This is a genomic window from Candidatus Sysuiplasma jiujiangense (genome assembly GCA_019721075.1).
Classification (GTDB): domain Archaea; phylum Thermoplasmatota; class Thermoplasmata; order Sysuiplasmatales; family Sysuiplasmataceae; genus Sysuiplasma; species Sysuiplasma jiujiangense.
The window spans coordinates 288,357-332,448 of record JAHEAD010000001.1 but is presented as its reverse complement, the minus strand read 5'-3'; the positions used below and the strand labels follow the sequence as shown (position 1 = coordinate 332,448).

The following is a 44,092-nucleotide window of genomic DNA, read 5'->3' as shown; positions in this document are numbered from 1 at the left end:
ATATGAGATACGGCACATTCGAACTGGAGAGCGTGAGCATGAGCTCGTTGTTGTAGAACCCCCTGTCGAACAGGGCAAGCCTTATAGAGCGGAACAGAGGGCGGACAAGCTCCAGCATGAACGACACATCGGCCGGGTTGCTGTACCCTATGTGCACCGGGATGGAGAGGAGGGGCACCTTCTCCGGCACATCCCTGCCGACGAGTGCGCATGTGAGGAATTTGAATCTGCCCGTCACCGCATGCTCCCCTGTCCAGTTGTGTATCCATGCAGTTTCCACGCTGCCGTAGAACTCCTCGTCTGTATGGTCGAAGGCCAGGACGGCATCATGCTCCGTGAAGCCGGTCCTGGGCAGCATGGCATGGAGTGTCCCGAGATAGGCCCAGTATATGTCTGAAGGATTCACAGACTTGACAGCAAGATGAATGCTGTCTGCCCTGCTGCCTACAGTCTCCAGGTAAGTGTTAGCCATTGACGCTTTCAGCAGGTCTCTGTTGTAGTTGAAGCCTGACAGCGTCGTCGACTTCGGTGTGAGGTGCAGTGCCCTGTCCACGAATATGTCGAGTGTTGTGAGCGACCTGTAGAGTCGCTCCCTGTTCAGCACACCCTGCATCAGGGGTGGATTCGCGGCGGAACGTTATAACAGGATCGGCGGGCAGGCGGCAAAAGGACCGGAAAGCAGGAATACAGGCATATTTCACTCGATCTTCGTACGAAGATTACGATCCTGTTCGGAGGTTCTGACACTTAGCGTACATATCGTATGAAGAAACAGTTTAAGACCGGCAGTCCCTGTGTCTGTGATTGGACACGAATTTTATCAGGTCAGAGGCTGAAACACAACGCTTACACAACTCCATGCAATACAGGCTGCAGCTACCTTTCGGTAACACACTTAGCATTCCTGCGTATGATTTGAGGACTACCCGGCTGAAATGTGTCCGCCGCATGCTGGTGCTGCGCGTTCAAATGTTCATTCCATATTCTCAGCGATTCTTCTTGTTAAAGGTGATCTACCCGGTGTCATCCGGTGTCTGGAGAGATGGGATGCCTCCAGAGTCTGGAATTACTTTATCGTCAGAGAGAGTGAATGAGCTGAGCTCATTCATGAAGGAGTGCCATGCGAAATCGAAATGCGAATACAGGAGGGGCTCGGATATCGTCATGAGGGGCGGCAGTTCGAGCGTCAGGGATGTGGCTGCCATACACGGCGTCAGTGAAAAGACTGTTTCGGTCTGAACTGCCGGATATATGAGGAAGGGCATCGCCGAGCTGAAGAACAGGAAGAGGAAACGTGCGCTGAGTTCAAATGGCAGTGCGGCAAGTAAACGCATTCCGCAGCTGCTGTGCCATGAGCCTGTCGAATTCTTCATCTGGAGGGGCAGATGGACCATTGACGACATGGCCATGCAGCTTGAGAAGGAGGGCATGCATGTGAGCGCATCGACTGTCAGGAGGGCACTCATAGAGAAGAAGTGCGCCTGGGGGAGACCGAAGCTGAGGGCATCCGGGTCGATACACAGGGACTACAGGAAAAGGAAGATCGTCGATAACTACAATAGCGTAGTCCCCGCACTCAGGAGCAGAGGCGTCGGCGTCTTCTTCGAGCATGAGAAATGAATGGAGCTGCTTGCCAGACTTGAATCCGTCTGGGTGAGGAAGGGAACGGAGATGTTCGTGCCCACGTCCGGATATGCCACCAGGTGTAACTTCCTTATCACGCTGGATTACGCTACAGGCAGCATTGTCTGAAATTCCTTCCCACGGCGGAGGAACGTGAAGTTCAGGAGACACCTGTCTACCGTCGCTGCATACTGCAAAAGGAAGAAGCTGAAGAAGGCAATACTGTTCATCGACGGGGCATCCTGCCACGGCACGGACGAGGTGTGTAGATTCCTTGGGAGGCATCCGTAGATGGTGGTGAAATCCCATCCGAAGAAGGATCCCAGTGTGCATCCCGTCGAGCTTCCCGTCAGCCGCAGGATGACATCGTTCCTTCAGAGCCACTGATGCCACTATAACAGGGATGAGCTGAGGGAGATGGGAAGCGCATTCCTGAACTCTCACAATGCTGTCTATGCTTCGGGACAGTCAGCCGCGCCACCTCCACTTTCCTTCCCTTTCCTCCATCACCCATCCTTATCCGTCGTCGGATCTTTGTGAAACGATACTGAACATCTGAGCGGCGGTCAGGAAGAAGGCACACATCCTCTCCTCTGTTCGGTGTCAGGTTCGGAGAACTGGGCACCGATCTCATCCCATATCAGTCTCAGTGTTTCGACATCGTGTTTTATGTTCCTGCGTTCCACTTCCCTGCTCTGTACCAAGGAAAGCGAAAGTGTTCACAGATACATAGTGCATGCAGATTCGCAGTTGAACCGATACATTACATTTTGGATGAAGAATCACTCAGAGTATTCTACCCGTTTCCCTCTTCCTTAAATCCCGAAGATGAAAAATTAATTGTTGTATGTCAGGGGCTTCGCTAGGGGTCAGTCCCTGGAAATTATTAGTACCTCCAAATCTATTTAAACCCATTCCCCTGACAGGCACCATGAAACCAGATCCTCCTATGGGTTGAATATACACGGTCGAAAGGCCAAGTATTCTGTCTATTATCCCTCTGGAGATTATAACATCCGCGACGTTTTCCAGCGGCATGGAATCCATTGTGTATCCGATTATTCCGCGCCTGCCTATTGTCCTATGGTTGGTAATCCAGTAGCTGTACTTCTTATAACCCAGAAAACCAGAAACGATGCTCAATATCAGGATGAGTGCCACAAGGACGCCAAAGACGCCGACGATCACGATCAGCGCGGCAGGTGCCTTGCCACCTGAAGCGCTGGTAGTAAGTAACAACGAGGAGAGTGGCAGGATCAGGAAAAGTAACAGAAAAAGGGTAGTTATTATCCCACCAAAAGCGAACTTGACGATAACCTTTCGTTTCGGCCTGAACTCCTTTAGTATTATTTCTCCATCCTGCAGCCGGAAGGGCAGATTCGTGGCTGGGGCGATGGGAGGATAATTTCTTATGACGGCATCGTTAAGAAAATCCAGTTTTGACACGGGTTCCGGAGCCCGCTGCGACTGCGTCTGTATGGTCTGAACCGTGGCACTCTGGAGGGCATAACCACAATTCTCACAGAATTTTGCCCCCACATTTGTCTGATTGCCACAATTGGGACAGTAAGACACAATCATCTCACAGAAGAGAGAAGGTTGCCTCAGCTTATATACATTACCAGAAGCTGTTATATCGAGTTCAGACTATCTCAGTGTAACTGAAGTTGAGCGATACCAAAGTATGCCTGGGACTTGCACACAGTGTAATGCGAGATGTGTATCCTCACTTAGTTTTCTGGCGACTGTATAGAAAGAAGAATTTGAAAGTTGATCTCGTGGCAGTTCCACTCCTCACTGCTCGTTTTGAGCACATGCATCGCGCCGAAGACCGCCGATGGGATAAGGAACGACGACATTATCTGGAAACTCATCACGTGACCAAATACGGTTGGTTTGGCTAGGAAACATTTCGTACTGCTGCGTCTCGACGACATAATAATGGATGCAACATGTGCGAATAGAGCTTCAGGCCTTCCTCAGGAGTCCGTAAAGTGCTTAGTCAGGCAATGCTGCATTAGAACTCTTCGAATGCTAACCATTGGTAAGCACGCCTGCTGGGGCGTTACCTCGGCGTCAGTAACATGACTGCAAGGCGCGCCTGATAATAGCGCGATATCCAGAGCCGAACAGGATGTGCTACTTCAAGTCGTCATGGACAAGCCTAGTGCAGAAAGGAGGAAGTGATCGCGGGACGGCTATGGTGGCCCAGCGGCGTACACTTCCGTTACATACTATCTGACAAGTGGTAAGGAAGGTGGTGTGACTTCCTTATTGCAACCAGAGAACAAAGTGCTGTCGCGAGGATGCTTACCGTGGGCTTTCCTTGAAGGCAAAGTATGATTTTGCTCTGGCGAAAAGAGGCGGGGCAGAACCTAGCATGTTAAAGGACACCAGCAAAAACTTGACAAGGTGGCGAAGATCCGTAGCGGGATAGATCCTATTAGGTAAAGACCTTCACAACATACGTGTCGCTTCCGGCAATTTCACCATGCACTAAATGAATTTCTATTTTGATGGAAGCGCACTGAGAATTATGACAGAGTCTCCCTTTTTCAATTTAGTCGCTGGCTCAAATATCGTGGTAGCCTTGCCGTCGCGCCATATAGCGATCGGTTTTTCATTTGGTTTCAAGGGGAGTGAGGAAAGCACTGTTTCCTCCGTTATGTCAAATTCGTCCAGAGCAATGCCATTCTCCTCAGTAATTATATCCAGGAGAAAGGACATACCATTTGAATCTGTCACGGCATTTGCAAGCATACCGCCGTGCATCCTGGATATCGGTATTACGGTGTCAATCTTCGCATCATTCATTATATCATAATCTTCGAATTTGGCACATGTGGAAACGACCTTTACAGACGGATTTATCTCTCTTGCCTTCAAAGCAACCATGACCGCAAGCTCATCCTGCTTTTCCGAAATGACAAGTGCGTATGCATCCGCTATACCCGCCCTTTCGAGAGTTTCGCTCAACAAAGGATCGCCGGCGATGACATTAATTCCCCTCGATTTTATGGCGGAGGCATCTGAACCCGATTCTATAACAAGGGCATCAATGCTATGACTGGAAAGCTGATTGATCAACTCCTGAGTCGAGTCATTATAGCCGACGACGATAACATGTTTTTTCAAAGCGGTACGATGTAATCCCCTGAACTCTAAAAATTTTGCGTCTATAATGTATGCTGAAGCCTCGGTTGCAAGCATTGCAAATGCACCAATACCAAGAATTATTACAGCAAAGAATACAATTTTGGCAGATACGCTGTCCGGATAAATGTCCCCGTAGCCCACAGTCGTTATGGTTTCCATCACCCAGTAAAATGACAGGAACAACGTATTCTTCTGGCCGGACGGCAGAACAGGTTCAGCAAGATAGAATGCCACAGTGCCGAATATAATCACACACAGGCTAAAAAGAATGATTGCAAGTGCTCTCCTTCTGTTAAAGAGACTTTTGAACCTTTTGCGCAGAATTACGAATATTGAAATCAAATTAATTCACACTGGAATATTATTGTCACACATGTGAAAACTGAACCAGATATTAACAATTGTGTTTTCCATAATTGAATAGCTGGCTTCCATTACTCATAACATATCGGGATGATGAAAATATTAAATTTAATTCGTTCAGAGTGATAGAATAAAAATGAAGACGTTTAGTACCTAAATATGGCTGATACTGTTTTAATCAGCTGACTGAAATCGTTCCATCCATCCATCCAGGCGTAAGCATTGCACCGGCTGCACCATATGGACCGCTTCCACAGAGCGCTTCGCAGTGCCATTCATAAGAACCCGGAGACAGGGTGAATGTCGCATATTCAGTAGAGGAAGGCATCACAGGTATGTTTACGACCACTTTGCCATTCCTGAAGATAGTAAAAGTGTGGGCAATACTGTCGGGAACAAAATGGCTTGCAGAGTAACCACCATTTACCATGAGATGCCCATTTTGGCTGTTGGTTGAATTGACATTTGTATTATTTATTAGGAATACACTATTGCCGGACACGCCAGTGACGTTGCCGAATTCGGAAGGGACAATCGCACTTCCATTATCATAATCCACTATGGTGACTTGGATAGGCACGTTGCCTGGAAGGGATATGTTTGCGGCAGAAACCAGTTTACCATTTTGAACAACAAAGTAAGATGGCTGATAACCAATCGAATTATTATACCAATTGTTGGTGGTTATCACGAGATCGAGCTGATAGGCGCCGGATGCTTGGGGTGATGCTGCCCTGATCCCTGAAAGTGGTCCGTTTGCAATGAGAAAACCTCCGAAAATACCTGAAGCAAACAGGATTGAGGAAATTATAGCAATAGTTATTTGTTTACTTTTTACTTCGGACATGATTTATGGTTTTCACTAATCTCAAATAAATAGATTAGAACTTACAGGTAAGGGTAACCGTTTAAATATCGATAGTAAGTGAATTTAGAACGTACAGAAAACATGCTTCGGTTAATCGAGAATAAATTGCTTTATGTTCTCGCAGTCCGGTTTGAGCACTCTTCTGCGATTCACACTTTTAAGCCGGGAAGCAAAGTGAACAACGGACTCCATGCTTATTACCAAAATATCTCATGCCGATTTAAAACAAGGGGCCAGTGAATGCCGGACTGTTTATTCATTACTGCAATTTCAGTGTCAAAATAAAGTGTTGATCAAGTCTTAGGTGCTTCTGTTTCGGCAATCTATCGACTCTGATGTGGTTTGCCGGTCACGACAGGAATGTGATTTCGCCCAAACAGGAAAGCGCAATACTCAGGAAGCTCTTTTTTCAGAAGAAGCAATGTCCATCGACCGCCAGGGATCTTAACAAAACACTCTTTCCGGGAAAGACAATAAGAAGGTGGTCGGAGCGATTATTGTCGCAGATGAAATCCTGCCTTGAACTGCAGGAAGACCTCTGCGTATCAGACCGCAGGCCTACTACCTTTGGTAGAGTAGCCTGTAAATCGTCTCTGGACAGACGAATCAGAGAAATAGGATATCTCTGTGTGGATCGCCGGAGAGAGCATCGCATACGGTTATAGCCACCTTGGAAACCATGGGAAGATGGGGTGTGCTCAATGGTAAAAACATGGTAAGATGCAATTTCCCGGGCTGAACTACCTTGGACGGGCGATCTCATCTCAGACAGTCCAGATACATGATGATACGTTGACGTTGACGTTGCATACGTGTGGATACAAATGATTTCAGACACTGTTCATACACTTAGATTAAGGGTGCATGTAGCAGATGCATCAGCCTGTGGGATTTCCAGCATCATGTTGATGTAGGTACATCAGAAGTCCATACGGTAGTTGGAATACGTAATGTGCACATTCCATTCAGGCATGTCCAACGGAAAGCGCTAGCTCACATCAACAACATTCATATGAGGGTGTACCCTTGCCTGTAATAACACTTGATACAATAAGAAAAATGGGGCAATGGACTGACAGTGTCTCTGTACTGTCATTTCAATAACAACTATATCTTATCCGCGGCCAATGAACTTCGTAGAGAGCGGGATGATGCCTTCCGGTGCACTCAGGCATTACAGCGGGAAGAGATGACACTCTTCACTTGGATATCTTAAGCCGTTTGAATGCAGAAAATCTGCTTAAAACCTGTTAAGGAAAAGAGGGCGGCAATGCAATGACAAGCAGAAAAGAAGGCAGGTCCATAGAAGTTCTTCATCTCTCCGCTAAACTCCATTTCATTGCAAAAGAGCGATCTGCGCGCTTCATGAATAAGGCAAGAGCCATGATTGCAGGTAACGGAAATTTCACGAGGTTGAGGGGACTCCTAAGTTCACATGCAAAGTACGACAATCGGATAGGATGTGTGACTGTAAACAACGATGAACACGGAATGACTGAATTTGAGCACAATTTAAGGCCAAATCCTCAGCGTGACATTCACCTACACCCTCCCACTCTGACCATGCTACCACAAACAGAAAAGCAGTGCTGTACGAAGATGAAATTACTCAGGCATTTCGTCGAACATCCGAACCTTTCTGAGAAAATTTTGAATTCTGATGTTCCTGTAACGGATGATTGAAAATTCGAAGAAGGGGGCAAGAGTTTGATAAAAAGTGAAAACAAGGGCGAAAAAATTAGAGTTCTTGTTGTTGGAGCCGGATTCGCCGGAATTACTGCTGCTAAGGCGCTTTCGGATAAGTTAAGCGATCTCTCGGTCGACACCGTAGACATTACAATTGTGAGCGACAGAAACTATCACCTCTTCACTCCATTGTTATATCAGATAGCTTCTGGCCTCGCCAATCCTTATCATGTTATTCAGCCCGTCAGGAGCATCGCGGCAAGTCTGGGTGCTCAATTCTACGAAGCGGAAGTCAAGAGAGTCGATATTGAGAATAAGCTGGTGGAAACGGAGAAGACCACGATTCCTTACGATTTTCTTATATTGGCTCCTGGCTCTGAACCCAATGATTTTGGTATTCGGGGTGTAAAGGATAACGCCTTTTTTCTTAAGAAATTGAAGGATGGAGAAGCCATCAGGAACCAACTCCTGAAGTGTCTCGAAATAGCCTCGTCACCAGAAACAGAGGCAGATGAAAGAAGAAGACTGCTTTCGTTTGTAGTTGTAGGCGGGGGATCTTCAGGAGTAGAACTTGCAGGAACGCTTTCTGACTATCTGAAGATACTGCATAAATACTATTCCGATCTGAATTTGAAAAATAACGCAAGAATTTATCTTATAGAGGCAGAAAAGAGATTGATGCCTGAATTGGATGAAAGGGTGTCACGCTTATGCACGACCGTTCTGACTGAAAAAGGCATTACTGTAGTATTGGGGAAAAAAGTGAAATCGGTCGGAAGAAGGGAAATTGAGCTCTCTGATGGCTCCAAAATACAATCCGAGACGACAATATGGACTGCAGGAATTAGACCTAATTCCCTAGTTTCAGATTTGAACGATGCTATAGTGCAAAAAAAGAATGGGAGAATTGTAGTGGACAAACAACTCAGATTGCCAAGGTTTCGTGAAGTTTATGCACTGGGAGACTGTGCCTATGTTTCCACGATGGAAGGTGGAGCAGTTCCTGCCACTGCATCCGCTGCCGTTCAGGAAGGCCAATTTGCCGGAACCCATCTCGCTTACACAATCGAACAGCCGGAGAAGACGGCAGTAATGAACTTCACCTACAGAGACAAAGGTGTAATGCTGTCTCTCGGAAGATTTGAGGGGGTATCCGTGTTCGGCAATGGTGTGCTTATAAAGGGACTGCCAGGATGGCTCAGCTGGCGTTTCGTGCACCTTGCCTACATAAGCACCATAAGAAACAAAATGGGCATTCTCCTCGATTGGACATTGGCAATATTCTACAGGAGAATAGTAAGCAGAACAGACTACAAATGATTCTTCGAATAGCCTTGAAGTGAAGTTACAGCCTGTAATGCATAGAAATTTATTACTACCTAATATAACATATGAGCTGACAACTGTCAGACAATATCCGAGAGTGGGATGGGAAAATGCGTTCAGACCAGATGTACCGGGCGGCCGAGAGATCGGCAAAGGAATTGGAGAGAGCCATTGCGTCGTCGAGAATAGAGGCGACCTCACACCTGAAGAAACGGCGTCTCAGGAAACTGTTTGACCTGTTGTCAGGGGGCAGAATGTCGATTGATGAGGACAGGTTCAGCCAGTATGCGAGGGTTCTGGGCTACTCAAGTTTCGGCTCGGGTTACTCGGATCTCGCAACGAGATTCCTCAAGCTCATCCCAGAACGATCAATGAAGTTAAATGACAAGAGAATTATTGTGGATTCACTTCTTTCCGAACGAAAGGCGAGCGAGGCTGCAAACTTCCTGAAGACGTGGGACTGGTCCGGATCCGGGTCAGTTTTCCTCATACTCATGGGTAAACTAAATGAAGTTAAAGGGAACATTCCGGAAGCGAAGAAATCATACAGAGAGGCACTTTCCATAGAAGAGCACAATATGGAAATCATTGACAGGCTTCTCAGCCTACCTTCATCGGAAAAGGAAAAGAGGGAATTATTCAGGCTCAAGGCAGATGCCCTTGTGAAAAAAGGGAATGCAAGGGAAGCATTCAGGCTCTATAAGCTGCTGCTCAGAAAAGGCGGTAGCTCTGCAGGAATATTGAAATCGGCAGGAATAGCCCTCGCAGATGCGGGAGACAATGCGATGGCAGAAAAATTTCTTGCATCATCGCTGGGTATCGAATATGATTATGATTGCCAGATTGCCCTTGGGGTCGTACAGACCAGACTCGGAAAATACAGAAATGCATATAACGAATTATCGTCGGCGAATGAAAAGAAACGCATCACGCAAAGGGATATCATCGGATATTTCTGCCAGTCCTGCATCTGCACCGGTCGGAGAGACGAAGCTAACAAGCTGCTGCGGTTTTATCCAGATGATTCGAACGAACGGGACAGAACTGCAACGGGTGCCATATTCGCAGATCTGGCAGTTGCCAGTTTCGACAGAGGGATGTATGATTTTTCACTGAAATCAACTGAAATTGCAAACCAGATGGGTTATGAAGGCAAATCGCTGAAAAAAATAAAACTCGAAACCCTGATAGCATTGAACAGATTCGAAGAAGCTTTGAGGTTCATAAAGGAAAATTTCCCTGGCACCGAGGACGTGAAAGAGGAAAGAATGGCTGTGCTTCTTGGTCTGGGAAGACTGGAGGAGGCATCGTCGATAGCTGACAGTGTTCTCCTGAAGCACAGAGATAATACTCAGGCGCTGATTACGAAACTCACAGTGATGGCAAAAGGAGGAAAAGAGAAAGAGGCGACGGAGGCGTTTTCAGAGACCGTTCTGAGGGTTGGCAGTGCAGATGCACTTAAAGTTTTATGCGAAATAGCGAAAGCCGCCAGAGATGATCTTACGGTGCTCAGAAGCGCCAATGCAATGTTATCCGTCGGCGAGAGGACAGCGGCTGTTTACAACAATAAGGCAACCGCGCTTGAAAGATTGGGCCGGACAAGAGAAAGCGAACGCAGCTTTAAAAAACTATATGCCAGCGGGAGCACAATAGACGCTGTCGAACTGCTGAGTTCATTCTATGCAAGACATGGTATGGCTGAGAAAGAGGAGAGGCTTCTCACTGATGCGATTAAGGCAAACGACAAAATACCTTCTGGACTCGTTTACAGGCTAGCTAAAATAAAGCTAGAAAAGGGAGATTCCGCCGGTTCACTTCAAGTTCTGGAAGAACACATCAGAAAGAAGGAAACACCGGAAGGATTCTATCTGCAGTCTGATGCGCTGAACAGAGCAGGAAGGTATGATGAAGCCATTAGCGCGGCACGACTCGCGATGAAACTCGGATACCCTGCGAAGTTTGCCGAGGCAATGGTCGCTGATGCACTCATTTCATTGAACAGAAGCGAAGAAGCGTTGGAACATTACAGCGCAGCAATAAAGTGCGGTTCGGTTGATCCGCTCGTTTACGTGAGGAGGGCAAAACTCCTTAATTCAATGGGCAGGACGGAAGAAGCCATATCTGAATTTGGTGCCATTGAAAAGATGTTCGCAGCTTCAATCAGGGCGCAGGAGGAGTGCCTGACATTTTACTATGAGGCAAAACTGTTCCAGAAGTGTTTGGAGAGTGCCGAAAATCTCATAAGGAGCGACAGGAAAAATGTCAACGCCTGGAGAATTAGAGGTCTCACGATGCTGGCATTGAAGAGATATGATGAGGCAATAGCGTCTCTGAATGCCTGTGAGTCAAAGGACCAACATGTTCTCAGCGCATTGAAGACAGCATATGCCGCTACAAACAACATCGCATCAGCAGTCAAAACTATCGACATGATTATTGAGAAGCATGGCCGGGACAGGGATCTTCTACTGGAAAAGGGAAGCATTCTTGAAAGTGAAGGAAAATATGATGTCGCATTGTCGATATACGATTCGGCGATCGACGAGTTTGGAGCGGATACAACCGCTGTTCTACGAAAAGCGGGTATCTTGCACAAACGGGGAAAATTTGCGGATGAAGTCGCATTGCTTCTAGAGTTATTGAAGACTGACGGAAACAATCCATTGCTGTCGGGCAGAGTTGCAGAGGCCTACCTTTCTATGAAGAGATACTCTGATGCACTTGAATACGCTGACAGGGCAATGCAGTCGGATCCCGGCTCCAGCAGCCACATGACGCTCAGAAGCAGAATACTTATGGCGACTCAGCAGTACATTGAAGCTGAGCGTTCTGTTGATGTGGCACTCACCCTCAACCCGAAAGATTCCATTGCACTTGAGCTGAAGGGCGAACTTCTCATGGTTGAAGGCAATTTTTCGAGCGCGCTTGAAGTGTTCAACGGAGCTCTTGCAGCCGGAATATGCACGGGCAACATATACAGGTTCAGAGGAGACTGTCTGATGCATATTGAAAAGTTCCAGGAAGCACTTGACTCGTATGGAAAGGCAATGAAGATGGAACCGGGGAGAACCGACATACTTCTCGGTAAGGGCATATGCGAGTACAGCACCGGAAAATATTCTTCGGCAGCAATGACGTTAAATGAATTAACAAGAAAGGAACATGAGAACGCAGAGGCCTGGTGTTATCTGGGTCTCTCGCTTAGCAGACAGGGGCTCGTTTCTGAAGGAAGAAAGGCACTTGAGGAAGCTTTACGTATTGAGCCAGAATTCCCATCGGCACTCCTGGAGCTTGCAACGCTGAATATCGACGATTTCCTTTACAGTAAAGCAAAAGAACTCCTTACAAAGGCACTGGAACTCGAACCAGGTAACGAAGACGCAAAGGAGAAACTCGAATTGTGCGTATTGAAGGAAAGGAAGCGGAAGTCGGAGGAAAATGCAAAGTCCCTCCTGAAGCTGGAATATGAAATGAACAGGATACCGACAAGGGAGGAAGCTTTTTCAGTTTGCAAAATACCAATAGATGAAATAGATGACGCATTCGAGGCTGTTCAGGAGCCGACAACACTTACCGTGCCTTCGGCAGGTGATCCTGGCTGGGAGGCGATAGAAAACAGGTCAGCTGAAGTAATGCTCAAATGCTTCAAAAATGAAAAGACGGCTTCACTCGGTCTGAGACTATGCGACATAGTTGCAAACTTCACATCTTATTCTCTCGACGAGTGCAAGCAGTCACTGGAATACATAAGAAAAGTGCAGCAGATGAACATAATCGAAGGTGTTGAAGATAGCAGGTTCGAAAAACTTATGAAGAAGGCAACAAAACTGAGACCCGAGGATAGGAATACAATAGGGATTGTCAGGAATCTGAATGTTGGCATTTACACCGGTAGACTCATAATGGGAAGTCTTGCTGCCATGGGAAAAAGCGGTTACCGTTCTGACTATGTTGTAGTCTCTCCCCCGGTTATGGCACAGGAAAGCAGCATCTATAACGACTACGAGTCAAGACAGGAGCTCATGGAACAGTATTATGGCAAAAAAGAAAGTATGCCTGAAGAACGTGTTGAAATTCAGCAGGAGGATGAAAAATGCCTCTATCATGGAAAGGATGCAATAGGTGAATGTGGAGCGTGCCAGACAAACATATGTGACGAATGCCTTACCGCAACAGGAGGGAGCTGTCCTAACTGCGGCATAATATTGATGAACGAGGAGGAAGGAAGTGCAGGCGGCGGGCTTTGAGAGTGTATTATTTCATAATTTCCCTGAGGAGAGATGTGGCATAGCTGCCGCGCACAAGATCGAACTTTAGCAAAAGACTGTTTCCATCAGCGGATATCTCCACATGAGTCAGCGGAGAAAGTATTTCTCGTCTGCTGCCGGAGGAAGTGCATTCAGATATTTCGGGGACAATAAAATCTTCCTCATTCAGACCATTTATGCGTACGACTTCCCTTTCAATAATACCATGCGGCCCGGTTGCGAAAACAGACTTGTACCCGAAAAGGAGGCCGGACACAAAACCGTTTCCAATGGAAATCTGATTATTGACAGCCGATATATTTGTAGGATTAACGGTTATCAGTCTGTCCCTGTCAGGAAGATGTCTGGCGTCTGCCGGAAGAACAATGTCACCTTCAATAGCTGAGTTCAATGGCAGATGCTGTTCAATTCGCATGCTGATGATATCGTTGAAGAGTTTTGCCTGAAGTGCGTGTATAAACATCATGAGCAGGTTCGACGGTAAAAGCCTTAACGCTCCAATGTAATCGTCTGGATGTGTAGACAGATGCCCGATCAGCATTTTCTCGAAAACCATTACATCAGGCATCGAATGTAGTATGTCTGCCGGATTCCCTCCTTCGTCAAACAAGGTTCTTGCATGTCTTACAGCTTCACTCTCATTTCCTGAAGGATTGCCCGCATACGCATGAACTGCCCCTTTGAAATCCCTCTTCGCTATCCGATAACCAACAATATGCGTGTTTGGCCTTATGCTTCCGAAACGCTGGACACCAAAAAAATTCGCGAAGCCGCCGTTGGCCCGAAGTTCTGAAACCACTGCTTCTGCGCGGTCAATGAGAGAAGCACCCGAATAATCGCAGTCTCTGATTCTGATAGAAAATCTGTTCCCCCAGAGATCGCCGATATTGAGTTTTCTGCCTGATCTCTGGATGAACTGTATGTCGACATCGGAGATATCCAGGGAACGAAGAGCATTCTCATCAACATCCTCGAAGCTCATGAACTGTGAAGTAATTCCTTTCTTGTCTTTGGTTCCGGCAAAACCGATCCTCTTCCTGCTGATATGCAGCCTCCGGGAAATTTCCCTAATAAGTCTGTTTGTTTCCCAGTTCCTGACGGTGACCTTGCATATCGAGTAGCGTCCACCTTCCTTCTGCTGAGGAAGTATAGGTATTTCATCAACGATGAAATCATCAGCTTCGTTCTTTATTGCGCCTCCAATGCCTTCAGAATGGGTGAGATAAACTCTCATTCCTATTGCAATATCAGATTGGGAAGACGTTGGACCTGACATAGGAATTATTTCAGCTTCTTCTCAACCTTCTTCTTTAAAGAGGAAAAATCTTCGTTGAGAGATTCTGCCGCCTTCTTCAATGCTGTTTTAGGATCGCCCGAACTCATCCTTACATACAATGAAGGAACATCAAGATCAGGATGTCCTTTGATGTATTTCGCTTCTGCGACCTTCTCGTTTTTTAACATCTCCATAAGTAGAGGGTACATTAGAGAATCATCTGCCCCAATAGCTCCTATTTCTATCTCCCTGTCCTTTTCCCTGATTACCTTGAGTTCCATAGATTTCGAAAATGCATTGGTAACCTGAATATTAAGCTTTAGTCTGAATCCAGAGCACGAAAATGAAGTGAAATGAAATGAAAGACTCCTTCCGCAAATTCATATTCAATCCAATATGCTGCAATCTTCTGCTAGTCCATCGGAGGAGAGCTAATGCACACAGATAGAAGAGAGACCAAAAAAGATAATATGGCGGCGCTTTTCTGCTCTCACCGGTTGCAGGTGTAATCTAGTCTGGTTAGGATTTTGGCCTTCCATCGTAAGGATGAAAGCCAACAAGTCGGGTTCAAATCCCGACACCTGCACTTGGTACATTCCCACCTTCACATGCATTCACGACTTCTTTCCCAAATTCCGTTTTTCCCACCTCTTTCCGAAAGCAGTTTTCAAAAGCGCTGGCCACGACCTCCGCCACCTTTGTCTCCTTCAGGTGCGTGTATATTTGTGTCGTGCTGATGGAGGCATGGCCCAGGTGCATTTGGACCGCCCTCAGGTTCACGCCGGCGTTCACCAGCGCCGTCCCGCAGAAATGCCGGAGGGCGTGAGGGTGCATTCCCGGCGCGCCGACTCTCGCTCCTTCCTGCTTTATGATTTTCCTGATGTAATCGTATGTCACTCTTCCCTTCTTCGTGGTGAAAAGCGCGTTTGATGTTTCTATCCTGTAGGTGGTAATGTAGCGACTGATGTCGTTCATCACAAAGTCCGGAAGGCCTATCATACGCTCCTTTTCCCTTTTCTCGCTCCGCACATGCAGCAGACCGTCCCGCAGATCGTCCAGGTTGAGCTGGACGAGTTCCCCCACGCGGATGCCTCCGAAGGCAAAAATCTCGATAATCACCTTGTCCCTGGCAGCAGCTGACCTGTCAGGCCTCCTGTCCTGCCTCGATATCATCGCAAGCACAATATTGTCGTCGGGAACCCATGGTTCCGGCGACCTTCTCTGCCTCAATTTTGGCAGGTTCACAGAAATGTGCTTGTACTCGAACCATGCGTTCAGGTCGCAGATGTCATTGGCCACGGATTTCTCCTTCTTCCCGCGGGACAGCTCCTTCTCCACCCATTTCCAGTATTCCTCTGCAACGGGATTGAAAACATCAAGAATCAGAGACAGCCTCGCCACCCTGCCGGCCATCCTCTTTGCGGTTGCCACCGAGTACTTCCCCGTTCCCACTGCCCAAGTCCTGAATCCAGCCTTTTCATCGGGAGAAAGAGTCCTGCCTTGTGACGGATTCATTCCTGAGCCTCCCGAAGTTTCTCATACTCCAGCTTCTGATCCGCAAGCGCATTGCGGCTTACAAGTCTGCCCACCGTTGTTTCTCTTCCTGCGCTGTCCCTTACAATGATGTCGTTGAGGAACTCCTGCTCGACTTCCCTCAGTCCCCAGGAGACTGCCTCGAGCTTGCTCTTGATGTAGTAGTAGAAGAGCCTCATGGACTGAGCCCAATTGGGCGATTCCTCAATAACGTGCCTGCCCCTTGTCTTGTCCCATGTCCTGTGCTTCGACATGAACATCGGGGGTTCCAGCTGAATGCCGATCCTTCTCCCCTCCCTGTTGGTCAACACGAAACGCAACATGACTCTGTTGTTTTCCCAGTCGGTTGTCCACTGCGACCCAGACACGCCGTACTTCTTCAACAGTTGCTCTATCTGGAACTTCGACTTGTCTGCCGGAACTTCCGTGTCAGAGTATGGTGCGTTGCCTGCCAATGTCATTTTCCTGCCTCCTTCCTGTTGATGCTCCGTTCGACGCTGAAACCTTCCGGGTAGCGTTCCCGGAGTTTGTCGATATTCGCCTGCGCTACTTCTTCGAGGCTGAATCCAAACTCTGAGCAGAGCCATGTCAGATACCAGAGAATATCGCCGAGCTCTTCCCTGCAGTTCTCCATTGTCAGTTTCGGCTCCTCGATTTTGTGCCCCTTCGGATGTTTGTGGAAGAGTTCATGCTTGATTCGTTCGGATTCGCGACCGAACTCAACCACTATATCCACAAACTCAGAATATTGCCTCATGAAACTGCCTGTGACCACAGGCCGCCTGAAGGCATTCTCCACAAATTCACCGGTTTCGCCAATCAGGCCGAGCAGCGCGTTGAATCTTCGGTCAGTCTGGTTATCGATGCCGTTGGCCGTACGCGAAGCGAGAAGCTGATACTCATCGAGAGTAAGCGAGTCTTTCATTTCGCCACCGCCCTCCTCAGTCTGATCAGTTCGACAGTCGACAGGACTAAACACACCAATGTGTGTCTGATTAGATGCCCGTCGAATTTCTCGCCGCAAATCTCGCACTTCCATGTCATTGCGCGTCACTCTCCTCTTCAAGTCTGAGTTGCTTCAGGTTGCGTATTCTCAGCGCAATGTCCTCAAGCTCACGGCTCCTGTTCCAGCACTCTCTTCTGAGGTTCGAGACGCTTTCCTCGAGTTCCCTCTTCTCCTTTTGGAGTTCGGACACCTTCGGCATTTCAATCGCCTCTGCGAGCCTGTCTGCGCCCCACTTCTGCAGCTCCTCAAACACCTGTTCGGGTGTCTCGCCCTCCGCGACCGAAGCCTCAACCTCAATTCCCATGTTCTCGTATTCGCCGAAGCTGCGCAACCGCCTGAATCCCACCCTCTCTATTCTCAAGCGAGAAGCGCCTCCCTTAGTTTGTCTGTCGCCCTGGACTGCATCCCAATCCCTTCTGACACTGCCGCCTCCCTTTCTCCCTGAACCTGCCTTTCAACACACTTGAGGTTGTGCTTCGGGACGAACTCCTCCCGCTCGAATGCCTGCACATGGATGATTATCCCATCCTCATCCACTGCTTCGAGCACTCCGCACACATCCTTCTTATCGCTGAGCCGTGTTGCGCAGACTTCGCTGCCTATCCATCCCCTCAATATGTCCATTCAATCCTCTCCCTTGCACCATGCGTGTAACGGGTTTCCCTTTCTATCGCGGACGAGAGCCTCACCCTTGAGTATGTCACCGAGGCAGGAGACACACACTGCCACCTTCTCGGGCTGCTTTTGGACTGTGTTCATGCTGTCGCCCCCTCCCCAACCTTCAGGAATCCCCTTCCGTCGGGGTCATAGGCATAGCCGTGCATCTTGGCATCCTTGAGCACTTCGCGGAACCTGTCTTCGGGAATCTTCGTCTCGATTGACAGATATCTCCTGTCGTTCGACGGTTTCAGTTCATGGTATTTCACATACCATGGGGAAAACTCGGCAGCAGGGGGCTTCTTCCCCTGCCTGCTCTCCGACCAGTAAACGAAGGGTCTGAGAAGGCCCTGAAATGTCGCGAGTTTGACTTCCTCAGGCTCGAACGACATCATTTCAGTGAGTTCCTTCCACTTCTGCTTTGCTTCCATCACATACTCTTTTTCCAACTGTTCCATTCACCTCATCTCCATGTAAACCGGTTGCGGCATTCCGGGAATCGGTTCTGAGGCCGGAACAGCCGCAGCCTTCATCCGGTGCTCGGGGATGGGATGCTCACCGGATGTCTTGTAATCATGAAGAGCCAGGGGGTGCTCGCATCGCATGCAGAATGGGAATCCTATCGCGGAAAGGATGATATCCTCGGGTTCGCAAGGGCACCCGCACTGCCTGCTGCAGGATTTACACATTACTCGAACACCTCCTTCTCAAAATTGAACTTGTTCTCGAGGTCGCTCAGCCTCTTTGCATCGCTCTGCAGGCACTCGGCAATCTCCTCGAGCGACCAGTGCCTCTTCGGAGTAACCAGCAGAGTTGCGAGAGTTTCCATGTCTTTCTTCACCTCGGAAATTGCGATGAAAGTCCTCAGATTACCAGGATTCTGTGGTTGCAGCGTGACAGTGGCAGTTTCCGGATTCATATCATTACGCCCTCCTTGAGATGAAGAAAAATTTCAGCCAGTGTAGCAGCACGCGCGGCAGAACGGTTACCGGACAAACTTATCCTCATGGGTCTGGATACTGCGCAGGAATCGGAAGTGCACTCGATGACGTAGGTGCTCTCTCCTCCGCCGAGGGAGAAGTAGTCCTTTATCTCAGCGGGCGACCTGCAGCGAGGGCACACAAAATCGGTCATGCCTCCACCTCCACAGTTCTCTGGTCAGTCAGGCAGATGCCACGGTCAGTTTTCACCATCTCGAACTCGTGCACGAAAACGAACTGCTCAGGATCCCATCCTTTGCGCGGATGTATCCACTCCCATGTTGCGATGAATTCGGATGGTGACGCGCATCCCTCCTTTGCCCAATATTCCCTTGCGACAATGGAGAGCTTCTCTGTCCTGACCTTGAGAATCCGGAAAAGCTGTCCCGAAACAGAAAAAGTGTCCCCGGGAACACCATAGCGTTTTGTCCTCGATGTTGCGGTCTTCCTCCCTTCAAAGAGCGCCCTTAACATATTCACACGGAAAGGGATGTTTACGCGCCGATTGATACTCGAAGGGTAACGGTTCCCGTTCTCAACCAGCCTCTGGTGGCAGAGCTTGTGGGCCTTCGCGCCAGGCAGCCACAGCACTCCGTCGCTGCCTGCATCCACGTTACCCAGCCGTTCCGAAGTGAAAACAAAGGGAGATTCAAGGGTTTCTATCCTGTCGCCGCAGAGGCAGCACAGATAGTGCCCGGGGTCGGTCATTGGGAGGCCTCCTGCTCTTCTTTTGGGACGATTCTGCCTTCCTTAAGCAGCCTCTCAACATCCATCAATTCGTCTATTCCCTTCTGAAGTATGCCGGAAATGCTATACTCAGCGTGCTCGTCAAGCCATTCTTTTTGGTCTCTTCGTATTGAGGCACCTATCCTGACATACATACTCTCAGAAGGGTTCATATTCCATCGCTATCAGATAATAATAGACGAAGTATATATCAGTATCGAATAGCGATTACAATCTTATAACTTATCCGATAGCTACCCGATGTTGGTCTGATGAAAGCCGGGGCGTCAGGTTTGAAGAAACTCGAACGGCAGTCGGGAATTTTGAGACTACTTTATCATCTTCTTGAAGGGGAGTCATATTTCACAAAGATATTGGGTGATTATGACATTCCAAACAATCAGCTAGTACGTTCAATCTCAGAATTAAAGGAACTTGGTTTGATAACCCAACGCATCGACAATTCCTCCTATCCTGCCCGCAACATGATTTCGCTCACCCCCAAGGGCAAGAGGGTCGCTGAGCTCCTGAAGAAGATTGAGGAGGTGCTGGAGGGGTGACGAAAGATAACTACATCAGTGACATTAAGCAGACAAGACGTGGAGGCATACAATAAATGCCATTTCATTCAGAGCAGGGTGTGGGAAATAATGGAAAGATATTGATACAGGGCGACCCAAAACTGATAGTTAGGAGCCGACTTCCATTTTGTGTTGTCGAGTTGGAATTGAATATTTCGGTCGATTATGGAACTTTCCAACAACAACCAAATATGCAAATAAGAACCACATATAGGATCAAACCTTCCATCCTAGAAATCAGCTTTGGTGGCGTAACTATAAGCAGTTCATCTTTGTGTTTTCAAGAAATTACACCAACAATGTCAGCTCAAGTGCGCTACTATCTTTACTTGAATCAGGAGGCTATTAATTTTATTGAGTCAAAGAGGACAGATGATATAGACATCTACCTACAATTGACGGGCTTCTATGAGGAAGTTCGTGCAGACAACACAAGGCAAGGATCAGGCTCTCCAAATCCATCAGGAACGTTGCAACTCGGTGGTTTGTGGTCATTTTCGCAAACTAAATGGACAAAATTTCTGGCTGATATTGGCTATGGAGAAAAATGGATTGTGGAAATTGAGAGACCTAAGTTAGAAGGATTTAGCACTGTTTTTGAGAAGGTTCAGAGTGCCAATGAAAAACTATTGCTCGGGCCGCAATCAGACGCCTCAGACATACTTACCGACCTCAGAGCCTCCTGGGATAGGTTTGACCCCTATCTAAATAACAAACTGAATGAACTAAAGAAAGCAATCAACGAGAAGTCGGATTCAGAGAAGGGTAGACCCTCAAAGGATGAGCGGATTTTCGAGATCGTAGGCGCACAGAAGAATCTGATCGAGAGCATTGGGAATCTTCAGAAGAAGGTTGATCAATTCCTACAGATAGGTGCCCATAGAGAAATTTATTTGTCGACATATCAGGACGCATTGCTCGGTTTCAGAATGACGGTCTCCCTGATGGAGTATCTATCTAAGATTCTTTCACAGGTTGTAATCAACGATGAAGCCACAAAGGAAGGGAAGACCAGATAGGAGTAAAACTATGAATTGGCAACTCGGCCTTGCATTCAACCGTGCTACAAAGAACACCTGCAGGTTCCAGAAGATTACGTTAACTGACTCTGTAATCGTAACGCTGTATGTGCAGAAGGTTGCGGAACTGCTGAGCAAGATTGAGGAGGTGCTGGAGGGGTGACGAGTAAAGACGAAAACGGTGGACTTCCGAAAATCAAGTACTCCTTTGGCGTAGGGCTTGTAGTCGCGGGAGTCGTCTTCAGTTTCAATTATTTTGCCAACAGCGCAATAGGCTTTGTCAAGAACTCACACTTCAACTCATACTGTGTTGCAGCATTATCGGCGATGACGGTAGTGGTTGCCTCTGCATTTCTTATGCTCTGGGGCTCAGCTTTAATCGCAAGAAGTGTGGATTCAACACTATGTGACATCCTTAAGAAACGGAAAGAGCGTAAAAAACAATGAGGATGGCAACGCCATGAACAAGCAACACAACGTCGAGTTAATCAATGCCAAGAAGAAGGTGGCAGAGCTACTGAAGAAGATTGAGGAGGTGCTGGAGGAGTGATGGATGGAAGCCGATTGTGGAAGAGAGTTATGGGAGTGCTAAGATGAATGTAAAACACATATCCGTACTGGCGGCTACCGATTATTTCAAACCCGCATTACGCTTCACTTTTGGTGTGAGGTACCGCAGAAGCCAAGAAGCGCTTCTGAGTCTGAGCGGGTCGATTACAATTCAAGACAAAACAATCGCGATGCTCATGCCCGAGGTCTCATTCAGCGGCGCATCCCTTCAGGCGATAAGGTACATAGGTGAACAATTCGAAGAGGTTGAGCAAGTTATTTCCGCCGTTGCTATTTTCGACCGACAATCGCTAAGTTTCATCGAGGAAAGTAGGAGACTCGACAGAAAAGGCGACGTAAAGATTGATATTAAAGTCTTGGTTGATTATGTTTTGAATAAAACTCAAATGTCGTACGTTGTTGAATTTCCTTTTGATAGCGTGCCTCTATCCGAACAGTTCAAGAGCCAGGTGTCGAAAACATTTGGCACAGACGTAAACAACATCAGTCTTTTGCTCTACGCGTACCTAAATGATAGATATCTGCAGCCTCGCGGCAATCTGGTTCTACTTTCGTCCAATACGTCTCAAAACACACAAGGTGCTGGCTATCTTAGCGTTGAGCATTTTGAGACAAAATTCGAGGCCAAGATTGCTTCATCTGACTGGATAAATGATATTGCTCCTGTGTTGGGTCTCGGGGAATTCTTCGTGGTGGAGATTCCAAAGGGAGAAAGAACGCTGAAAGATGCATGGGCATACGTTGATTTGGCAGAAAAATCTCTGATGAGATGGGATACGAAGAGTATTTGCGCTAACTGCAGAAATGCTGGAGATTTATTGGACCAGACGTTGAAGGTTTCTCTTGGTGAGAGTAGTTTTGCTTATAAGGAACGATGGGGTAGAGCATTCGCTAGGTTGCAAGGAAGGACAAGTTTCAAAGATCAAGCTTCCATAGACCTTCATATAGAGGACTTCAAGAAAACATATCCGCCAGAACAAGTGAAGATTTCGGTCGCCGACGCGGAATATCTCATCATCGTTACAAAGGCATTGATTAAGTTGGCTCAACACTTGATTTCGGAGAAGGGATCGTGACTAACCATCTCGACTTTGAAACTCGACCGTGCCACGAAGAACACCTACAGGTTCCAGGAGAAGACATTCACAGACCCTGTGATTGGAACACTGTATGTGCGGAAGGCGCTGTCCGGAGGACAGACGCAGAAGAAGGAGAGGTTGACGGTGGAGTGGGAGTGAACTCGGACAGAACAATCATAGCGAGGAAGGAGCGCAGATGACTAAGGACAACGTCCCAGATGAACTGAGGCGACTCATAATTCCCCTGCCTACTGAAGGCGATGTCGATGAGATACTTTCACCTGAGGACATCGAGAAAAGGTTCGGGCTTCAAGGAAAGCGAAAGGCAGACGCGATGGGGCATTATACTACATGTCATTGGATTGTTGTTGAAAGGAAGGGCGTTGGCCACATTGATACGGCAATTGACCAATTGGGTGTTACCTTCAACGCAGCGAGGATGAACGGTCTGGATGTGAGGTATCTGCTCATCGTTACAAGCGGCAAGTGGGGAAAGCTGGGCCAAAGATACGAACAACAGAGATCTGATAAACGGAGTCCCACAAAGCACATACTCGTAAACAAGAGCACTCGTCGTGGCGGACCAGTGAGAATCCAAGGGGTGGAAATGGATATTTGGGTCATCAAGTCGGATGACCTCAGCGATTACTGGAAAAATAATCGAACAACTCTCAATCAGTTTTAATAACCACCATTTAAAGGCTAAATACAACTTCGAGGATTAGTTTGAGTGTTGGACATGAAACGATATTTATATTTTCTCATCTCGGGAGGGAGATGACTGTGGCGTTATACATGAAGTTGAACACAGACATAGACAGTCAGGTTTGGGAAAATGGACGGAACAATTACGGACTCAAGTTGATCGGATCCTTCTACAAGCTGCTTAAAGAACGCCTATCGATGCGCTTCGGATACAAGGAGACTGGCATCTCTGTTTGGCGATATGCACCGTCGAAATTTCAAGGTGGCGAAACGATGGAGGTTGGTGACAAGGACGTCGAAGCAATACTGCGCAAAATTCCCGATGCCATTTTGAAGATTGATGGGAAGATTTCATTCATAGAGGAAGAGATTCCCGTAAGTGCAGTGCTAAGTCTAGAGAGAGATTTTGTCTCCATTTATGAGAACATTAGCCTGAATTGCTCACTCGATTCAAATTATGAGGACCTATGTGATGTGTTGGACAGATTAGGTGAAAAGGAATATGGGGATATTGCCCATTTTTTGTATGAGATGTTCTCCGATGTGGACTCCCTTCTTGCTGGCGATATGAGAAGCGAAGGAATACCCAACCTCAAGCATGCTATAAGCTATTGCTACTTGAGCAGGGTTCCAGTCGAAAAGGATCTCACCGAGTATTATTTTTACTACAGCCCACGCAGGATGACACCGGAGCGTGAGCTGCTTGATTTCGCCATGCATACTGCATCCAAGAACAGAGAGGAGGAGCCGCAATTGGACCCCATTCTGGAATCAAGGGAAAATACAGTGTTCCGGGATAAACAAATTGTCAGCTTCCTTTCAGACATAGATGAAGTGAGGACGGCAGTCCAAAGTATGATGCGAAAGAGTGAAGCAAGTGCAGATACCAGTCACAGCACTCTACTTGTCTTCAGCCGGAATCAAGTCAAGAGAAGGAACCTATATCGTCAAATCAAGGATAACATTCTCTTGAAGTTCCTGAATGAGTTACCCGAGAGAGATGCCTTGACCACGGCAGCCAAGAAAATAGCCACGAATCAGCAAGATATCATTTCATCATGAGTTGCGTAACTGAATTCATTTGTGGAGAATGAGTCATTAAGAGCCTGAGGTTCAATATCATCAATTCCAATAGAACAGTTCCGTCCTGCTCCCCCTCTTTCCACTGACTCTGGCGTTATCACAGAAGCTCTTGAACTCCATTTCACTGCAGGGCGCGCCGAACCTGTCGAGTATAAACTCGTTCTTGTTGATGTTCAGTAGATACTTCCCCTTCAGCGCATGGAGCATAGCTGCCAAGTCTTCGAAATCCTTTTCCGTGAAATTGTACCGGTAAAACTTCCTTCCGAAATACGGAGGGTCCAGATAGAAAAATGCATCTTCACTGTCGTAACGCTTCATCAAGTCCCTGAAGTCCAGGTGCTCGATTGTCCAGCCCTGTATTTCATTGTGGAAATCCTGCAGTCTTGCTGATACGTCCACAACCTTGCGACCGAGCGATTTTCTGTCCCTCACCTGGTATCCGAATGTCCCTCCCTTGCCGGCAAATGAACAGTAGAACACGTAGAAGGTTCTGAACGCATCCTCCACAGGTTCCCCGGTTTCAGACCCATCGACATATTTCTCAAATAGCTCTCTCGAGTAGACGAAGGATTCAAATTTCTGCCTGAACTCCAAGGGCCTCTCCTTGATTACGCTGAAGAGATTGACAAGCCTTGAGTCAATGTCATTGTAAACCTTATTTCTGGCTTCCACATTCAGCAGGAATTTTCCCGAGCCTCCAAACACATCGATGGCCACATGCCTGCCAGATTTCTCGAACACTCCCCTTATCTCATTCATGAGATAGAACTTGCCGCCGGCATAGGGAAACAGGCTCCTTGTTCTCATATGATTGTCGAAACAGCAATCATCAGATATATTCTTTCTGCTTGCGCAACCGGAAACTCTTAATTGCAGTATCCAGATACACTGCCATGGACGTGCTGCGGACACTGGAGAAGCAGTCAGGCTTGCTCAGGCTCATCGTCTACCTGGCACAGGATGGCGAGAAGCCCTTGACCGAAGTGCTCGAGGAGACTGGGATTCCCGTCCATCAACTCTACTCGTCAATAGAGAAAGCCAAGGCAATGGGGCTCGTCGGCAGCAGAATTGACAATGACAGTTATCCGGCGAGAAACCTCATATTCTGCACCCTGAAAGGCAGGAAAGTAGCCAGGAAGCTCCGGGAAATCATACAAATTGTTGACTCCGGTAGGACAGACTGAGGCGCCCTCCATATTATCAATTCTGCAATTGGCCGCACGTGGATAATAGCCAGCGTGGCTACTGGCCAGTGCATGAACATCGAAAACCTCTTACCATGGAAGCGAAGGAAGGCATGGTCCAGGCCGGCGGTTCTGGCAGAGATGCCAAAGGACATGCTGCAGCTGCTCGGAAAGAGCACCGGAGATGAGATGCTGAATTCATTCCTCAAGAATACAAGCATCGCACCGCTGAGCATATTCAACAGGCTCAGGCAGTTCGGTGAGTTCTATCAGGACAATCTGTGGAACATAACAGCCCGCGAGGCTTCCGACGTCCTGGAAGCTTTTGGGAGGGCCTACAAGCTGATTGTTGAGGAAGACAAGAGGACCGGTATCAACACCTGCAAGGGATACTGCAGGGAGTACGGCACAAGGTGCGTGGCTGTCGGCCGCGACGAATTCAACTCGGCCCTACAAGAGGCAGGGAATGCAATCAGGCGCCATGGGACAGCAGAAGAAGAGGGAAAAGGGTTTGAGGCTGCAGGAGCAGCCAAATAGAAATCTAAATCAGTCCGAGGTCTTCCTTGAGTGTGTTGGCCCTCTTCTCGGCGATTCTTGATATCACGAATTGATACTTTTCGTTCAGCATGCCAACAAGCTCCTCTTTCGTCTTGGCTGCCTTTGCGGCTTCCCTGAAGAGCGCGTAATCCACGTCGAACTGGTCTTTCCTACCTGTGTAATACTCTTTCACGAATCCGTTCTCTTTTGTCATTCATCTACCTCTTATCTTGCGGAGGTGTGGGGAGATGCACATCCTTAATATGCGTTTTGGGGAGAGGGGTGGGCGAAAGGTATTCATCATGCCTCAACGTAGTGTTCCAACACTGATGACGGTTTCCCCTTGCTTATTACCTTATCAAATCTAAATTTGGAACCAACAACGTAGTTCTCGATAATTTCAAACGCCAACCATTTTCGTTTCAATATTTCTGATGCTTCTCCTGTAACGTTGCTTCCAGCGAACGGATCCAGCACTATATCGCCTTCATCTGTTAGGAATTCAATGAAGAATTTGGGTAGTTTCAACGGATAACGCGCCGGATGTGGATTCATGTTGGCTGCTTTGCATGATCTCAGATAAAGGCTGTTGGATTCCGTGTTTGCGGCTATCAGGATGTTAGGAGGTATGGCCCCACCATGATCGTGTGAAAACTTAGAAGTTATGTCATGTCCGGAAGGGCGGAGTTTTGGCTTGTACCCATTCAGTAACAGCTGTTGCATCGAATTGCTATACTCCTTGAGCACTTTTCTATTGTTCGCTTTTGGGAAAGGGTCTTTGGATAGCCACCAAACAGGATCAACGGCGTCTTTCACTCTGATCCTACGAACATTTACCCATTCTGCAGGAGAAGGAAGCTTAGCTGGATTATACCAAAAGAAATCTTGGCAAAGATAGAAACCCATACGAACGAGCGACAGAAGCAGCTCGTATTGATATACAGAGCGAGTGGGAAATCCTTCGTTCCAAGACCCCCCAATATCAATGACCAAACTTCCTTTGGGTTTCAGGGCCCTGTAAAATTCTTCAGCGAATGGCTGAAACCATTCAACATATTCGCTCGCTTCGACATTGCCATATTCCTTTTTACGCCTCAGCGCAAAGGGCGGTGATGTCATTATCAAGTCTATCGAATTATCTGGCAATTTTCTGCAAAGCTTGATCGAATCACCCAAGAAAGCAGCACCGAGTCCGGTTCTGTAATAGAATGGCGGTAATTTCAATGCATCCAACCACTGTGGTCCAGTTCTTACCATTTCTCAGCCCTCTCTCTCAGGTCTTATTTGTTTATTTAGTTGCATCGCTTTATTGGCCTGCTTTCTCAATATCGCACCTATTGAGGATGGATCACTTATAACTTGCCTGAGGTCGGCCGCATCCATCAAGATAATACTGAGTGGCGATTTTATCGTTGTCTGCTCTGCAAAACTGACAGCATCTCTTGAAAACTTTCCTGTGGTAACAATCAGGATGGCATTGGCTCTTGAATGCAGAGAGACGCCAACCTCTCTGGCAATATTGTCTAGCGTAACTTGTGATGTGTTCTTGCATTGAAGTTCCCATCTTGAAAAAACATAATTTGTCCCCTCTGCTATTAAATCCACTTCAGCTCCACCAGTCTCTGTTCCACGTCGCCGCCAGGAGGTGATGTGCAGACCAAGCAGACGACACAAGTGCATAGCCAGCATTTCAAGTCCTTTTCCCTTGATGTAAGTGTCATCACTTTCTACGTCATTCAGAACATCAAACAGAGGCTTGGATAATGTGTGGATAGGAACATCGCCCGACTCGGATAACACTTCCAATATTGGCAAAATATACTGAGATTTGAATTCATCAGTCACTTTTATCTCATATGGCTTGGCGCCCCTACCGCTGGTGGATTTTCTGATTTCGATTAAGCCTTCATCCCGAAGTGGAAAGACGATTTGCTCTCTCAGGTTTTTTGCGTCAAATTTTACATGACTCATCGACTGCGCATGCCTTGCAACATCCCATGAAGATATCCAGTCAATAGGAGCGAGAGACGCTAATGCCCTGAGGAATCCTCTCATTTCAGGACCGAAATCTGAAAATACATCAATCTCCTGCAGGTTATAACCAATGAGTTTTCTCAAAAGCGTTTGATTAATGTTCCACTGTTCGTCAACAATTCCAGCCTTTTGCAACCATTGTTTCATCGTTGAAATATGGGTCCCTGATTCTGGCACGTATATTCCATATTCTTTCAGTTCTCGAGCGATAGATACGAGGTCCGTTTGCAAGCGGAGGGCTTTCAAATTACTTACAGCTCGAAGTAAATCCAGACCCTTCAGTTCAAGCAAAATATGTTGGGACAATAACTTATAGAATTCATCACCTCTGTCCTTAAGTTCGTAAAGTCTTTTGCCGAACTCAGTCATCTGCTCGTCTTCCCCGATAATTCCATATGACCGCAATGAAAGCCTCACGTTTTTCGCAAGTTCCATTTGTTGCTTCGGATCTCCGTTCGCATGTTTATCAAAAAAACGATCCCGTATATTATTAGTAAACTGTCGTGTAGCTCCCCGATTCTCGTTTACGAGTTCCAGCACCTCCTCAATAGATATTTGAGAAGGACTGAATTGCGAGCCGAAGGGCAAATCAGATTTTTTTCTCTTCAAAACTATAGCATCCCCGCGAATGGTGAACGTGGATTGGGTAATAAAATATCTCGTTTCCTTTCATTTGATGGAATGCGCTTGGCAAAGGCTCAATCGCCTCGCAAAATACGGGTCGACGTCGCGCTCGTCGGTCGTATATCTTCTTCATTTTATCTTCGGTTCCCGTGCTTTTACTTTTTGGTTTCTCCGCTCAACTACAAATGCATGGTAAGGATCTTTCAGTCGTTTTTGTTCTCTCTCTTCCTTTTCTCTCTCTTCCTTTGCATGTCTCATGAATGTATGACATTTCAATCGCCATTGTTTTCTTTCCTTTGCACGTTCCGACACAATCTTTTGAAATTCCTTTCTGGTTATTTCAGCTTTGAATTGCTGGTAGTAGGGATCTTTCGAGCGATGTATTTTAGAGTGACATTGACGACAAGTACTGATTGTTTTTTCTGGGATGTAATGTGTATGGTGAACTTGCCCCTCTTCAATATCGGTAACTTCTTCCAGATTTTGTTTCATGCTAACGAGTTTGTTTTTGCTTAGGATTCGCACTCCACATACCACACACTTTTCAGCATGGTTCAATGTTATAACTGCGTTCCGTTTGTCTCTCGCTGATTCCTCCGCATCATGCTGTTCCTCACACCTATCGCAATACGGTTCTTGTGAAACGTACCCAAAAGGCATATCGCAGTTTACACATTGGTAGTAAACGTCAAAGCTCTGGCCGCCCGGCTCACATTGATCGTAAAAACTAAGTCTCACATCGAGACCTGCAGAATACAACTTATAGATTTCAGAGGCAATTATTGTTCTTATCGTTTCGGTTTGATATTGGTCGGCCTCTTTCCGATCTTTTGGATATGCATAAAACAACGGACTTGTATCCTCCCAGATAGGTACTTCTTCAGTTCCTCGCATGTCGGCGTACAATGAGAAGTCACCCTCTATTTTCATGAACAGGTTTGGTTTCTTTTTACTTTCCCAGTACCCTGCTTGTTTCAATTTCACGCCATTCTCACATAATTGAAGCCAAACTTTTCCATACAAATGTCTTCCAAACTTGTCCTTAGGCTCCATATCACAGTCTGACTCCCTGCATGAACTGTCTCTGGACTTCCGGCGTTATCACGAGATAATACCTCATGGTCGTCAGCACATTTGAATGGCCCAACCTCGCCGAGATTATCGGTATAGGCACATTGTTCTCAAGCAAATGTATGGCAAGCCCATGCCTGAACATGTGAGGATGCACATCAATTCCAGTCTCCCTCCCGTACGCTCTCACAATCTTCCAGGCCTGCACTTTATAGAAATCACACAATTTGCCGCCGACAGCGTAGTTTCTGAGATAGTTGCTGACCTCGAGCAGGAGACCATCATCAAGCGGTATGGTGTTGGTGTTCTTTCTCTTCTTCACACCGAGGTTGAGAACCTTCCTGTCGAAGTCGAAATTCCCAGGCACGATGTTCAGAATATCGCCTATCCTGCCTCCCGTTTCCCACATCAGCCGCAGGAGGAGTTTGTCCCTGTCCCTGTAATACTTTGCCTTCTTCGCCCACTGTCCTGCGGACGAATACTTCCTTTCCACGGCATTGAGCAGATTCAGATATTGTTCCCTGGTGATGTGCGGCGGGAGCTTGTCATACTCCTTCAGTCGGAGTGCACCCTGTGCATAAGGCACCATCCCCTGCACTGTGCGTCAGACCTCCGGGGAACCGGACATGTTCGCACCTGCAGAAGGCCGGGAACTGTCCGCACGTGGGGCAGGCTCCGACGCTGTCCGTCGGCTTTCCGCACTTGCAGAACTTTGAATGAGACATGGGCAGCTCCAGGTTTGCATTGCGAGTTAATCGTTTTTCGGAATGATTAACTTTTTCATAGGGTCCCCGCAACGGCCCATGTCTGAAAACGGGTCTGGAACTAGGGAAAAGTTAACTTTTGTGTATCAAAGATTAACTCGGTTTCACAGAACATGTAGCAGAGCAAGAGCAAATAATGCTGCAAAAGTGTAGATCAGAGTATCGGCGATTTCAACACCAGCAAGGAACTCTGGGAAATGAGCTTTCATTATTGAACGATAGTTTCTTTTGGGTACTCCTATCTCATTCTTGACCCTCTTGGCCACGTTATAATAACGTGTTGTGAGTAGGATAACCTTCACCCTTTCCAATTGATCGGTGGTAAGGTTGTATTGTGACTTCATTGCGTCGAAATTGTTGCTGTGCATAATTAAATTGTAGTATAAGAGTTGCTAAGACTGATATTTGGCCTGAGACCGCCTCCTAACACTTATCTGTGTATGAAAGATTAACTGTTAGCTCAATAATCGGATGCAGCCTTGTTGTCCGGGCACGAATATGGCGAGGCGGCTGTGCGAAGAATTGCCTCTCGATAATTACACTCGGTGCACATGTCGACACATCATTATAAGATTAGGCAGTCACTTTCTTATTTTGGCGATGGCGCAATAGGGGAGCCGCATGAATTGCAGAACTTTGAACTTGACGGTACTCGTGCGCTGCATTTCGAGCAGATAGGGTCTGCCACATTTCCGTTGCCTTTAGATTGTGTCTTTACATATGCCAGTGCCATGTCTATTGCCTGTTGTGCTGACAGTTTAGGGGTAGCGGCAGAACCAAGACAGGTCTTATGTTGAATTCCAAGATCAGATAAATGCTTCTTCACTTGCTCATATACTGGAGACTTATTGCCAACAAGAACAGGGCTACCACATACAACACAGGGAATGGAAAACTTAATACCACTCTCTGCATCTGCGTACCCTTGTCTATATTCACTGGAAGAAAATTTGTTCTTACTTCGAAATGAAGCGCCAATGAATGTTACAATGAATAGTACGAACGCACCGAAAGTTGCAATCAAGTATGAAAATGGCATCGCCACATCTTTAAACGCGTACCCAACCACAATAAGTGCAAAGAAGACTCCTGAAAAGAATCCAGACATTAGATAGTCGAACCAATTGTCTTTTAGCCTGAACTCCATGTGCATCATCAACTTTTCCAATTTTCAAGTGGCTTTAGTGGCTTTAAAGTCTTTTCGGATCGGCTATATCTGCCGATATCAATAATGCAAGCTTCGTTCCTGAAATACATTTTGCTCTCAATATCAGACCCAGACTCTTTCCCACTTTCTTGAAGTTCATATCGAGAGGGCGAGTACGAGAAGGATGGTCCCAATTATTACGAAAGACACTCCGTGTTTGCTGTTTTTTCCTCGTCGGAGAAGTTTTTGAACTGCTGGAAGGTTATAATTTTCCTCTTGTGAGTTCCCTCCCCATCTGGGACTGACGATTCTTATAGCGGCTTCCCTGAAGAGCGCGTAATCCACGTCGAACTGGTCTTTCCTGCCCATGTAGTATTCCTTCACAAATCCGTTCTCTTTTGTCATTCATCCGCCTCTCATCTTGCAGAAGTCTGGGGAGACGCACATCATTAATATGCGTTTGGGGGGGAGGGGTGGCCGACAGATGGAACCTCGATATTCCGTTAGACTTAACAAGGGCCAACACATAATGTGGATGACGGCCTATGGAATTTGTTTCTTATCTGGGCATCATTATTTCGGCAATAGCGATTCTATTGACTGTTATGAACTTTCTTTTCGCGAATGCCGCAACAGTATGGGCAAGACTGGTGACGCAGAATTTACCAGAAGGAACATTATTCGATTATCCTGATAATAAATTGGGTCCCAATAGATTTGGTGAGGGAGGGGTAATCGCGAACGACTATCTCAACCTAGTCATTTCAAATGGCGGACCTGGAGTTGCTCGGTTGCTGAAGTGGCACATCAAAGGACCCCATGGCAGTGAATGCGGGGAGCTTCCCTACCTTGGAAGGAATTCGGAGATTATCGTGAGAGGTTATATTGGAAAATACCACACAATTGAGGAGATTCGACAAAATAGTTACGATGTAGTCGTGCAACATAAGCCTGTTTTGGGTATCCGTAGTAAATACATATTGTTACATTTCGACGGCTCGGGAGATATGAAGTCCTTTTCCCAAAAAAAAATGAAAAAATGAATCGAAACTGAGAAATTACCGTCCCACAAACAACTGTTTCTGGGACAGGGGACGTTCCTTGCGTGAATCAGGCTTCGTTTTCGACAGGGGGATTTCGTGACAGCAATATCCTATGCACAGAGCCTCTGCCTATTCCAACCGCCTGTGATATCTCCCTGATGCTCTTGCCGCTGTCTCTCAAGGCAAACACCTGCTCAATGCTGACGCCTCTTTGTTCCGCCACAGGCCTCCTGCCTAGCCGTTTGCCCTGCTTTCGTGCCCGGGTTATGCCATCTCTTACTCTGTCAGAAATCAACTCCCTCTCGAACTCGGCCACAGAAGCGAGGACGTTATACATCAGTCCCGAGACTGCATCTCTCTCGTCTCCCGATATACGCAGTCCCTGGTCGACAGCTTCGAAGAACAGGCCCATGTCCCTAATTTGCCGTATCTTCAATGTGAGGTCAGAGACAGACCTGCCGAATCTATCCAGGCGGAGGACCAGGATGCCGTCAAACATTGAGAGTTTGCACATCAGTTCATTGAGCGCAGGCCTGTCCGTCTTGGCTCCGGAAGCATGATCTACAAATTCTATGAAATCCCAGCCTCTTAAACGGCAGTAATCTCTGAGCCGCATCAGCTGATTCTCAGGATCCTGTTCCCTGTCCTTGGTGGAAACGCGGGCATAGAGTGCAACACGCATTGAGCATACAGCTGACACATTGTATTTGATATTTCCATACAGGGCGTCGAAAAGTCCGCCATTTATGTTGATTCAGGGCAGCCTAATCGCACACTTCTGCATGAAGTGTTGGGAACCCCGCGTGCCGGCCTGAGGGCTACGAGGCGAAAAACGGCCCGACCCCTCATGCCTTCACGCGGAAGCTATAACAATAAGTAGCTCCAGATTTGACAGCGATGGTTTCATATCCGGTATCAACCTTGAGTGATTGTTGTGAGCTCTCCCCTGTTTCTAAGCCTACGAATTGCCTGATTAATGGCCTGATTTGATACACCCATCTCCTTGGCTATCTCTGCCTGGCTCTTTCCCTCCATTACAAGCTGGATGATTTTCTTCTTGCGCCTCTCCTCTTCCTCATTCGCATGCTGGATCATTTTCCTCTCCCGCCTCGCTTTCTGCTTCCTGGTCTCGGCCTCCTCGATTTCCGCTTCGAATTTGGCCTTCTTCGCTTCGACCTCAGCCTCTGCCAGTTCCTCGACCTTTTCCTTTAACGCTGTGTATTTCGCGGTCAAAGCCTCGCGTCTGACTGCGTCCATGTTCTTGGCCTGTTCTATCTCATCCCTCAATTTCACGACCTGTGCCCGCAGCTCGCTCTCTTTCCTTGCCTCATAGAGCTCGGTGACGGGTTTCTGAGGCTCACGGAGACGCAGTGAAGACAACTGGATCCTTTCAGCCCGTATCTCGAAACCCAATTCGTCAGGGAAATCTCCCCTGTCCAGCTGCGGCGGAAGATAGATGATATCCTCTCCGTACTGGCAGGCTACCTCCAGGCTGAAGCACCCAATGATGTTCTCGCCGTTCTCGTTCGTCATGCTTATGAGTTTTGCGGCCAGCAGCTCCCGCACCTGCTTCTCGATGAACTCAATTTTGGGCATTGTCACAAGCAGCACGAAGCCCATGAATCTGAAGCTCTGCGCAATCTTCCCCAAAATGACATTGTAATCGCTCTGCCAGTCACGGTTTCCGGCACCGACGCCCATGTCGTCGAATATGATTATCTGGCCTCTGGGCAGCCGCTCGTCACGCCTGTAGGCCATGTCAACCAGCGTATCGATGTCGAAAATCACATCGCGCTCGACATCGAAGTGGAAGCATTCCTCCTTGCCTTTACTTCGCTCGACGAGTTCGAGCGCAATGTCTATGGCGCCATATGACTTCCCTGAGCCAGGAAGTCCCACGACTGCAATCATGGCATTCTGTTGCTTCTTCCATATCCTGTCTTCTATCCAAGGCAAAAGAAACAACTCAGGAGAGGCCTCGACTATCTCCACCATTCCGCCTGCGCCATCGTGCGATCCACGTTCCTCGACATCGATGATGCCTATCTCCTTGCCGAGCTCATATGCCAACGCAAACCGACGGTGCGATTCCCTCCATGTGACGTGCATTATGTCGGGGTGACCATCAGAGAATTCACGCAGGATCGCCTCTACCTTCGTCATGTAGACGCGAAAATACGGGTGATTCCGCGCCTGCATCTCGATGTGGTCGACAAAGAGGCGAACGGAAGGGAACCCGAGCAGGTCGTCATACAGCGAATATTGCGTGCGCAACTCCTCGAGCGCCCTGTCGAGCAGCTCATAAGTGAGGCGATTGGTCGCCATCGTCAGCTTCTTCGGTGTCACCGATTCGCCCAGCGTCACATGATCAGCAGCGCTCTCATTCCTCTTCGCGAGCTCACCTCCCTATTATAACATGCTCTGCAAAAATGGCGTGAACCGTATGTGTAAACGGCATCTCTCCTTCTGCAGTTGTCACAGACGCCTGTTCTCCTTTTCATTGTGGATCCCTCGCGAAATAGGAGCCGCAAGCCCAGCACATCGAATTACTCAATGCGTTGCGATTGTGACACACCAGGCAGAGCTTCGAGAGGGGTTGCCTCAGGCGGCGGAACAGCATGGCTCTCGCGCCTGAATCCTTTCCTGACGAGGTACATTGCGACAGATATCACCAACCTCCTTTTCATTTCGCCTTCCGGCCATGTGAGCAGAGCGTGCGGTATTGTGCCGTTGGCGGAGTACAGCACCTTAAGGCCCGGCGCCTCCTTCTCGGGCACGCTATATGTCCGCACCTTATGCGCCCATTTCTCATATTCAGTCTCAGATCTGAAACCGGCGTTCAATTGGCTGAGCAGTTCGGACTGCTCGTGCGTAAGCCAGTCATGGCCCGGTATATGAGTGGCCCGTGACGGCCGGTAGTCACGCCCCATCATCGCTGCCGAGCCTCCTGTCCGCATTTATGCTGCGCTCGTGGAACTCCTCCATGTATATCTCCAGGTCAGATGCGTCACTCTTAACAGCTCCAGCATGGAGTTGCGCCTGGAACTTGAGGAGCCTTGTTCGTATTGTCTCCCTGTCACGCGACACTGCGTTCACGTTGATGAGACCCGCCAGGACGGCAGCAACAGGTCTCATCTGCTCCCCGCTGATGGGAATGATACATTCCCCTTCGATTATGCCCGGGCGCTTTATTTTCCCCGTCCCCTTCCATCCGAGATGCGACCATCTGACTGTCATCCCGTTACCCATCGGGGGCAGCAGGTATATCCTGGAAACTTTCCTGGACTTGTGCGACGACAGGGTCTCTTCATCACCTGTCCTCATATACCATACCGGGCCGCTCTCTCCGAATGTGAGTTTTGTGTGGATGCCGAACAACCGGGCAACCGCATGACGGTAGCTGTATGGATGTATGCGCTCCCATCCATCCTCTGTCTTGGCAACTGTAATTTCCTGACGCAATACCTGCATCTCCGTGTTGCTCTCATTGCCCTGTATCTGCAGGGTCTCCCACCTGTAAGCCCTTGACGGCCACAGGTTCAGCATTATGAGAACAGAGACGAGGTAGAACGGCACGATCCACCAGTACCACGAAAGATATCCGAGCGAATAGAAAAACGGAGCGACAAGAAATACGAAGGCAGCCATCCCGCCGAATACTATTAGCATCGCCTGGGCGCTTGACAGCCTGGGCCAGTATTTTGCCCGTCTGATGACGCTGATAGCCGTTCCGGTGCCACCCATCCATACGATGCTGCCGAGGGTGAGCGCGCCGAGAAACACACCCAGGACACCGCCACCGCTGAAGGGAAGTGGCAGCACAATCGGGCTTGTGTGATGCAGGAAAACTATTGAAGCGCCGTCATAGCTCAATCGGACGTGGCTTATGCCGGATGAAACCGGCAGCTGCAGCGTATCTGTCGCCACTGTGCGATATGGTGCCTGCAGCGTCTGATTGTCCCACACAATATTGCCGGGCAGGAGCTCATTCTGCGTTACCGTGGCGTTCCCTGAATGAATGAAGACCGCTGTCGGAACAAGCTGATACTGCTCGACGCTCAGTGTGATATTTCCGCCTGCATTAGGTGCGTATATTGATACCTGAATTGTGTCGGTCTGCACAGTGTCGCCAGGGTGAATTAGCGTATAGGATCCTGTGAGCTGCCCGGCCGGTGATTGATACCAGAAAGCCATGAGGGTTCCATCGTTTGCCACGATGCCTGTCATCACAGGGCCTGAAGACGCCATAGCGACGCCTGGAACGGTGGCGAAGAGCAGCAGAAGCGCGGAAACGAACAGAAAGTGCACCTTCATTCGTCTTCACCTTCCTGCCTGCGGTGAGTGATGACGACGATGATCATGAAGATGAAGATGAGCACAACAAGGACGCCAAGCAGCGTGGAACCAAAGTATATCAGCGCTATTCCGATTGCCAGCACAGTGGCGAATATTGCCGCCCCGCCATGGCGCTTTGATGCATAGATAACGCTCTCGCGGAATATGAGATAAAGCGTGATGGCGACAAGGCCCAGGATGATTGCCTTGTCGACGGCAGGAGAGCCGAGATTGATGCTGACTACAGGCAGGAGAGCAGCGCCCATCCAGTCCCTGGGCAGCAGTTTCATGACTGCAATGACGGTCACGATCAGGCTTGCGACTGCGAGCAGTTCGAGCGACCAGAGCGGCAGCACGCCCATGTTGAGCCAGGAGGGCATCGAGGACTTGAACACTGGCGAGAGGATATACCACGCAAGAAGCACATCGATTATGAGCGACACCAGCAGCGCTGCGCCGCCGGCGGCTTCGTCTTCTTCCCTTTTCCTGCCCTGCGCCTTCACGGTATCGCCCTACCTGCGGACGATTCTGTCGTGACCCCTCACATGCGTGCCGTCCGATCTTGTGTAGGGGTCAACCCACACGACCTCTTCATGCCTGCCATTGCGGTCGCGCTTCTCATTCCATCTCAGGTCCTGCCTGACTTTTCCCTTGTTCGCAGGATGATGCGAGTTGAACCTGTTAAGCGCATCGAGCTTCTGATCAACTTTGCCGGGGCCGTATCGTCTGTCGGCCTTCGCGAGCGCTCTCCGTCTCGCCGATTCAGATTCATGCAGATTGTAGCCATATCTGCGGAGACTGCCCGGATGCCTGACTTTGACCTTCCTCACCATACACCTCAACCCAGTTCATGTGATTTGCGGAAGCTGAGGACTGCGAGCGCCAGAAAGATGATGACGGCTGCGACGGGAAACAGAAGGCTGCCCCATATGTCCTTTCCAAGGGCGCTGAATGCAGTCGCGACGAGGTAGTCCGCCCATGTCACATAGAGCGCGCCGAGAGTGAACAGGATGAACAGGATGCCGAGAATGAGCCATGCGGCGCTGCCGCTGTCCTTCTCCTCCTTCTTGCGGACCATCAGAACGGCGCCTATTGGCAGCATGCCGAGGCCGAGCGGATGCTTCACGCCGTTCCAGAAGTTGTTCCAGCCATTGACGACACCAGCCCACCAGTTCTGCACGCCCTGGACAAAGCCTGCGACATAAGTCGTAACAAAGTAATAGGCGCCCGCAAAGACCAAGAGCGTAATGAGAACGATGCTGAGGATGGAGGACTTGCCTCCCTCCCTCCTGCCCTCATTCACATTTACGGTGATGTCCTCGCGCGCCGCTTTTGGACGCGGCGACGACGACTTGCCATGTGGCAAATTCAGTCCCTCCTCTCGAAGATTGCCGCAACTGCTACCACTGATATCAGTCCGATGAGTATCCATTCCCATGTAGCCAGCGGCCCTTCCTTCTGCATGAAGAAGCCGCCATTATGCTGCGTGACGGGTGAAACGAATGGTGAGATGACGACGGTAATCGGGGCAGGATATATGCTCGTCGAAGTCACCGAAGTGCCATTGACTGATAGCGCAGTCACATAGATGGTGCTGTTGGGAGAGGCCTCAATCAGGTCGCCTGATATATATGTGGGGTCGCCGAGCGTTGCATTGATAGCCACTATCGGAGTCAGGGCAGTGAATTTCGTCGTGTGCCCGACTGCGAAATTCATGTGCTGACTGTTCGTCTCGATCATGAATTCTCCGGTGATGTTGTGGTAGCCGTCGAAGGAATTGGTGATATTCAGTATTCCGGTCTCAATCGTGAATGAATTTAGGAATTTAGTATCGTTGAATGTCCAGTTCGCTGGGAGCTTATTGTTGTTGTTGTGGAATGTGGCATTTAGGCTTTCAAGATATGCATAATACATAGCCATAAGTTGTGTTTCATTGAAGTGATTATTGAGTAGACTTAGTGGGACTGACCACGATGGAAAAGGTATTGTTTCATTTGCCGGAATTTGAGAGTAGTTTGTATAGCCTAAATCTCTAAGCATTGTTATGTATGCTTCAGCTGAAGAATATGCATTACTTACAGCTGTATTCAATGTGTTTATCATATTTGTATATGGCTCTAAGGATATATTTGCCTGTATGTTATCACTGCTACTGATGTAATATGGTGCTGGTGATGATCCGAAAGTAACTATGTCAAGGGCATTGTAGTTATTTGCTGATGTTGCGGACTGATATATTGATGATGAACTTGTAGTGTTAACAATTCCAGCTGAACCTTCTGCTAAGCTATTACTAGCAGTATTCATATTGACAAACATATATGTATTAGCTAATGTGAAATAATTTTGAATTTGACCATTCCAATTTGAACCTAATGATAATCCGTCAGTAGTTATGATACCGTTTTCCTTTACTACTTGATATATTGAACCAGTAAGGTTAAGCCTTTTAGAAGTTGACAGATAGTTAATTCCACCATATAAGGCATTAATTATTGTAGAACCCGATACTGTTCTAACATAGTGAACCGTATTATAGTCTATGTATGGTGTAGTATCAGTGACTGAACTTAATGATGCGCTTACATTAGTTATGTTTCCGGTGAATATATTTTTCAATTCAACATATCCAGAAGTCCAGAAATATATAGAATTGTTTTGATTTAAATAATAGTAATCACCAAGGTTAATCGAATTTCCAGTTTTACCGCTATTTGTTATTGCTGGAACAAAAGTTGCTTGTTCAGTGCTTGAAGCACCAGCATAATTTTCGAGTTCATACTGTTGCAGAAACATTAATTCAGTTGCCATAGGTCTAACTACGGAAATTTGTATTCCATCGAGTTGTGCATATATTCCAGCCATTAACATCAATTCTGACTGATTTAGAGAAGTGTTAATGTATCTTGTTGCAAAAGATTCTACTTCTTGCGCAAAATAATAATATGATGTATTGACCAATGATGAAGTAGTAAATCCTATGTTTTCTGTTTCTGAAATTGTATTGTAAGCTTGTATTATTTGGTCTTGTATTTGCGGTGACATATTCACTGACGGAGTATATCCTTTAGCTGAATGTCCAATTTGATATGCTATCAATGCTCCGACTGCCGCTCCGGCAATTGCTCCTCCTACCGCACCAATTGGGCCACCGAAGGCTCCGCCTATTGCAGCACCGGCTATTGTAGTTTCACCCACAGTGACGTACCACGGAACAGCTGCCTCGACCACAGTGGAGGATGAGATGAATATTCCCACAGACGCAATGACAAGCGCAGCTATGAGAATCCTTCTGCCATTCTGCGAGTGCAGCTTGCCCGGCGCTTTGACATGCCTGTGAACATTCCCTGTTTCGATTGTTGAGTTCATCTTATCAACTCCCTGCGCGACCTTCCCGTCATTTCCTCTTTTCCTTCTCTTTCTCCTCGTGCTCGCCGCCGCGGAAGACAACGTAGACCACCAGCACTCCGACAACTATGACGATCACGGTGCCGAGAGGCGACAGTATCAGCGCCATTGCTCCGTTGCTGCCGAAGATGAATATGCCTGTCGGCTGCGGACCGGTTGTCAGATGTTTGGCAGGTGAGCCTGTTTGTGTGACACCAAGACCCTTGTACGGGCCTGAAGAGACAGAGAAGTTGAACACTCCATACAGAAAGACAGTTCCGGCGGGCAGCACGACATCGTTGAACGTCCAGTTGGAGCTCGTCTTTGTGATGGTTGAATACGATGGCAGGATGGGTGAGCTGCTGAACAGTGCAGACCCGCTCACATTCGACATGTCATACCACAGTTGCATTGAATTGAAGTTTGCGCCGGACAGCGTCGCGATCGGAACAGTGATGTTCCAGTCGCCGGACTTGTTTCCTTTCGTTACTTTATGGATTTTCATTAAGGCCACATTGTAGGAAAAGATGCCCAACGGAGCAGTGGACTGAACGGCGGAAAGCGGACCGAAGGATGTGCTCTTTATCGGTGCGGTCATGTTCTCCGCGTCAACTGCGAAATAGTAGACAGTGCCCGGCGTGAGCGCACTGAGCTCAATCCAGTCGCGCCCGTTGACCGTCGAGATGTTCTGCGTAGCATTCGTAATTGCCGACGAAGTCGAGTAGTGCACAATGTAGTTGATGACACCGGATGTGGATGTTGACTGATTAGTGACACTGATGTTCACGGCTTTGTACTGCGCCGTCAGGCTGAAGACAGGTGCCACAAGTGTCACGGAAGGTGAGGCTGCAATGCCCTCTCCTCTGTGAGATGAGACTTGAGGCGGAGCGGCGCCAATAGCGCCCATCACGATCATTGCGCTGGCACACAGCAAAATCAGGAGCTTTTTGTTCAATTCTTTCCCTTTCCATCCGCCGGGGAAAGGACGAAGCCCAGCTGTGGAGAAGGACTTCTCCTTTCCACAGCTGTTACCTTGATTGGAAGGAGGAGTATTTTAGGGATTTGTTTCGGCCGGAGAATAAAATGTGGAGAATTGCCGATACTTCTATGATGGACACAACATACAATGCGGTGAGTGTTGGAAATGAGATTTGCCACCCTCGAGTGGAAAACGGCAGCATTGACGCATCGAACAGGTACATAACCGACATGGCCAGAACATATTTTGGCATCGTCAATATCCTTCCTCCCAGACTGGAAGCTTATGCAACTCATACTCAGGGCTCTCGCGGAAATCGGCACCTAACATAGCGCGCGTCAGGGTCTCGAGATCACTGCCCGAAACCTTATGCACGTGCCGCAGGTGATCCAGACAAGTACGCCGGATGGAACTGTACGAACGGTCGACGAGTACACGCAACTCGCATCCCTTGGGGCAGTGGAGTACTCTCACCGCCGCAGCCTCCGCATGAATATCAGCTGTGGCGTGCAGCCGCAGTAAAACCCCTTCGCACGTGCGGTTTCCGCGTTGTATTCCACGCCGCAGGAGGGACATTCGAAAGCCGGAGCGACAGATTGGGTCATTCACTCCCTCCAACAAAACCCTTCCAAGCAGGCGGCGATTGACGCCATTCCTGCCCGTCGAGGAGTGCACGGCCTCCAGGTCTCAGGCCGCCCGGCTGCTTGAAGAAAAATGGAATATCATGTGCGGTGCAAAAGTCACGAATCTCCTTGAACCACTGTGCATCGGCCTGCCTGAAATGGGGGCCGCTTTCCCCGCCTGCGATTATCCAGTCTGGTACGTTATCGCAGAGCCAGTCGAAGGGAGCCAGTGACTCAAGAAGCGGTTCCAATGACAGGAAGATGTGTGCTGCGAATAATCTCATCCATACGAGTGTTGCCGCTCTCCCTGTCCATCTGCGGTTCTCAATGCTTGCCCCAAACCAGACATGTGAAGGAAGCGTGCAGTCGTAGTAGGCTTCGCCAAAATATTCCACCATTCTCTCGGGGCGTTTGGTCAATATGAGGTATGTGTGCTGCTTGTTGCGGTCCATTTCGTGCATGACTTCGGTGATGAATTCAAACGGGATGTTTTCATGAAAGAGGTCGCTCATGCTGTTTACGAATATCCTGCCTGGCTTCCACTTCCTTGTGGCTGTGAGTCTTTCAGGATGCAGAGTAACTTCGAAGCTCCTGCCGAACCTGTGCGATAGAGCCTCCGCGTAGCAGTTGCGGCATCCCTCCGATACTTTGCTGCACCCTGTTACAGGGTTCCAGCTGTAGTCGCACCACTCAATGTTTGTTCTGCCTGTCATTCAATCACCTGCGCCCATCCATGCCTTCGCGGAATTTAGGCGCAAATAGTAGCTGGACACGGGTTGAAATTTCTGATACTTTAGTATCATACTGCGTCAGCCCTCCCGAAGCCTAGCGACTCAAGATGTTTGGCGACCTTTGACGGGAGGATTTCAGCGTCATCGTCCCCCATCGTATACTGGGCGCCATCGAGCTTGAATGATACGGGAGACTTGCATCGAAACACATAAGTCATCATATCTGTGGGGTCTGTCGAAAAGCTGAGGCCGTCGTTTACCATGCCCTGGACGCCTGCATCCTGAGCGTTCTGCGCATCATCCAGCGTGCCTGACGGGATTATGCCAGGGCGCTCCGACCTTATGCGCGAGAGCTTGAATACCCAGAACCATGGCTGCATCTTGCTGCCGTTCTCGCATTCCACACGCTTTTTCTGTTTCTCGACGCCCTTGAGGAATGAACCGAGCATCTGCCTCTTCTTTCGCGAGGACAGGTTGTAGTTGGCGAAAAGCGAATTCATCATGTAGACAGGGACGAAGACAGAATCGGTCTGCGCATCGGCGACGAAGACAGATGACTTGACGGATATCTTATCACCCACTGCCGGACCAAAATCAACTGCGCAGGTGGCCATCTGCAGCATGTCGAGGAAGTCATCCACGATTGGTTCGGCGATGCTGTCCGATGCGGGATCCTTCCTTATGCTGCGCTGTGACCAGAAAGTTACAAGCTGCTGCCAGTCTACCTTGCTCAGGATGGGATATTTGCCGAATTCGCTCACGAACCATATCGTGAAGTTTTTGCTCGTGATCACATCATCGTCCTTCAGTCGGAATGTCCTGCCTTCAATTGTGATGTCCATGCCCGTTGGCGCGCCGTAGTTCACCACAATCTGTGTATTTTCCAGCAACCATTCTATCATGACCGTATCAGTGCCATCTGAGTGTTCATGCAACGCCTGCAGGAATCTTCCACAGAGGGCTGAAGTTTCCACCCTGCCCAGATGATTTTCGATGTCCTGGAACAGCGTTCTCCCGAAATCGCTCTGAATGTCCATGGGGTCAACAGGAGAACCGGCCATGATACCCTTTCTTGTGTAACGCCTTAAATCAGGCAGGAACCCATACAAATTGTCGGATGGCTTGATC

At 48.2% G+C, this 44,092-nt stretch carries 53 protein-coding genes and 1 tRNA gene (1 of these 54 running past the window's edge); 17 read left to right on the top strand and 37 right to left on the bottom strand.

Going from position 1 to position 44,092, the window contains the following annotated elements:
• Positions 1 to 613: hypothetical protein (locus KIS29_01695; protein MBX8639038.1), on the bottom strand; the 613-nt coding region annotated here is incomplete at its 3' end.
• Between the two features lie 434 nt (positions 614 to 1,047).
• Here KIS29_01695 and KIS29_01690 point away from each other — a divergent pair.
• On the top strand, positions 1,048 to 1,239 hold the full coding sequence (locus KIS29_01690) for a hypothetical protein (protein ID MBX8639037.1): 192 nt from the start codon (positions 1,048 to 1,050) through the stop codon (positions 1,237 to 1,239).
• Between the two features lie 12 nt (positions 1,240 to 1,251).
• Positions 1,252 to 1,620 carry a hypothetical protein gene (locus KIS29_01685; protein ID MBX8639036.1) on the top strand — a complete coding sequence of 123 codons (369 nt, stop codon included), beginning with the start codon at positions 1,252 to 1,254 and terminating at the stop codon, positions 1,618 to 1,620.
• Between the two features lie 569 nt (positions 1,621 to 2,189).
• Here the strand turns inward: KIS29_01685 and KIS29_01680 are convergent.
• The 4 genes from KIS29_01680 to KIS29_01665 form a co-directional block, all read right to left on the bottom strand.
• Positions 2,190 to 2,327 carry a hypothetical protein gene (locus KIS29_01680; protein ID MBX8639035.1) on the bottom strand — a complete coding sequence of 46 codons (138 nt, stop codon included), beginning with the start codon at positions 2,325 to 2,327 and terminating at the stop codon, positions 2,190 to 2,192.
• Positions 2,328 to 2,409: 82 nt separating this feature from the next.
• Positions 2,410 to 3,204, bottom strand: coding sequence for a PH domain-containing protein (locus tag KIS29_01675; GenBank protein MBX8639034.1), 795 nt, complete (start codon positions 3,202 to 3,204; stop codon positions 2,410 to 2,412).
• A 927-nt stretch (positions 3,205 to 4,131) separates the two neighbouring features.
• The gene (locus KIS29_01670) at positions 4,132 to 5,031 is read right to left on the bottom strand and encodes an NAD-binding protein (protein ID MBX8639033.1); all 900 of its coding nucleotides are present in this window, start codon (positions 5,029 to 5,031) and stop codon (positions 4,132 to 4,134) included.
• A gap of 289 nt (positions 5,032 to 5,320) precedes the next feature.
• Positions 5,321 to 5,989 (bottom strand): hypothetical protein, encoded by a 669-nt coding sequence (locus tag KIS29_01665; protein ID MBX8639032.1) that lies wholly within the window; start codon positions 5,987 to 5,989, stop codon positions 5,321 to 5,323.
• Positions 5,990 to 7,285: 1,296 nt separating this feature from the next.
• Between KIS29_01665 and KIS29_01660 the strand changes: the two genes are divergently transcribed.
• The 3 genes from KIS29_01660 (at position 7,286) to KIS29_01650 (ending at position 13,269) form a co-directional block, all read left to right on the top strand.
• Positions 7,286 to 7,693 (top strand): hypothetical protein, encoded by a 408-nt coding sequence (locus KIS29_01660; GenBank protein ID MBX8639031.1) that lies wholly within the window; start codon positions 7,286 to 7,288, stop codon positions 7,691 to 7,693.
• Positions 7,694 to 7,717: 24 nt separating this feature from the next.
• Positions 7,718 to 9,016: an NAD(P)/FAD-dependent oxidoreductase gene (locus tag KIS29_01655; protein MBX8639030.1), complete on the top strand. Its 1,299-nt coding sequence runs from the start codon at positions 7,718 to 7,720 to the stop codon at positions 9,014 to 9,016.
• 116 nt (positions 9,017 to 9,132) lie between these two features.
• Positions 9,133 to 13,269, top strand: coding sequence for a tetratricopeptide repeat protein (locus KIS29_01650; protein MBX8639029.1), 4,137 nt, complete (start codon positions 9,133 to 9,135; stop codon positions 13,267 to 13,269).
• 7 nt (positions 13,270 to 13,276) lie between these two features.
• Here KIS29_01650 and truD read toward each other — a convergent pair whose 3' ends face one another.
• Together truD and KIS29_01640 are read right to left on the bottom strand one after the other, a co-directional pair.
• Positions 13,277 to 14,566: a tRNA pseudouridine(13) synthase TruD gene (gene truD / locus KIS29_01645; GenBank protein MBX8639028.1), complete on the bottom strand. Its 1,290-nt coding sequence runs from the start codon at positions 14,564 to 14,566 to the stop codon at positions 13,277 to 13,279.
• A 5-nt stretch (positions 14,567 to 14,571) separates the two neighbouring features.
• Positions 14,572 to 14,847 carry a hypothetical protein gene (locus KIS29_01640; protein ID MBX8639027.1) on the bottom strand — a complete coding sequence of 92 codons (276 nt, stop codon included), beginning with the start codon at positions 14,845 to 14,847 and terminating at the stop codon, positions 14,572 to 14,574.
• Between the two features lie 218 nt (positions 14,848 to 15,065).
• Here KIS29_01640 and KIS29_01635 point away from each other — a divergent pair.
• Positions 15,066 to 15,152 (top strand) — tRNA-Gly (locus tag KIS29_01635).
• Here the strand turns inward: KIS29_01635 and KIS29_01630 are convergent.
• The 10 genes from KIS29_01630 to KIS29_01585 all read right to left on the bottom strand — a co-directional run bounded on the left by KIS29_01630 (position 15,134) and on the right by KIS29_01585 (position 19,641).
• Positions 15,134 to 16,081: a tyrosine-type recombinase/integrase gene (locus KIS29_01630; protein ID MBX8639026.1), complete on the bottom strand. Its 948-nt coding sequence runs from the start codon at positions 16,079 to 16,081 to the stop codon at positions 15,134 to 15,136. The genes KIS29_01635 and KIS29_01630 overlap by 19 nt on opposite strands.
• The gene (locus KIS29_01625; GenBank protein ID MBX8639025.1) at positions 16,078 to 16,560 is read right to left on the bottom strand and encodes a hypothetical protein; all 483 of its coding nucleotides are present in this window, start codon (positions 16,558 to 16,560) and stop codon (positions 16,078 to 16,080) included. Before KIS29_01625 ends, KIS29_01630 begins: the two co-directional genes overlap by 4 nt.
• Positions 16,557 to 17,024 (bottom strand): nucleoside triphosphate pyrophosphohydrolase family protein, encoded by a 468-nt coding sequence (locus KIS29_01620; protein ID MBX8639024.1) that lies wholly within the window; start codon positions 17,022 to 17,024, stop codon positions 16,557 to 16,559. Before KIS29_01620 ends, KIS29_01625 begins: the two co-directional genes overlap by 4 nt.
• A gap of 115 nt (positions 17,025 to 17,139) precedes the next feature.
• Positions 17,140 to 17,466 (bottom strand): hypothetical protein, encoded by a 327-nt coding sequence (locus tag KIS29_01615; protein ID MBX8639023.1) that lies wholly within the window; start codon positions 17,464 to 17,466, stop codon positions 17,140 to 17,142.
• Entirely contained in the window at positions 17,463 to 17,729 is a 267-nt protein-coding gene (locus KIS29_01610; protein ID MBX8639022.1) for a hypothetical protein, read from the bottom strand. The genes KIS29_01615 and KIS29_01610 overlap by 4 nt, the downstream gene beginning before the upstream one ends.
• A 131-nt stretch (positions 17,730 to 17,860) precedes the next feature.
• Complete coding sequence (locus tag KIS29_01605; protein ID MBX8639021.1) at positions 17,861 to 18,220, bottom strand: hypothetical protein; 360 nt, start codon at positions 18,218 to 18,220, stop codon at positions 17,861 to 17,863.
• A gap of 230 nt (positions 18,221 to 18,450) precedes the next feature.
• Positions 18,451 to 18,681, bottom strand: coding sequence for a hypothetical protein (locus KIS29_01600; protein MBX8639020.1), 231 nt, complete (start codon positions 18,679 to 18,681; stop codon positions 18,451 to 18,453).
• Positions 18,678 to 18,896, bottom strand: coding sequence for a hypothetical protein (locus KIS29_01595; protein ID MBX8639019.1), 219 nt, complete (start codon positions 18,894 to 18,896; stop codon positions 18,678 to 18,680). Before KIS29_01595 ends, KIS29_01600 begins: the two co-directional genes overlap by 4 nt.
• Positions 18,893 to 19,450 carry a hypothetical protein gene (locus KIS29_01590; GenBank protein MBX8639018.1) on the bottom strand — a complete coding sequence of 186 codons (558 nt, stop codon included), beginning with the start codon at positions 19,448 to 19,450 and terminating at the stop codon, positions 18,893 to 18,895. The genes KIS29_01595 and KIS29_01590 overlap by 4 nt, the downstream gene beginning before the upstream one ends.
• Positions 19,447 to 19,641 carry a hypothetical protein gene (locus KIS29_01585; GenBank protein ID MBX8639017.1) on the bottom strand — a complete coding sequence of 65 codons (195 nt, stop codon included), beginning with the start codon at positions 19,639 to 19,641 and terminating at the stop codon, positions 19,447 to 19,449. Before KIS29_01585 ends, KIS29_01590 begins: the two co-directional genes overlap by 4 nt.
• Positions 19,642 to 19,740: 99 nt before the next feature.
• Here KIS29_01585 and KIS29_01580 point away from each other — a divergent pair, with 99 nt between their 5' ends.
• From KIS29_01580 to KIS29_01545, 8 genes are all read left to right on the top strand, one after another.
• The gene (locus KIS29_01580; GenBank protein ID MBX8639016.1) at positions 19,741 to 20,028 is read left to right on the top strand and encodes a winged helix-turn-helix transcriptional regulator; all 288 of its coding nucleotides are present in this window, start codon (positions 19,741 to 19,743) and stop codon (positions 20,026 to 20,028) included.
• 80 nt (positions 20,029 to 20,108) lie between these two features.
• Positions 20,109 to 21,068 carry a hypothetical protein gene (locus tag KIS29_01575; GenBank protein MBX8639015.1) on the top strand — a complete coding sequence of 320 codons (960 nt, stop codon included), beginning with the start codon at positions 20,109 to 20,111 and terminating at the stop codon, positions 21,066 to 21,068.
• A 10-nt stretch (positions 21,069 to 21,078) separates the two neighbouring features.
• Complete coding sequence (locus KIS29_01570) at positions 21,079 to 21,231, top strand: hypothetical protein (protein MBX8639014.1); 153 nt, start codon at positions 21,079 to 21,081, stop codon at positions 21,229 to 21,231.
• Positions 21,228 to 21,515: a hypothetical protein gene (locus tag KIS29_01565; protein MBX8639013.1), complete on the top strand. Its 288-nt coding sequence runs from the start codon at positions 21,228 to 21,230 to the stop codon at positions 21,513 to 21,515. The genes KIS29_01570 and KIS29_01565 overlap by 4 nt, the downstream gene beginning before the upstream one ends.
• Positions 21,516 to 21,595: 80 nt before the next feature.
• Positions 21,596 to 22,714 (top strand): hypothetical protein, encoded by a 1,119-nt coding sequence (locus tag KIS29_01560; protein MBX8639012.1) that lies wholly within the window; start codon positions 21,596 to 21,598, stop codon positions 22,712 to 22,714.
• A gap of 15 nt (positions 22,715 to 22,729) precedes the next feature.
• Positions 22,730 to 22,876, top strand: coding sequence for a hypothetical protein (locus KIS29_01555; GenBank protein ID MBX8639011.1), 147 nt, complete (start codon positions 22,730 to 22,732; stop codon positions 22,874 to 22,876).
• Positions 22,877 to 22,913: 37 nt separating this feature from the next.
• Positions 22,914 to 23,402 carry a hypothetical protein gene (locus KIS29_01550; GenBank protein ID MBX8639010.1) on the top strand — a complete coding sequence of 163 codons (489 nt, stop codon included), beginning with the start codon at positions 22,914 to 22,916 and terminating at the stop codon, positions 23,400 to 23,402.
• Between the two features lie 41 nt (positions 23,403 to 23,443).
• A complete protein-coding gene (locus tag KIS29_01545) occupies positions 23,444 to 24,484 on the top strand; it encodes a hypothetical protein (GenBank protein MBX8639009.1) in 1,041 nt (346 codons plus the stop codon).
• Positions 24,485 to 24,544: 60 nt separating this feature from the next.
• Here the strand turns inward: KIS29_01545 and KIS29_01540 are convergent, their stop codons facing one another.
• Positions 24,545 to 25,312: a DNA adenine methylase gene (locus KIS29_01540; protein ID MBX8639008.1), complete on the bottom strand. Its 768-nt coding sequence runs from the start codon at positions 25,310 to 25,312 to the stop codon at positions 24,545 to 24,547.
• Positions 25,313 to 25,398: 86 nt separating this feature from the next.
• On the opposite strand from KIS29_01540, the gene KIS29_01535 reads away from it, so the two are divergent.
• The gene (locus KIS29_01535; protein MBX8639007.1) at positions 25,399 to 25,689 is read left to right on the top strand and encodes a hypothetical protein; all 291 of its coding nucleotides are present in this window, start codon (positions 25,399 to 25,401) and stop codon (positions 25,687 to 25,689) included.
• Between the two features lie 72 nt (positions 25,690 to 25,761).
• A complete protein-coding gene (locus tag KIS29_01530; protein ID MBX8639006.1) occupies positions 25,762 to 26,226 on the top strand; it encodes a hypothetical protein in 465 nt (154 codons plus the stop codon).
• Between the two features lie 4 nt (positions 26,227 to 26,230).
• Here KIS29_01530 and KIS29_01525 read toward each other — a convergent pair whose 3' ends face one another.
• The 8 genes from KIS29_01525 to KIS29_01490 form a co-directional block, all read right to left on the bottom strand.
• Positions 26,231 to 26,440: a hypothetical protein gene (locus KIS29_01525; protein MBX8639005.1), complete on the bottom strand. Its 210-nt coding sequence runs from the start codon at positions 26,438 to 26,440 to the stop codon at positions 26,231 to 26,233.
• An 86-nt stretch (positions 26,441 to 26,526) separates the two neighbouring features.
• Positions 26,527 to 27,483, bottom strand: a complete 957-nt coding sequence (locus KIS29_01520; GenBank protein MBX8639004.1) for a site-specific DNA-methyltransferase — start codon at positions 27,481 to 27,483, stop codon at positions 26,527 to 26,529.
• 3 nt (positions 27,484 to 27,486) lie between these two features.
• A complete protein-coding gene (locus KIS29_01515; protein ID MBX8639003.1) occupies positions 27,487 to 28,869 on the bottom strand; it encodes a restriction endonuclease in 1,383 nt (460 codons plus the stop codon).
• 144 nt (positions 28,870 to 29,013) lie between these two features.
• Positions 29,014 to 29,937 (bottom strand): hypothetical protein, encoded by a 924-nt coding sequence (locus tag KIS29_01510; GenBank protein MBX8639002.1) that lies wholly within the window; start codon positions 29,935 to 29,937, stop codon positions 29,014 to 29,016.
• A gap of 1 nt (position 29,938) precedes the next feature.
• A complete protein-coding gene (locus KIS29_01505; GenBank protein MBX8639001.1) occupies positions 29,939 to 30,544 on the bottom strand; it encodes a site-specific integrase in 606 nt (201 codons plus the stop codon).
• A 279-nt stretch (positions 30,545 to 30,823) separates the two neighbouring features.
• Positions 30,824 to 31,063, bottom strand: a complete 240-nt coding sequence (locus tag KIS29_01500; protein ID MBX8639000.1) for a hypothetical protein — start codon at positions 31,061 to 31,063, stop codon at positions 30,824 to 30,826.
• 245 nt (positions 31,064 to 31,308) lie between these two features.
• Complete coding sequence (locus KIS29_01495; GenBank protein MBX8638999.1) at positions 31,309 to 31,887, bottom strand: hypothetical protein; 579 nt, start codon at positions 31,885 to 31,887, stop codon at positions 31,309 to 31,311.
• Between the two features lie 135 nt (positions 31,888 to 32,022).
• Complete coding sequence (locus tag KIS29_01490) at positions 32,023 to 32,271, bottom strand: hypothetical protein (protein MBX8638998.1); 249 nt, start codon at positions 32,269 to 32,271, stop codon at positions 32,023 to 32,025.
• Positions 32,272 to 32,411: 140 nt separating this feature from the next.
• On the opposite strand from KIS29_01490, the gene KIS29_01485 reads away from it, so the two are divergent.
• Positions 32,412 to 32,909: a hypothetical protein gene (locus tag KIS29_01485; GenBank protein MBX8638997.1), complete on the top strand. Its 498-nt coding sequence runs from the start codon at positions 32,412 to 32,414 to the stop codon at positions 32,907 to 32,909.
• A gap of 67 nt (positions 32,910 to 32,976) precedes the next feature.
• Here the strand turns inward: KIS29_01485 and KIS29_01480 are convergent, their stop codons facing one another.
• The 11 genes from KIS29_01480 to KIS29_01430 form a co-directional block, all read right to left on the bottom strand.
• Complete coding sequence (locus KIS29_01480; protein ID MBX8638996.1) at positions 32,977 to 33,591, bottom strand: recombinase family protein; 615 nt, start codon at positions 33,589 to 33,591, stop codon at positions 32,977 to 32,979.
• Between the two features lie 233 nt (positions 33,592 to 33,824).
• On the bottom strand, positions 33,825 to 35,273 hold the full coding sequence (locus KIS29_01475; GenBank protein ID MBX8638995.1) for a helix-turn-helix domain-containing protein: 1,449 nt from the start codon (positions 35,271 to 35,273) through the stop codon (positions 33,825 to 33,827).
• 182 nt (positions 35,274 to 35,455) lie between these two features.
• Positions 35,456 to 35,842 carry a hypothetical protein gene (locus tag KIS29_01470; GenBank protein MBX8638994.1) on the bottom strand — a complete coding sequence of 129 codons (387 nt, stop codon included), beginning with the start codon at positions 35,840 to 35,842 and terminating at the stop codon, positions 35,456 to 35,458.
• A complete protein-coding gene (locus tag KIS29_01465; protein ID MBX8638993.1) occupies positions 35,829 to 37,223 on the bottom strand; it encodes a hypothetical protein in 1,395 nt (464 codons plus the stop codon). Before KIS29_01465 ends, KIS29_01470 begins: the two co-directional genes overlap by 14 nt.
• Positions 37,220 to 37,747 (bottom strand): hypothetical protein, encoded by a 528-nt coding sequence (locus KIS29_01460; GenBank protein MBX8638992.1) that lies wholly within the window; start codon positions 37,745 to 37,747, stop codon positions 37,220 to 37,222. The genes KIS29_01465 and KIS29_01460 overlap by 4 nt, the downstream gene beginning before the upstream one ends.
• A gap of 9 nt (positions 37,748 to 37,756) precedes the next feature.
• Positions 37,757 to 38,077: a hypothetical protein gene (locus tag KIS29_01455; GenBank protein MBX8638991.1), complete on the bottom strand. Its 321-nt coding sequence runs from the start codon at positions 38,075 to 38,077 to the stop codon at positions 37,757 to 37,759.
• 5 nt (positions 38,078 to 38,082) lie between these two features.
• Positions 38,083 to 38,610, bottom strand: coding sequence for a hypothetical protein (locus KIS29_01450; GenBank protein MBX8638990.1), 528 nt, complete (start codon positions 38,608 to 38,610; stop codon positions 38,083 to 38,085).
• A gap of 2 nt (positions 38,611 to 38,612) precedes the next feature.
• Entirely contained in the window at positions 38,613 to 40,694 is a 2,082-nt protein-coding gene (locus tag KIS29_01445; protein ID MBX8638989.1) for a hypothetical protein, read from the bottom strand.
• A complete protein-coding gene (locus KIS29_01440) occupies positions 40,642 to 41,586 on the bottom strand; it encodes a hypothetical protein (GenBank protein ID MBX8638988.1) in 945 nt (314 codons plus the stop codon). Before KIS29_01440 ends, KIS29_01445 begins: the two co-directional genes overlap by 53 nt.
• 625 nt (positions 41,587 to 42,211) lie before the next feature.
• Positions 42,212 to 42,946 (bottom strand): DUF5131 family protein, encoded by a 735-nt coding sequence (locus KIS29_01435; protein MBX8638987.1) that lies wholly within the window; start codon positions 42,944 to 42,946, stop codon positions 42,212 to 42,214.
• An 86-nt stretch (positions 42,947 to 43,032) separates the two neighbouring features.
• Positions 43,033 to 44,092, bottom strand: the 3' portion of a protein-coding gene (locus tag KIS29_01430; protein MBX8638986.1) for a hypothetical protein. Its footprint extends 227 nt past the window's final position; 1,060 of the gene's 1,287 nt are visible here — the last part of the coding sequence; its start codon lies off the right edge, out of view; it ends in the stop codon at positions 43,033 to 43,035.

Excerpts from the sequence above, each read along its gene's own strand:
- KIS29_01480 (MBX8638996.1), bottom strand. The coding sequence starts at position 33,591 with ATGCGTGTTGCACTCTATGCCCGCGTTTCCACCAAGGACAGGGAACAG.
- KIS29_01525 (MBX8639005.1), bottom strand. The coding sequence starts at position 26,440 with ATGACAAAAGAGAACGGATTCGTGAAAGAGTATTACACAGGTAGGAAA.
- KIS29_01580 (MBX8639016.1), top strand. The coding sequence starts at position 19,741 with ATGAAAGCCGGGGCGTCAGGTTTGAAGAAACTCGAACGGCAGTCGGGA.
- KIS29_01520 (MBX8639004.1), bottom strand. The coding sequence starts at position 27,483 with ATGGTAAGAACTGGACCACAGTGGTTGGATGCATTGAAATTACCGCCA.
- KIS29_01595 (MBX8639019.1), bottom strand. The coding sequence starts at position 18,896 with ATGACCGATTTTGTGTGCCCTCGCTGCAGGTCGCCCGCTGAGATAAAG.
- KIS29_01675 (MBX8639034.1), bottom strand. The coding sequence starts at position 3,204 with ATGATTGTGTCTTACTGTCCCAATTGTGGCAATCAGACAAATGTGGGG.
- KIS29_01600 (MBX8639020.1), bottom strand. The coding sequence starts at position 18,681 with ATGAATCCGGAAACTGCCACTGTCACGCTGCAACCACAGAATCCTGGT.
- KIS29_01540 (MBX8639008.1), bottom strand. The coding sequence starts at position 25,312 with ATGAGAACAAGGAGCCTGTTTCCCTATGCCGGCGGCAAGTTCTATCTC.
- KIS29_01590 (MBX8639018.1), bottom strand. The coding sequence starts at position 19,450 with ATGACCGACCCCGGGCACTATCTGTGCTGCCTCTGCGGCGACAGGATA.
- KIS29_01585 (MBX8639017.1), bottom strand. The coding sequence starts at position 19,641 with ATGAACCCTTCTGAGAGTATGTATGTCAGGATAGGTGCCTCAATACGA.
- KIS29_01605 (MBX8639021.1), bottom strand. The coding sequence starts at position 18,220 with ATGGAACAGTTGGAAAAAGAGTATGTGATGGAAGCAAAGCAGAAGTGG.
- KIS29_01640 (MBX8639027.1), bottom strand. The coding sequence starts at position 14,847 with ATGGAACTCAAGGTAATCAGGGAAAAGGACAGGGAGATAGAAATAGGA.
- KIS29_01435 (MBX8638987.1), bottom strand. The coding sequence starts at position 42,946 with ATGACAGGCAGAACAAACATTGAGTGGTGCGACTACAGCTGGAACCCT.
- KIS29_01505 (MBX8639001.1), bottom strand. The coding sequence starts at position 30,544 with ATGGTGCCTTATGCACAGGGTGCACTCCGACTGAAGGAGTATGACAAG.
- KIS29_01650 (MBX8639029.1), top strand. The coding sequence starts at position 9,133 with ATGCGTTCAGACCAGATGTACCGGGCGGCCGAGAGATCGGCAAAGGAA.
- KIS29_01470 (MBX8638994.1), bottom strand. The coding sequence starts at position 35,842 with ATGATGGGGCGTGACTACCGGCCGTCACGGGCCACTCATATACCGGGC.
- KIS29_01530 (MBX8639006.1), top strand. The coding sequence starts at position 25,762 with ATGAACATCGAAAACCTCTTACCATGGAAGCGAAGGAAGGCATGGTCC.
- KIS29_01455 (MBX8638991.1), bottom strand. The coding sequence starts at position 38,077 with ATGGTGAGGAAGGTCAAAGTCAGGCATCCGGGCAGTCTCCGCAGATAT.
- KIS29_01660 (MBX8639031.1), top strand. The coding sequence starts at position 7,286 with ATGACAAGCAGAAAAGAAGGCAGGTCCATAGAAGTTCTTCATCTCTCC.
- KIS29_01690 (MBX8639037.1), top strand. The coding sequence starts at position 1,048 with ATGCCTCCAGAGTCTGGAATTACTTTATCGTCAGAGAGAGTGAATGAG.
- KIS29_01610 (MBX8639022.1), bottom strand. The coding sequence starts at position 17,729 with ATGGACATATTGAGGGGATGGATAGGCAGCGAAGTCTGCGCAACACGG.
- KIS29_01500 (MBX8639000.1), bottom strand. The coding sequence starts at position 31,063 with ATGAAGTCACAATACAACCTTACCACCGATCAATTGGAAAGGGTGAAG.
- KIS29_01685 (MBX8639036.1), top strand. The coding sequence starts at position 1,252 with ATGAGGAAGGGCATCGCCGAGCTGAAGAACAGGAAGAGGAAACGTGCG.
- truD (MBX8639028.1), bottom strand. The coding sequence starts at position 14,566 with ATGTCAGGTCCAACGTCTTCCCAATCTGATATTGCAATAGGAATGAGA.
- KIS29_01485 (MBX8638997.1), top strand. The coding sequence starts at position 32,412 with ATGGAATTTGTTTCTTATCTGGGCATCATTATTTCGGCAATAGCGATT.
- KIS29_01625 (MBX8639025.1), bottom strand. The coding sequence starts at position 16,560 with ATGACATTGGCAGGCAACGCACCATACTCTGACACGGAAGTTCCGGCA.
- KIS29_01535 (MBX8639007.1), top strand. The coding sequence starts at position 25,399 with ATGGACGTGCTGCGGACACTGGAGAAGCAGTCAGGCTTGCTCAGGCTC.
- KIS29_01620 (MBX8639024.1), bottom strand. The coding sequence starts at position 17,024 with ATGAAAGACTCGCTTACTCTCGATGAGTATCAGCTTCTCGCTTCGCGT.
- KIS29_01570 (MBX8639014.1), top strand. The coding sequence starts at position 21,079 with ATGAATTGGCAACTCGGCCTTGCATTCAACCGTGCTACAAAGAACACC.
- KIS29_01665 (MBX8639032.1), bottom strand. The coding sequence starts at position 5,989 with ATGTCCGAAGTAAAAAGTAAACAAATAACTATTGCTATAATTTCCTCA.
- KIS29_01510 (MBX8639002.1), bottom strand. The coding sequence starts at position 29,937 with ATGGAGCCTAAGGACAAGTTTGGAAGACATTTGTATGGAAAAGTTTGG.
- KIS29_01630 (MBX8639026.1), bottom strand. The coding sequence starts at position 16,081 with ATGAATCCGTCACAAGGCAGGACTCTTTCTCCCGATGAAAAGGCTGGA.
- KIS29_01465 (MBX8638993.1), bottom strand. The coding sequence starts at position 37,223 with ATGAAGGTGCACTTTCTGTTCGTTTCCGCGCTTCTGCTGCTCTTCGCC.
- KIS29_01550 (MBX8639010.1), top strand. The coding sequence starts at position 22,914 with ATGACTAAGGACAACGTCCCAGATGAACTGAGGCGACTCATAATTCCC.
- KIS29_01490 (MBX8638998.1), bottom strand. The coding sequence starts at position 32,271 with ATGACAAAAGAGAACGGATTTGTGAAGGAATACTACATGGGCAGGAAA.